53 protein-coding genes, 1 pseudogene and 1 riboswitch (1 of these 55 cut by a window edge) are annotated in these 54,664 nt (G+C 69.4%); of the genes and pseudogenes, 30 read left to right on the top strand and 24 right to left on the bottom strand.

The window, feature by feature from the left end; genetic code table 11:
- A partial coding sequence (locus RHOOR87_RS19300) for a transposase domain-containing protein (RefSeq protein WP_043795656.1) occupies nt 1-227 on the bottom strand: 227 nt, incomplete at its 3' end.
- A 202-nt stretch (nt 228-429) separates the two neighbouring features.
- Here RHOOR87_RS19300 and RHOOR87_RS0114580 point away from each other — a divergent pair.
- Entirely contained in the window at nt 430-1,515 is a 1,086-nt protein-coding gene (locus RHOOR87_RS0114580) for a hypothetical protein (RefSeq protein ID WP_027485409.1), read from the top strand.
- A gap of 70 nt (nt 1,516-1,585) precedes the next feature.
- Here the strand turns inward: RHOOR87_RS0114580 and phaZ are convergent, their stop codons facing one another.
- From phaZ to RHOOR87_RS0114595, 3 genes are all read right to left on the bottom strand, one after another.
- Nucleotides 1,586-2,839, bottom strand: a complete 1,254-nt coding sequence (gene phaZ / locus RHOOR87_RS0114585; RefSeq protein ID WP_015446921.1) for a polyhydroxyalkanoate depolymerase — start codon at nt 2,837-2,839, stop codon at nt 1,586-1,588.
- 89 nt (nt 2,840-2,928) lie between these two features.
- The gene (locus RHOOR87_RS0114590) at nt 2,929-3,696 is read right to left on the bottom strand and encodes a methyltransferase domain-containing protein (protein ID WP_007507256.1); all 768 of its coding nucleotides are present in this window, start codon (nt 3,694-3,696) and stop codon (nt 2,929-2,931) included.
- Nucleotides 3,697-3,737: 41 nt separating this feature from the next.
- Nucleotides 3,738-4,241 carry an RDD family protein gene (locus RHOOR87_RS0114595; protein WP_027485410.1) on the bottom strand — a complete coding sequence of 168 codons (504 nt, stop codon included), beginning with the start codon at nt 4,239-4,241 and terminating at the stop codon, nt 3,738-3,740.
- A gap of 51 nt (nt 4,242-4,292) precedes the next feature.
- On the opposite strand from RHOOR87_RS0114595, the gene xerD reads away from it, so the two are divergent.
- Nucleotides 4,293-5,210 (top strand): site-specific tyrosine recombinase XerD, encoded by a 918-nt coding sequence (gene xerD, locus RHOOR87_RS0114600; RefSeq protein WP_027485411.1) that lies wholly within the window; start codon nt 4,293-4,295, stop codon nt 5,208-5,210.
- Nucleotides 5,211-5,281: 71 nt separating this feature from the next.
- Here the strand turns inward: xerD and RHOOR87_RS0114605 are convergent, their stop codons facing one another.
- Nucleotides 5,282-5,956: a Fe2+-dependent dioxygenase gene (locus RHOOR87_RS0114605; RefSeq protein ID WP_007507250.1), complete on the bottom strand. Its 675-nt coding sequence runs from the start codon at nt 5,954-5,956 to the stop codon at nt 5,282-5,284.
- 223 nt (nt 5,957-6,179) lie between these two features.
- Between RHOOR87_RS0114605 and RHOOR87_RS0114610 the strand changes: the two genes are divergently transcribed.
- The 5 genes from RHOOR87_RS0114610 to RHOOR87_RS0114630 all read left to right on the top strand — a co-directional run bounded on the left by RHOOR87_RS0114610 (nt 6,180) and on the right by RHOOR87_RS0114630 (nt 13,646).
- On the top strand, nt 6,180-6,953 hold the full coding sequence (locus RHOOR87_RS0114610; RefSeq protein WP_027485412.1) for a DsbC family protein: 774 nt from the start codon (nt 6,180-6,182) through the stop codon (nt 6,951-6,953).
- A gap of 101 nt (nt 6,954-7,054) precedes the next feature.
- On the top strand, nt 7,055-10,918 hold the full coding sequence (gene purL / locus RHOOR87_RS0114615; protein WP_027485413.1) for a phosphoribosylformylglycinamidine synthase: 3,864 nt from the start codon (nt 7,055-7,057) through the stop codon (nt 10,916-10,918).
- Between the two features lie 29 nt (nt 10,919-10,947).
- Complete coding sequence (locus RHOOR87_RS0114620) at nt 10,948-11,694, top strand: hypothetical protein (RefSeq protein WP_027485414.1); 747 nt, start codon at nt 10,948-10,950, stop codon at nt 11,692-11,694.
- A gap of 82 nt (nt 11,695-11,776) precedes the next feature.
- The gene (locus RHOOR87_RS0114625; protein WP_027485415.1) at nt 11,777-12,661 is read left to right on the top strand and encodes a glycosyltransferase family 2 protein; all 885 of its coding nucleotides are present in this window, start codon (nt 11,777-11,779) and stop codon (nt 12,659-12,661) included.
- Between the two features lie 91 nt (nt 12,662-12,752).
- Nucleotides 12,753-13,646 carry a DMT family transporter gene (locus tag RHOOR87_RS0114630; protein ID WP_027485416.1) on the top strand — a complete coding sequence of 298 codons (894 nt, stop codon included), beginning with the start codon at nt 12,753-12,755 and terminating at the stop codon, nt 13,644-13,646.
- Here the strand turns inward: RHOOR87_RS0114630 and RHOOR87_RS0114635 are convergent.
- The gene (locus tag RHOOR87_RS0114635; protein ID WP_007507237.1) at nt 13,634-14,158 is read right to left on the bottom strand and encodes a DUF2127 domain-containing protein; all 525 of its coding nucleotides are present in this window, start codon (nt 14,156-14,158) and stop codon (nt 13,634-13,636) included. The two genes, RHOOR87_RS0114630 and RHOOR87_RS0114635, sit on opposite strands and share 13 nt — an antisense overlap.
- A 241-nt stretch (nt 14,159-14,399) precedes the next feature.
- On the opposite strand from RHOOR87_RS0114635, the gene RHOOR87_RS0114640 reads away from it, so the two are divergent.
- The gene (locus tag RHOOR87_RS0114640; protein WP_027485417.1) at nt 14,400-15,209 is read left to right on the top strand and encodes a class I SAM-dependent methyltransferase; all 810 of its coding nucleotides are present in this window, start codon (nt 14,400-14,402) and stop codon (nt 15,207-15,209) included.
- Between the two features lie 68 nt (nt 15,210-15,277).
- Here the strand turns inward: RHOOR87_RS0114640 and RHOOR87_RS0114645 are convergent, their stop codons facing one another.
- The 3 genes from RHOOR87_RS0114645 to RHOOR87_RS0114655 form a co-directional block, all read right to left on the bottom strand.
- The gene (locus tag RHOOR87_RS0114645; protein ID WP_027485418.1) at nt 15,278-15,472 is read right to left on the bottom strand and encodes a YbdD/YjiX family protein; all 195 of its coding nucleotides are present in this window, start codon (nt 15,470-15,472) and stop codon (nt 15,278-15,280) included.
- Nucleotides 15,473-15,482: 10 nt separating this feature from the next.
- Nucleotides 15,483-15,656 (bottom strand): hypothetical protein, encoded by a 174-nt coding sequence (locus tag RHOOR87_RS0114650; protein ID WP_015446929.1) that lies wholly within the window; start codon nt 15,654-15,656, stop codon nt 15,483-15,485.
- 98 nt (nt 15,657-15,754) lie between these two features.
- Nucleotides 15,755-15,940, bottom strand: a complete 186-nt coding sequence (locus RHOOR87_RS0114655) for a hypothetical protein (protein ID WP_027485419.1) — start codon at nt 15,938-15,940, stop codon at nt 15,755-15,757.
- A gap of 206 nt (nt 15,941-16,146) precedes the next feature.
- Here RHOOR87_RS0114655 and RHOOR87_RS0114660 point away from each other — a divergent pair, with 206 nt between their 5' ends.
- Nucleotides 16,147-17,013, top strand: a complete 867-nt coding sequence (locus tag RHOOR87_RS0114660; protein ID WP_007507230.1) for a nidogen-like domain-containing protein — start codon at nt 16,147-16,149, stop codon at nt 17,011-17,013.
- Between the two features lie 283 nt (nt 17,014-17,296).
- On the opposite strand, the gene RHOOR87_RS19955 is transcribed toward RHOOR87_RS0114660, so the two are convergent.
- Entirely contained in the window at nt 17,297-17,491 is a 195-nt protein-coding gene (locus RHOOR87_RS19955; RefSeq protein ID WP_081660258.1) for a YbdD/YjiX family protein, read from the bottom strand.
- Between the two features lie 10 nt (nt 17,492-17,501).
- On the bottom strand, nt 17,502-19,577 hold the full coding sequence (locus RHOOR87_RS0114665) for a carbon starvation CstA family protein (protein ID WP_007507226.1): 2,076 nt from the start codon (nt 19,575-19,577) through the stop codon (nt 17,502-17,504).
- 171 nt (nt 19,578-19,748) lie between these two features.
- On the opposite strand from RHOOR87_RS0114665, the gene RHOOR87_RS0114670 reads away from it, so the two are divergent.
- The 5 genes and pseudogenes from RHOOR87_RS0114670 to RHOOR87_RS0114690 all read left to right on the top strand — a co-directional run bounded on the left by RHOOR87_RS0114670 (nt 19,749) and on the right by RHOOR87_RS0114690 (nt 23,055).
- Nucleotides 19,749-20,546 (top strand): DUF4197 domain-containing protein, encoded by a 798-nt coding sequence (locus RHOOR87_RS0114670; RefSeq protein ID WP_015446932.1) that lies wholly within the window; start codon nt 19,749-19,751, stop codon nt 20,544-20,546.
- Nucleotides 20,547-20,682: 136 nt separating this feature from the next.
- Entirely contained in the window at nt 20,683-21,222 is a 540-nt protein-coding gene (def, locus tag RHOOR87_RS0114675) for a peptide deformylase (RefSeq protein WP_007507222.1), read from the top strand.
- Nucleotides 21,223-21,242: 20 nt separating this feature from the next.
- Nucleotides 21,243-21,491: pseudogene (locus RHOOR87_RS19305) on the top strand (DUF427 domain-containing protein).
- 75 nt (nt 21,492-21,566) lie between these two features.
- Nucleotides 21,567-22,760, top strand: a complete 1,194-nt coding sequence (locus RHOOR87_RS0114685) for an acyltransferase (protein ID WP_015446933.1) — start codon at nt 21,567-21,569, stop codon at nt 22,758-22,760.
- A 37-nt stretch (nt 22,761-22,797) separates the two neighbouring features.
- Nucleotides 22,798-23,055 (top strand): hypothetical protein, encoded by a 258-nt coding sequence (locus tag RHOOR87_RS0114690; protein ID WP_015446934.1) that lies wholly within the window; start codon nt 22,798-22,800, stop codon nt 23,053-23,055.
- A 24-nt stretch (nt 23,056-23,079) separates the two neighbouring features.
- Here the strand turns inward: RHOOR87_RS0114690 and pyrF are convergent, their stop codons facing one another.
- Nucleotides 23,080-23,898 carry an orotidine-5'-phosphate decarboxylase gene (pyrF, locus tag RHOOR87_RS0114695; RefSeq protein WP_015446935.1) on the bottom strand — a complete coding sequence of 273 codons (819 nt, stop codon included), beginning with the start codon at nt 23,896-23,898 and terminating at the stop codon, nt 23,080-23,082.
- Between the two features lie 103 nt (nt 23,899-24,001).
- Nucleotides 24,002-25,669 (bottom strand): energy-dependent translational throttle protein EttA, encoded by a 1,668-nt coding sequence (gene ettA / locus RHOOR87_RS0114700; RefSeq protein ID WP_027485420.1) that lies wholly within the window; start codon nt 25,667-25,669, stop codon nt 24,002-24,004.
- Between the two features lie 190 nt (nt 25,670-25,859).
- Between ettA and glyA the strand changes: the two genes are divergently transcribed.
- The 4 genes from glyA (at nt 25,860) to ribD (ending at nt 29,525) form a co-directional block, all read left to right on the top strand.
- Complete coding sequence (gene glyA, locus RHOOR87_RS0114705) at nt 25,860-27,113, top strand: serine hydroxymethyltransferase (protein ID WP_015446937.1); 1,254 nt, start codon at nt 25,860-25,862, stop codon at nt 27,111-27,113.
- Between the two features lie 9 nt (nt 27,114-27,122).
- A complete protein-coding gene (locus RHOOR87_RS0114710; RefSeq protein ID WP_007507205.1) occupies nt 27,123-27,821 on the top strand; it encodes a CTP synthase in 699 nt (232 codons plus the stop codon).
- Between the two features lie 2 nt (nt 27,822-27,823).
- Nucleotides 27,824-28,336, top strand: coding sequence for a transcriptional regulator NrdR (gene nrdR, locus RHOOR87_RS0114715; protein ID WP_007507202.1), 513 nt, complete (start codon nt 27,824-27,826; stop codon nt 28,334-28,336).
- Nucleotides 28,337-28,427: 91 nt separating this feature from the next.
- A complete protein-coding gene (ribD, locus tag RHOOR87_RS0114720) occupies nt 28,428-29,525 on the top strand; it encodes a bifunctional diaminohydroxyphosphoribosylaminopyrimidine deaminase/5-amino-6-(5-phosphoribosylamino)uracil reductase RibD (RefSeq protein ID WP_338053105.1) in 1,098 nt (365 codons plus the stop codon).
- 71 nt (nt 29,526-29,596) lie between these two features.
- Here ribD and RHOOR87_RS0114725 read toward each other — a convergent pair whose 3' ends face one another.
- The gene (locus tag RHOOR87_RS0114725; RefSeq protein WP_027485422.1) at nt 29,597-30,607 is read right to left on the bottom strand and encodes an NAD(P)-dependent alcohol dehydrogenase; all 1,011 of its coding nucleotides are present in this window, start codon (nt 30,605-30,607) and stop codon (nt 29,597-29,599) included.
- A 90-nt stretch (nt 30,608-30,697) separates the two neighbouring features.
- Here RHOOR87_RS0114725 and RHOOR87_RS0114730 point away from each other — a divergent pair, with 90 nt between their 5' ends.
- From RHOOR87_RS0114730 to RHOOR87_RS0114765, 8 genes are all read left to right on the top strand, one after another.
- Entirely contained in the window at nt 30,698-31,609 is a 912-nt protein-coding gene (locus RHOOR87_RS0114730) for a LysR family transcriptional regulator (RefSeq protein ID WP_007507196.1), read from the top strand.
- Between the two features lie 106 nt (nt 31,610-31,715).
- A riboswitch (FMN riboswitch) is annotated at nt 31,716-31,896 on the top strand.
- Between the two features lie 136 nt (nt 31,897-32,032).
- Nucleotides 32,033-32,674, top strand: coding sequence for a riboflavin synthase (locus tag RHOOR87_RS0114735; protein ID WP_027485423.1), 642 nt, complete (start codon nt 32,033-32,035; stop codon nt 32,672-32,674).
- A 144-nt stretch (nt 32,675-32,818) separates the two neighbouring features.
- On the top strand, nt 32,819-33,910 hold the full coding sequence (gene ribBA / locus RHOOR87_RS0114740; protein WP_027485424.1) for a bifunctional 3,4-dihydroxy-2-butanone-4-phosphate synthase/GTP cyclohydrolase II: 1,092 nt from the start codon (nt 32,819-32,821) through the stop codon (nt 33,908-33,910).
- Nucleotides 33,911-33,993: 83 nt separating this feature from the next.
- A complete protein-coding gene (gene ldcA, locus RHOOR87_RS0114745) occupies nt 33,994-34,938 on the top strand; it encodes a muramoyltetrapeptide carboxypeptidase (RefSeq protein ID WP_027485425.1) in 945 nt (314 codons plus the stop codon).
- A gap of 110 nt (nt 34,939-35,048) precedes the next feature.
- On the top strand, nt 35,049-35,510 hold the full coding sequence (ribE, locus tag RHOOR87_RS0114750) for a 6,7-dimethyl-8-ribityllumazine synthase (protein ID WP_007507187.1): 462 nt from the start codon (nt 35,049-35,051) through the stop codon (nt 35,508-35,510).
- Nucleotides 35,510-35,962, top strand: a complete 453-nt coding sequence (gene nusB / locus RHOOR87_RS0114755; RefSeq protein WP_007507185.1) for a transcription antitermination factor NusB — start codon at nt 35,510-35,512, stop codon at nt 35,960-35,962. The genes ribE and nusB overlap by 1 nt, the downstream gene beginning before the upstream one ends.
- Nucleotides 35,963-35,982: 20 nt before the next feature.
- Complete coding sequence (thiL, locus tag RHOOR87_RS0114760; protein ID WP_027485426.1) at nt 35,983-36,951, top strand: thiamine-phosphate kinase; 969 nt, start codon at nt 35,983-35,985, stop codon at nt 36,949-36,951.
- A complete protein-coding gene (locus RHOOR87_RS0114765) occupies nt 36,948-37,472 on the top strand; it encodes a phosphatidylglycerophosphatase A (RefSeq protein WP_027485427.1) in 525 nt (174 codons plus the stop codon). The genes thiL and RHOOR87_RS0114765 overlap by 4 nt, the downstream gene beginning before the upstream one ends.
- A gap of 41 nt (nt 37,473-37,513) precedes the next feature.
- Here the strand turns inward: RHOOR87_RS0114765 and RHOOR87_RS0114770 are convergent, their stop codons facing one another.
- Together RHOOR87_RS0114770 and RHOOR87_RS0114775 are read right to left on the bottom strand one after the other, a co-directional pair.
- Nucleotides 37,514-38,464 (bottom strand): NAD-dependent epimerase/dehydratase family protein, encoded by a 951-nt coding sequence (locus RHOOR87_RS0114770; RefSeq protein ID WP_027485428.1) that lies wholly within the window; start codon nt 38,462-38,464, stop codon nt 37,514-37,516.
- A gap of 138 nt (nt 38,465-38,602) precedes the next feature.
- Nucleotides 38,603-39,610 carry an NAD(P)-dependent alcohol dehydrogenase gene (locus RHOOR87_RS0114775; RefSeq protein WP_027485429.1) on the bottom strand — a complete coding sequence of 336 codons (1,008 nt, stop codon included), beginning with the start codon at nt 39,608-39,610 and terminating at the stop codon, nt 38,603-38,605.
- Between the two features lie 98 nt (nt 39,611-39,708).
- Between RHOOR87_RS0114775 and RHOOR87_RS0114780 the strand changes: the two genes are divergently transcribed.
- The 3 genes from RHOOR87_RS0114780 (at nt 39,709) to RHOOR87_RS0114790 (ending at nt 41,622) form a co-directional block, all read left to right on the top strand.
- Entirely contained in the window at nt 39,709-40,683 is a 975-nt protein-coding gene (locus tag RHOOR87_RS0114780; RefSeq protein WP_027485430.1) for an aldo/keto reductase, read from the top strand.
- A gap of 73 nt (nt 40,684-40,756) precedes the next feature.
- A complete protein-coding gene (locus tag RHOOR87_RS0114785; RefSeq protein WP_007507172.1) occupies nt 40,757-40,957 on the top strand; it encodes a hemin uptake protein HemP in 201 nt (66 codons plus the stop codon).
- A gap of 95 nt (nt 40,958-41,052) precedes the next feature.
- Nucleotides 41,053-41,622 (top strand): hypothetical protein, encoded by a 570-nt coding sequence (locus tag RHOOR87_RS0114790; RefSeq protein ID WP_027485431.1) that lies wholly within the window; start codon nt 41,053-41,055, stop codon nt 41,620-41,622.
- A gap of 28 nt (nt 41,623-41,650) precedes the next feature.
- On the opposite strand, the gene RHOOR87_RS0114795 is transcribed toward RHOOR87_RS0114790, so the two are convergent.
- From RHOOR87_RS0114795 to RHOOR87_RS0114810, 4 genes are read right to left on the bottom strand one after another with little or no spacing between them, the layout of a single operon-like run.
- A complete protein-coding gene (locus tag RHOOR87_RS0114795) occupies nt 41,651-43,750 on the bottom strand; it encodes an FAD-dependent oxidoreductase (protein WP_027485432.1) in 2,100 nt (699 codons plus the stop codon).
- Between the two features lie 4 nt (nt 43,751-43,754).
- Complete coding sequence (locus tag RHOOR87_RS0114800; protein WP_027485433.1) at nt 43,755-45,062, bottom strand: amino acid permease; 1,308 nt, start codon at nt 45,060-45,062, stop codon at nt 43,755-43,757.
- 19 nt (nt 45,063-45,081) lie between these two features.
- Nucleotides 45,082-46,380: an amidohydrolase family protein gene (locus RHOOR87_RS0114805; protein ID WP_027485434.1), complete on the bottom strand. Its 1,299-nt coding sequence runs from the start codon at nt 46,378-46,380 to the stop codon at nt 45,082-45,084.
- Complete coding sequence (locus RHOOR87_RS0114810) at nt 46,377-47,447, bottom strand: aromatic ring-hydroxylating dioxygenase subunit alpha (RefSeq protein ID WP_027485435.1); 1,071 nt, start codon at nt 47,445-47,447, stop codon at nt 46,377-46,379. The genes RHOOR87_RS0114805 and RHOOR87_RS0114810 overlap by 4 nt, the downstream gene beginning before the upstream one ends.
- A gap of 106 nt (nt 47,448-47,553) precedes the next feature.
- On the opposite strand from RHOOR87_RS0114810, the gene RHOOR87_RS0114815 reads away from it, so the two are divergent.
- On the top strand, nt 47,554-48,663 hold the full coding sequence (locus RHOOR87_RS0114815) for a P1 family peptidase (RefSeq protein WP_231381804.1): 1,110 nt from the start codon (nt 47,554-47,556) through the stop codon (nt 48,661-48,663).
- Between the two features lie 11 nt (nt 48,664-48,674).
- Here RHOOR87_RS0114815 and RHOOR87_RS0114820 read toward each other — a convergent pair whose 3' ends face one another.
- The 4 genes in view from RHOOR87_RS0114820 to RHOOR87_RS0114835 are tightly spaced (at most 5 nt apart) and all read right to left on the bottom strand, a layout consistent with a single transcriptional unit that may run on beyond the window.
- Entirely contained in the window at nt 48,675-50,711 is a 2,037-nt protein-coding gene (locus RHOOR87_RS0114820; protein WP_027485437.1) for a S9 family peptidase, read from the bottom strand.
- Nucleotides 50,708-53,251, bottom strand: a complete 2,544-nt coding sequence (locus tag RHOOR87_RS0114825; protein WP_027485438.1) for a CehA/McbA family metallohydrolase — start codon at nt 53,249-53,251, stop codon at nt 50,708-50,710. The genes RHOOR87_RS0114820 and RHOOR87_RS0114825 overlap by 4 nt, the downstream gene beginning before the upstream one ends.
- Before the next feature lie 4 nt (nt 53,252-53,255).
- Nucleotides 53,256-54,590: an acetyl ornithine aminotransferase family protein gene (locus tag RHOOR87_RS0114830; protein ID WP_027485439.1), complete on the bottom strand. Its 1,335-nt coding sequence runs from the start codon at nt 54,588-54,590 to the stop codon at nt 53,256-53,258.
- A 5-nt stretch (nt 54,591-54,595) separates the two neighbouring features.
- Nucleotides 54,596-54,664 carry the 3' end of a 3-oxoadipate--succinyl-CoA transferase subunit B gene (locus tag RHOOR87_RS0114835; protein ID WP_007507152.1) on the bottom strand. 726 nt of this gene lie beyond the right edge of the window, so only the last 69 of its 795 coding nucleotides appear in the window; the start codon falls outside the window, past its right edge — the gene reads right to left on this strand; it ends in the stop codon at nt 54,596-54,598.

Below are 54,664 nucleotides of genomic sequence, written 5' to 3' on the forward strand. Positions count from 1 at the left end.
GGTTCGTTGCGAAACAGCGCTAAGCCGATGACCAGCCAGATCAATCGCTCGGCCGGCAGACGTCGACGGCGCAGTGACGTCGTGCCAGTCGCTTGCAATGCTTGCTCGATCCAGGCGGCCGGAATGAGCTGGCTGAAACGATCAAACGCGGCGGGAGACAGATCGCCTACCGCATCAAAGTTGGCTTGCAGGGCTGAGATCAAAGCAAGAGGCTCATGGAAAACCATGAGCCTCTTGGGTCGTTCCGGCTTCGTCAATACCTTAACTGACTGGCATTACGCTGCGGCGGGGCTTTTCGTTGGCCGTCCGCATGCACCACAAGGCGCCGTCCCGTGCAAGCGCAATTTCCGGCCGTGCGTCCGGGTTTTACCGCAGCGGCTGACGTAGCATGCGGCACGACACACATCACCGGCATCGCATGCAGGGGGCATGATGATCGAGCTGGAAATCCAGGGCCTCGCGGCACGCCGCGAGGGCCTGCTGGTAGAGGTTGGCCGGCTGGTCCTGGCCGGCGGCTTCAGCCTGCAACGGCAACGCCTCGTGCAGGATCACCACGGCATCCTGCTGACCATGGTGGTGCAGGGGCCGTCGCGCAAGCAGCGGGCGCTCGAGGCAGCGCTGGACGCCTGCGAGCGCTTCATCAGCGTGAAGACGTTTCCCTTCGTCGAAGGCGAAACGCGGGCACATTTCGCGGCATCGCGCGAACCGATGGAACCGGCACGCACGGTTCCGCCCGTTGCCCGCCCCCCGGCGACGGCTCCCGCGTCGAAAGGCGCGCCGGTCGCCGCGCCTGCGGTGCCTGCTCCCGCGCCCGCACCGGCTCCCGCTCCCGCTGCCGCCATGGCCCATCGTGCCGGCATGGCGGGTATGGCCGCGGCGCCGGTCGCGATGACCGAGGCGGCCACCCGGCCGCAAACGAGGCCTGCACCGGCTCCGCCGCTCGTACCCGCACCGGCACCCACTCCGGCATCGATCGTGGCGGACGAGTCGGCGTTCGAGTTCATCCTGCCCATGTTGCCGACGTCGGTCCCGCCGCGCGTGGCCGCGACGCCCTTCGTCGAACTGGTGCCGCTGCCGGCGGACGAGGCGGCGGTCGCGCGGGCGCTGCATGAGCTGCCGTCGGAATATCCGCGGATCGTGCCGTGCTTGCTGGCTTTGGCGCAGGCGGTTGCCGACGGCGCGCGCGAATCCTCGCTCATGCTGGCGGGGCAGCGCACGGGCGCGTGGCTGTTCGAGCGCGAGTACGCGCTGGACGTCGGGCGGGACTTGCGCGCGGCCATCGAGCACATCGGCACCCCCGCGCTGCGTGCGCTGGTCGAGGTCGATCAGCAGGGCGACCAGTTGCACATCCACGCCAGCCCGCTATGCACGGAAGGCCACTCCGGCTGCGCCTTCTTCAGCGGCTTTCTGGAGGGGCTGCTCGGGCCGGCGATCGCGCCGGGCAGCTTGTCGATCTTCTCTGTCTGCTGCCGCAGCTATGGCGCGGACGAGTGCGTGCTGGCGATTTCGGATTGAAGGCTGCGCTGACCGACCGGGCGTGGGCGAGCCCCCGCGGGCGCAAAGCTTGCGGGCAACCTGCGGGCGCCTAGCTGGCGGCTTGGTCGAACTTGCGGATGAAGTCGCGTACCTGCGGGTAGACCGTTTCGCGCCAGCGGCGGCCGCTGAAGATGCCGTAGTGGCCGGCGCCTTCGATCACCTTGTGTGCGCGGCGTTTCGCGGGGATGTTGCTGCACAGGTCGTGCGCCGCTTCGGTCTGGCCGAGGCCGGAGATGTCGTCCAGTTCGCCCTCGATGGTGAGCAGGGCGCTGCGCGTGATCGCGGCGGGGTTCACCCGCTCGCCGGCCACGTCCCACAGGCCGCGCGGCAGCAGGAATTGCTGGAACACCTTGTCGATCGTGTCGAGGTAGAACTTGGCCGGCATGTCCAGCACGGCGTTGTACTCGTCGTAGAACTTGCGGTGCGATTCGGCGTCGTCGAGGTCGCCGCGCAACAGGTCCTGGTAGAAATCCCAGTGCGAATTGAGGTGGCGCCCCGGGTTCATCGCGATGAACCCGGCGTGCTGCAGGAAGCCCGGATAGACCTCGCGGCCGTGGCCGGGGTAATTCGGCGGCACGGTGTGGATCACGTTGCCCTTGAACCAGGACAGCGGCTGGTGGGTGGCCAGGTTGTTGACGCTGGTGGGGCTGCAGCGCGGGTCGATCGGGCCGCCCATCATGGTCATGCTGCGCGGGGTGGCTTCGCCGCGTGCGGCCATCAGCGACACCGCCGCCAGCACCGGCACGGTCGGCTGGCAGACCGAGATCACGTGCAGCGTGGACGCGCCGATGTGGCGGATGAACGCCTCGACATAGGCAATGTAGTCGTCCAGTCCGAACGTGCCGGCCGCGGCCGGCACCATGCGCGCGTCGACCCAGTCGGTGACGTAGACCTTGTGGTCGCGCAGCAGCGTGCGCACGGTGTCGCGCAGCAGCGTGGCGTGGTGGCCGGACAGCGGCGCCACGACCAGCACCACCGGATCGTTCTTCATCTTCTCGATGGTGGACGGGTCGTCGCTGAAGCGCTTGAAGCGCTTCAGCTGGCAGAACGGCATGTCCAGCGCGACCCGCTCGATCACCGCGATCTCGTGCTCGTGCGCGGTGGCGGTGTGGATGCCGAAAGCGGGCTTCTCGTAATCCTTGCCGAGGCGATGGACCAACTCGTAGCCGGCGGCCATCCGCTGCGCGCCGGGCATCTGTGCGAACGGGTTGCTGGTGTCGTTGAGCATGCGCGCGCCGGCTTGCGCGAAATGGCTCAGCGGGCCGAGGAACGCGCGTTGCCATTCGTGGATCTGATAGAGCATCGGAGGGGCGGCCGCGAGCGAAAGATGCCATCTTAACGCCGTTTGTCCCGCCCGTGTTGCAATGCCGCAGTCGCGGCTTGCCAGTCCGATCAGTGACTTGGCGCCGAAACCGGCTGGTAACGGCAGCGCAGCAGCAGTTCGTCGACCCCGGCGGTGTCGCCGAGTCGGGCGCGCCATTGCAGCGGCTTCTGGAAGCGCAGGCCAAGCGGCATGAACACCCGGTTGTACCACCACATCGCGCGCTCGCGCCGGTGGGTGAGATACCACTGGCCAAGGCTGAGCAGGCGCGGGGACGTCGGCTGCATGCCGTACACCGCACTGTGTTCGATGCTGAAGCCGTGCCGCGCAAGCAGCGCCACGATCCGCTGCGGTTCGTAGCGGCGGCAGTGGCCGACAAAGTCGTCGAACGCGGTCCAGGCCGCCGGGTGCAGCGGCACCGACAGCAGCACGCTGGCGCCCGGCGCGGCCACGCGGGCCAGTTCGGCCAGCGCGCCGTCGTCGTCGGCGACGTGTTCGAGGATGTCGAGCGCGCAGACCAGGTCGAAGCTGGCGTCGGCGCACGGCAGGGCGCCGATCATGCCGTGTACCGCGTTGGCACCGCTGGCCTGCAGGCGCCGCAGCGCGGCACGGCTGAGGTCGACGAAACAGGTACCGCGCAGCGGCAGCCGCGGGCGCAGGCCCGGCGCCACTTCCAGCCGGCGCGGCGCGGCGTCGGCCAGTTCGTGCAGCAGCGGCCAGGTGTTGAAGCGTTCCGGTGCGATCAGCTGCGCTCCGGCCCACAGCGATTCGTAGAAGCCGCGGTTGGCGCGGATCAGGTCGGCGTTGCTGCGGCTTTCGGCGGGACGCGGCACGGGCATCGGCGGATTGAATCGCGCAGGTGCTGAGCGAAGCGTGAAGCTCAGCCCAGCAGGCGGATCTCGGTGCCGGCGGCAATGTCGTGCAACGCGCGCCGGCGCGGGTCGAACGCGGCCACGGCGAACCAGCCGGCCCACACCAGCAGCCATGTCCACAGCGTCGCGCGCAGTCCGATCACCGGTTCGAGCAGCAGCAGGACCAGCGGCGCGGCCGCCACCAGCACGCGGATCAGCGCCTGCTGCAGCGTCGGCGTGCCGCCGTCCCCGCGGGTGAGCCGGATGCGCCACGGCCGCATGCCCAACGTCTGCCCGCCACGCCGCCACGAGCTGACGAAGTACGCCGCCACCACCGCGCCCTGCAGGGCCTGGTACCACACCGGCACCACCGCCGTCGCGCCGGTGCGGATCAGCTGGCCGCCGGTGGCCAGCTGGCACAGCAGGCCCACCACCATCACGATCGCCAGCACGATCAGCAGGTCGTAGACCAGCGCCAGCAGGCGGCGCCACAGCGGACAGGGAGTGTCGGTAGTGATGAGGTCAGGCGGCATCGTGGGTCGGTCGCTTGCGTAGAGCGCGCGCAATGGCCAGCATGCGGGCGCATGAAGAAGGAAGAGAGCCGCGCCAGTATCGCCGAAGCCGACCAGCGCAGCATCGCCGCGTTCGTGGAGCGGGTGTGGTCGGAGGACGGCCTGGCCGACCGCACGCTGGAGGCCTACCGGCGTGACCTGGCCGCACTGGCCGGCTGGCTCGCCGCACGCGGGCGCGACCTGCGCAGCGCGCGGCGCGAGGACATTTCCGCCTACCACGGCGCGCAGCCGGCAGCGGTGCGCTCGATCGCGCGGCGGCAGTCGGCATTCCGCCGCTACTACGCGTTCCTCGCCCGCAGCGAGCCGGGCTTCGCCGATCCCACCCTGTTGATCGAGCGTCCGAAGCTGCCGCGCAGCCTGCCCAAGGCACTGGCCGAACGCGAGATCGAGGGCCTGCTCGGCGCGCCCGACACCGGCACCACGCTGGGCCTGCGCGATCGCGCGATGCTGGAGCTGATGTACGCCTCCGGCCTGCGCGTGTCCGAGCTGGTGGAGCTGCCGCTGGCCGCGCTGAACCCGCGCCAGGGCGTGCTGCGGGTCACCGGCAAGGGCGGCAAGGACCGGCTGGTGCCGGTCGGCGAGGAAGCGCTGGCGCGCATCGGCACGTACCTGGCCGACGCGCGGCCGGCGCTGGCGAAAGGCCGCCAGCCGTCGGCGCTGTTCCTCAGCCAGCGCGGCGAAGGCATGACCCGGCAGATGTTCTGGACCCTGGTGAAGCGCTACGCGCTGAAGGTCGGCATCAACCCGAAACGCATCTCGCCGCACGTGCTGCGCCACTCCTTCGCCACCCACCTGCTGAACCACGGCGCCGACCTGCGCGCGCTGCAGATGCTGCTCGGCCACAGCTCGCTCAGCACCACCCAGATCTACACCCTGGTGGCGAAGGAAGGCCTGAAGCGGCTGCATGCGCAGCACCATCCGCGGGGGTGATGGAATTCAGCGAATCACGCCATGCCCCTTGATACTGATTGGGCCGGGGAGTGTGGCGGCGCATCAGCGTCTTACACCTCCGCCCACATCCGCAGCAGGTTCGCGTGCGACTTGCTGATGGCGTCGAAGGTGGCGCTTTTGCCTTCGCGCCCGAAGACCTGCCGCTTGGCGTTGTCCAGGTCCCACAGCAGTTCGCGCCTGGCGGCGTCGCGTACCTGGCTCTGCACCCAGATGATGGCGGCATGGCGCGTGCCCTGGGTGACCGGGGTGACGTGGTGCAGGGAGTTGGCCGGGTAGGCGATGGCGGAGCCGGCATCCAGCTTGAAGCCGTATTCCACGCCGTTGGTATCCACCACCAGGTCGCCGCCGGTGTAGCTCGTGGGGTCGGACAGGAAAACCGTGATCGCCACGTCGGTGCGCACCGCGCCGCCCAGGCCGCCCATCACCGGGGCATCGACGTGCCGGCCGTATTGCATGCCGACGTCGTAGCGGTTGAACAGGACCTGCGTCATCGCGGACGGCAGCATCGACGCCTGCAGCATGGCGTTGCGCAGGAAGGCACTGCGCACGATCTCCCGCAGCCGGGCCTGGCTTTCGGTGTCGATGTCGACCTGCAGGTTTTTCTTGACCTCGCGTGCCGACCAGCCGGCCGTACTGGCGCCGTCGACGAACGTGGCGCCCTGGAGTTCGCTGCGTATCGTGCCGAGCTCTTCGGCGGTCAGCACGTTGGGGGCGCAAATGATCACGAGGATTCTGCCGGGCGATTCAGGTTGTCGGGAAAGGCCGCGCGCGACCGCGCTGTTCTGCCGGTCCGTTTCGGGCAGCGGTGCTGCGGAAATCTAGCATCGACCCGGGGCGTCGGTCGCCGGTTTCTGCGGCATCGTGCACCGAATGGGGTTCAGCTGCCTGTGCGAGAATGCGCCTCTGCCGCCGGTGAACGCGCCGGCCACGGATCGAACGAGGTTGGTGATGTTGAAGAAACTGTTGCTGGCGCTGTGCATCGGCGGGCTTTCCCTGAGCGCGTGTGCCGCCGAAAACGATGCGGCGCCGGTCGCCGGCCCGGCGGTGACGCCGGCGGCGCAGCAGATGGTGCGGCAGGCGATCAAGAGCCTGGCGGCGAACGTCGAGGTCGACTCGATCGAGCCGGCGCCGATGCCGGGTTTCTACCAGGTGATCGCCGCCGGCCAGATGCTCTACGTCAGCACCGACGGCAAGTATGCGATGCACGGCGACGTGCTCGACCTGCAGAGCAAGCGCAACCTCGGCGACGACGCCTGGGCGCGCTTCCGCAAGGCCGAGCTGGCCAAGGTGCCGGCGTCCGAGCGCATCGTGTTCGCGCCGCCGAATCCGAAGTACACGATCAGCGTGTTCACCGACGTCAACTGCGGCTTCTGCCGCGCGCTGCACGAGCATGTGGCCGCGTTCAACAAGGAAGGCATCGCGGTGGAATACCTGGCGTGGCCGCGCGAAGGCGTGGTGACCACCGCCGGGCGGCCCACGCCGACCTACACCGAGATGGTCTCGGTGTGGTGCGCGAAAGACCGCAAGGCCGCCTTCACCGCCGCGAAGGAAGGCCGTGCGCCGGCGCCGGCGACCTGCACCAACCCGGTCAAGGACCAGTTCAACCTGGGCGTGAAGCTGGGCGTCAACGGCACCCCGTCGATCTACGGCCCGGACGGCCGCGTGCTGGGCGGCTATGTGACTCCGGAACAGCTGCTGCAGGCGCTGAAGCAGGGCGGCTGAGGCCGCCGTGCCCTGCCGCGCAAGGCCGGGGCAGCTGGCTTAATGCCGTATTGCAGCATGGGTTAGAATAGGCGTTTCCCTCGCATAGCGCCGTTCCCCGCATGATCGCACTCGACGGGCAGAGCGCCCTCTCGCCGTTCCGCCTCGAACGCCTCAATGCCCGCCTGGATGCCCTGCATCGCGGCGTGCGCGTGCAGGCGTCGTGGTTCGTCTATTTCGTCGACGCCGCCACGGCGCCGGAGGGCGAGTTGCGCCAGCGGCTGCTGGCCGTGCTGGAGGCGAAGGACGCGCGGCCCGAGCCCGCCACGCTGTGGGTGGTGCCGCGGCTGGGCACGATCTCGCCGTGGTCGAGCAAGGCCACCGACATCCTGCATGGCGCCGGTTTCGACGTGCGCCGCGTGGAACGCGGCCTGGCCTGGCAGGTGGCCGGGTTGCCGGCGGCGGAGGCGCCGGACCATGCGGCGATCATGGCGGTGCTGCATGACGCGATGACGCAGTCGGTGCTGCAGCGGATCGAGGACGCGCAAGGCTTGTTCCTTGGCGGCACGCCCGGCGACCTGGTGCACGTGGCGCTGGGCGCCGAGCCGCAGGCCGCGCTGGCCGCAGCGAACCGGCGGCTGGGCCTGGCGCTGGCCGACGACGAGATCGAGTACCTGGTCGAGCGTTACGCCGAACTCGGCCGCGATCCCACCGACGCCGAGCTGTTCATGTTCGCCCAGGCGAACTCCGAGCATTGCCGGCACAAGGTGTTCAACGCCAGTTGGACGGTCGACGGCACCGAGCAGGACAAGAGCCTGTTCGGCATGATCAAGCACACCCACCAGCGTTCGCCCGCGCATACGCTGTCCGCTTATTCGGACAACGCGGCGGTGATCGAGGGCAGCGCCGGCCGGCGCTTCTTCGCCGACCCGGCCGATGGCGTGTGGCGCGCCCACGAGGAGCGCATCGACTACGCGATCAAGGTGGAGACGCACAACCACCCCACCGCGATCGCGCCGTGGCCCGGTGCGGCCACCGGCGCCGGCGGCGAGATCCGCGACGAGGGCGCGACCGGCCGCGGCGGCAAGCCGAAGGCCGGGCTCACCGGTTTCTCGGTGTCCGACCTGCGCATCCCCGGCCTGCCGCGGCCGTGGGAAGTGGATCGCCCGCTGCCGCCGCGGATGGCCAGCGCGTTCGAGATCATGCGCGACGGCCCGCTCGGCGCCGCCGCGTTCAACAACGAATTCGGCCGTGCCTGCCTGGGCGGCTATTTCCGCAGCTACGAGCACGAGACCGCCGAACCTGGCCTGCGCCGCGGCTACGACAAGCCGATCATGCTGGCCGGCGGGCTGGCCAACCTGCGCCCCGGCCACGTGCTGAAGCACGCGGTGCAGCCGGGCCACAAGGTGATCGTGCTGGGTGGCCCGGCGATGCTGATCGGGCTGGGCGGCGGTGCGGCCTCGTCGGTGGCCGGCGGCGCGTCGAGCGCGGAGCTGGACTTCGCCTCGGTGCAGCGCGACAACGCCGAGATGGAGCGGCGCTGCCAGGAAGTGATCGACGCCTGCTGGGCGCGCGGCGAGCACAACCCGATCGTCAGCGTGCACGATGTCGGCGCCGGCGGCCTGTCCAACGCCATCCCCGAACTGCTCAACGACGCCGGCGTCGGCGGCGTGATCGACCTGTCGAAGATCCCTTGCGATGACCCGTCGCTGTCGCCGATGCAGGTGTGGAGCAACGAATCGCAGGAACGCTACGTGCTGGCGATTGGCCCGGAAAACCTGGCCGAGTTCGAGGCGATGTGCGTGCGCGAGCGCTGTCCGTATGCGGTAGTCGGCGACGCCACGGCCGAGCGCCAGCTGGTACTGACCGACCCGCGCCGCGGACTGACCGTGATCGACCTGCCGATGGACGTGCTGTTCGGCAAGCCGCCGCGGATGCACCGCGATGCCACGCGGCTCAAGCCGCGCGTCGACCTGGTGCCGGACCTCACCGGCATCGGCATGGACGAGGCGCTGCTGCGCGTGCTGCGGCTGCCCACCGTGGGCAGCAAGAGTTTCCTGATCACCATCGGCGACCGCACCGTCGGCGGCCTGAACGCGCGCGACCCGATGGTCGGCCCGTGGCAGGTGCCGGTGGCCGATTGCGCGGTGACCCTTGCCGATTTCGACGGTTATGCCGGCGAGGCGATGGCGATGGCCGAGCGCGCGCCGGTGGCGCTGCTCTCCAGCGCCGACGCGGCGCGACTGACGGTGGGCGAGGCGATCACCAACCTGGCCGCCGCACCGATCGCCAGTCTCGGCGAGATCCGCCTGTCGGCGAACTGGATGGCCGCGGTCAACCACCCGGGCGAGGACGCCGCGCTGTTCGATGCGGTCAAGGCGATCGGCATGGAATTGTGCCCGGAGTTGGCGATCTCGATCCCGGTCGGCAAGGACTCGCTGTCGATGCAGACGGTGTGGCAGGACGGCGGCACCGCGCAGCGCACGGTGTCGCCGGTGTCGCTGGTGGTCACCGGTTTCGCCCGGGTCACTGACGCGCGCCGCACGCTCACCCCGCAGCTCAGGCTCGATCGCGGCGCCACTGCGTTGTGGCTGATCGACCTGGGAGCAGGGCGCGACCGCCTCGGCGGCTCGGCGCTGACCCAGGTGTTCAACCGCGGCGGCGGCGTGCCGCCGAACCTGGACGACGCGAAACGGCTGAAGGCGCTGTTCGAACTGATCCAGGAGGCGAACGCGAGCGGCCTGCTGCTGGCCTACCACGACCGCTCCGACGGTGGCGTCATCACCACCTTGCTGGAGATGGCGTTCGCCGGCCACTGCGGCCTGGAGATCCATCTGGACGGCTGGGCCGAGGCCACCTTGCGCGCGCTGTTCAACGAGGAACTCGGCGCGGTGGTGCAGGTGGCCGAGGCGAACCGCGAGGCGTTCGAAGCGCTGCTGATCAGGCACGAGCTGGCCGGCATCAGCCACCGCATCGGCCGGCCGAAGGAGAAGCTGGGGATCAAGCTGTTCCTCGGCGGCGAGACCCTGTTCAAGTGGCACTGGAGCACGCTGTTCAAGGCGTGGAACGAGACCAGCCACGCGATGCAGCGCCTGCGCGACAACCCGCTCAGCGCCGACGCGGAGTCGCAGTGGCGGCTCGACGACGCCGATCCGGGCATCACGCCGAAGCTCAGCTTCGACCCGGTGCAGGACGTCGCCGCGCCGTTCATCGGCACGGGCCCGCGCCCGCGCGTCGCGATCCTGCGTGAGCAGGGCGTCAACGGCCAGGTCGAGATGGCGGCCGCGTTCAGCCGCGCCGGCTTCGAGGCGGTGGACGTGCACATGTCCGATCTGGCCAGCGGCCGCGTGAAGCTGGCCGATTTCCGCGGCTTCGCCGCCTGCGGCGGTTTCTCCTACGGCGACGTGCTCGGCGCCGGCCGCGGCTGGGCCACCTCGATCCTGTACAACGACTACCTGCGCGCCGAGTTCAGCGCGTTCTTCGCCGACCCGACGAAATTCGCGCTCGGCGTATGCAACGGCTGCCAGATGCTGGCGCAGCTGAAGGAGATCATCCCCGGCGCGCAGCACTGGCCGAAGTTCCTGCGCAACGCGTCCGAACAGTACGAGGCGCGCCTGGCGACGCTGGAGATCCTCGACACGCCGAGCCTGTTCTTCAAGGGCATGGCCGGCTCGCGGATCCCGGTGGCGGTGGCGCACGGCGAGGGCCGGGTCAGTTTCCCGCACGCGTGCAGCCCGTCGAAGTCGAATGGCGCGGTGCGCTTCGTCGACAACCGCGGCAAGCCGACCGAGAACTTCCCGCTCAACACCAACGGCTCGCCCGGCGGCCTGGCCGGCTTTGCCGCCGCCGACGGCCGCGTGACGATCATGATGCCGCACCCCGAGCGCGTGTTCCGCAGCGTGCAGCTGAGCTGGCATCCGGAACAGTGGGGCGAGGATTCACCGTGGCTGCGCATGTTCCGCAACGCCCGCGTGTGGTGCGGCTGAGCGCCCACCGCTGCGCGAGGCGCTGAGCGATGGCCCGGCGCCGCTGGCCGGCGTGGCGTGGCGTGCTGGCGCGTTCGGCCTGGCTGGCCCTGCTGGCGTTGCTGCCATGGTGGCTCGGCCTGCCGCTGCTGCTGGCGCTGACGGCCGTGGTGACCCTGCTGCAGCACCGGTTGGCCGACGAGCATATCGCGTTGATCCGGTGCGCCTTGCGCTGGGGCCTGCCCGGCGTGCTGTTCGCGCTGCAACGGGCGCTGGGCGGCGACGCGTTCGCCTGGGGCGCGGCCTTGCTGGGTGCGTTGGCCGGCTACACGCTGCTGGCCGGCCTGGACGCGTGGCTCGACCGCGGGCAGCGCCGCGCGCCGGCGGCGGCGCCTTCCGCCGAGTGGCCCGAACTGGCGATGGCGCCGATCGGCCCGGCGGCGGAGATCATCGAGCTGCAACCGCCGGCCTGGCAGGTCGCCGCGGATGGCCTGCTCGATCCGCTGGGCGGTCGCGTGGCTTACCGCGATGGCGGGTACCTGTTCGAGAGCGGCGGGTGCATCGACGGCGCCGGCGCGCCGGCGGCCTTCAGTCCCGGTGGCCGCTGGTTTGCCGCGCACCTGCGCAACGGCCGCGGAGTGCTGCTGTGGGATCGGCTGCGCGGGCGGCAGCACCGCCTGCGCGGCTGGCGCCTGGGTGGCTGGTATCGCGGGCAGCCGTGGCTGGTCCGCCGCGACGACGACATGCCGCTGGCGCTGTCGGCGGTGCTCGGCGACGACGATGTGGAGGAAGCGTGAAGCTGCGGGCCACGAATCCCGTGCGGCGCTGTCGCGGACGGTTCTCCCTTCGCGCGTCTCCGCGCATACTTGCCCCGTGAGCATGCCCGCTTCCCATCGATCACCGTTCGCGCTGGCGCTCAGCGTGATCGTGGTATCCGCCGACAGCGGCCCGAGCCTGCGCGAATGCGTGCGCAGCGTGCTGGCCAGCACGCTGCCGCTGGAGCTGATTCTGGTCGACAACGATTCGCACGACGGCGTGCCCGAGGCGATCGAGCGCGCGCATGCGCGCGACACCCGCTTCCAGGTGATCTACAACTACCGCAACCTGGGCTTCGGCCCGGCGGCGAACCTCGCCGCGAAACAGGCGCACGGCCAGGCGCTGCTGATCCTCAACCCCGACTGCCTGCTGCCGCAGGGCGACCTGCAGCGCTTGCTGGACCTGCTTTCCGGGCAGCCTAGGGCGGGCCTGATCGGCGCGGTGGTGTGCGATGCCGACGGCCGGCCCGATCCGGCGTCGTGGCGTCGCGATCCCCTGCTGCAGCGTGCGCTCAACAGCCTGTTCGGCCGTGCCGGCGAAAAGGTCAACATCGAGCGGGAGATTCCGGCCGAGGTGATCGAGGCCGAGGCGATATCGGGTGCGGTGATGCTGATGCCGCGCGCGATGTTCCAGCGCCTCGGCGGTTTCGACGAGGATTATTTCCTGCATTGCGAGGATCTGGACCTGTGCCGCCGCGTGCGCAATCTCGGCTACCAGGTGCTGCTGGCCGGCGATGTGCGCGTCCTGCATGGCAAGGGCAGCTCCAGCCGGCACCGGCCGGTGTTCGTCAGCCGCCACAAGCACCGCGGCATGTGGCGCTGGTTCCGCAAGCACGACCCGGCCGCAAGCAATCCGCTGACCGCCGGCGTGGTGTGGCTGGGCATCTGGGGGCATTTCTTGTTGCGGATCCCCGGCCAGTTGCTGCGGCGGAAAGCGGGGAGCGAGTGAAGGGAAGCAGGAAAATCGAGCAGGCAAAACCGCCTCGTAGCGTCGCAGCCTGCCTCTCGCTTCGCATTCCTCTCCGCCCACTTCCCGCCCCATGAACGCACGCACCACCTCCATCCTCGCCACCCTCGGCCTGCTGGCGATGACCGCGGTATGGGGCTCCACCTTCGTGCTGATCAAGGGCGTGGTGGGGCGCATGCCGGTGGCGGACTTCCTGGCCGTGCGCTTCGTGATCGCCGCGGCGGCGATGCTGGCGCTGTTCGCGCGACCGGTGTGGCGGCTTGGCCGGCGGCAAGTGCTGCACGGCCTGGTGCTGGGTGCGATCTACGGTATCGGCCAGTTGCTGCAGACCTGGGGGTTGTCGCTGATCGCGCCCAGCGTCAGCGGTTTCGCCACCGGCATGTACGTGGTGTTCACGCCGATCCTGGCGCTGCTGCTGCTCGGCCAGCGCATGGCCGGCATGGTGTGGCTGGCGGTGGGGCTGTCCACCGTCGGGTTGGCGCTGCTCTCGCTCAACGGCGTCTCGGTCGACCTCGGCGTGTGGCTCACGCTCGCCTCGGCCGCGCTGTACGCGCTGCACATCGTGTTGCTCGGGCAGTGGTCGCGGCAGGGCGAGGCGTTCGGCCTGTCGGCGGTGCAGATGGTGGCGATCGCCGCGGTCTGCCTGCTCGCCATCGTGCCGCACGCGCCGGTGCTGCCGCCGGACCGCAGCGCCTGGTTCGCGGTGCTGTACATGGCGCTGATTGCCGGCGCCGGCGCGATGCTGATGCAGACCTGGGCGCAGTCGCACCTGCCGGCCACCCGTGCGGCGATCGTGATGACCACCGAGCCGGTGTTCGCCGCCGCGTTCGCGGTACTGCTGGGCAGCGACGTGCTGAGCTGGCGCATGCTGCTCGGCGGCGGGCTGATCCTGGCGGCGATGTACCTGGTGGAATTGATGCCGCGGCGCGGCGCGCTACCCGCCGAGGCGGTGCATCACGAAGTGTGATGCCTCAGCGCCTGTCGCGTCGCCCGCGTTTGCAGCGCGACGCGCACCAGGTACACCACGATCGCCACGTTGCCGGCCAGCGCAACCAGCTTCAGCCAGCCGAAGTGGTGCAGCGTCTCGTACAGTTCCAGCGGGATCAGCGAGCCGGTGGCGATCACGGTGAACCACTCGGCCCAGTACTTGCCCAGCCACAGGCCGGTGCCCTCGATGCCGAACAGCACGGCGTAGCCCAACGCTACTATGCCGACCGCCACGAACCGGCTCGGCCCGAAATCCTGCAGCAGGCCGACCAGCTTCCAGCGCAGGCTGTTGCTGTCGGCCAGCGAGAGGTGTTCCAGCCAGTGCACCAGATGCTCGAAGTTCTGCTGGCGGTCGAGGTGGAATGCCGCCATCGCCACCAGCACCAGACAAACGGTCTTGACGATCTCGTAGACCGCGATGACGCGCAGGCCGGCATGCGGCGGGCCAGCCGTGATCGCCGCGGGAGCGTCGGTGGATTCGGGAATGGACATCGGGTGGCGGCCGAAGGAACAGCCCGTATTGTCGCCGATCCGGCACCGACTGGCCCGGGTGGAATGGCATGGCCGTGCAGCGTCCTGGCCTGCAGCCGGCGCGAACCCGCTTCTTCCACGCGCCATGCCGCCTCGAGCTGCCACACTAGAGGCCTCGGCTGGGCGTGCCGGATTCCCGAGGCAGGATCCGGTGGCGAGCCTGCCGCCCCACGTGACCACTTTCCTGTTTCGGAGACCCGCCATGTCCGATCGTGTCGAGCACTCCACCAGCGTCGCCGCGGCTTCGGGCGACGCCGAGCCGCATGGCCCGTCGACCGTCGGCCTGCGCGACGCGAAGCTCGGTGGCTGGTATCGCGAGGACAGCGGCGAGCTGTTCCGCGGCATGCCGATCGGTGGCGACGACGTGGTGGTGGACGTCGGCTGCGGCGCCGGCGTCAACAGCGTGTTCTGCGCGCGCCACGGCGCCCGCGTCTACGCCATCGACCGCGAGCCGCAGGTGATCCGCGAGGTGCGCGCGCGGCTGAGCGTCGAAGGCCGCGGCACGCACACGGCGCTGGTCAGCGACGCGAACCCCTTGCCGCTGGACGAGGGCATGGCTACGCGGGTGATCTGCACCGAGGTGTTGCAGCACGTCGATGATCCGCGCCAAATGCTGGCCGAGCTGGTGCGGGTCGGTGCGTCCGGCGCCCTCTACCTGCTCAGCGTGCCTGGCGCGCTGCAGGAAGGACTGCAGGAAAAGGTGCTGCCGCCGGCGTACCGCGAGCAACCCGGTGGCGCGCTGCGGGTGGTCGGTCGCGACGAGTTTGCGCAATGGGTCGGCGAGGCCGGCCTGGTGCTGGTGGAGCAGACCCAGCACGGCTTCTTCTGGTCGATCTGGTGGGCGTTGTTCTGGGGCTGCCAGGTGGAACTGTATGACCCCGCCCATCCGGTGCTCGATCACTGGACCGCCGCCTGGCAGGCGCTGCTGGACATGCCGCAGGGGCGCCGGCTCAAGCAGCAGTTGGACGAGTTCATGCCGATCAGTCAGATCATCGTGGCACGCAAGCCCTGAGCAGTGTTTGGGTGGAGTGTGGTCCCGCGCTCTCGCCACGGTCCTGAAGGACCGTGGCCTTCGGGCATTCAGCAGCAGCGCCCGCCGCCGCCCTTGTAGCGGGCTTCCTGCCGCTCGCGGAAGAACTCGCCGTAGCTGGGCACCTCGCGCGCCGGATGATGCTCGCGCAGGTGCTTCACGTAGACGTCGTAGTCGGGCACCCCGCAACACAGGCGGGCGGTTTGCGCCGCCCACTTGCGTACGGCCTGCAGGGTTGCGTTCATCGCGTCGTCCTCAGCCCGCCACGCTGCTCAGCGCCACGTACGGTTCTTCGTGCGCGGTGGGGTGGTTGGTCTGCCAGGCATTGATCAGCGCGCGCAGGCAGAACAGCACCATCGTCACGACCAGCAGCATGAACAGGCCGGTCATCACCATGTCCACGTAGTTGTTGGTGACGATCCGCTGCATCTCCGCCGCCGACTTGGCCGGCGCCAGCAGCTGGTCCGGCCGCAGAGCTTTGCCTATCCGTCGGTGAGCGTGCACACGATCAACCAGATCGCCGGGATTCACGACATCGGCATATAGCGCTCGCGTTCCGGTTTCACCACCACCACGGTGGCCAGCGTCTTGGTGACCTCGTTGCCGCTGTTGCTCTGCCACGCCCTTTTTTGACGCTCGGGCAGGGGTGGTGAGTTGCCGAGAGCAATGGCCGGACTGACTGGCACCAGCGATGTCTCGGAGTCGGGAACCATCGATCCTGGGGATTTTGCCGAAGGGTTGGCCGCGGCGCGGAGCACGGGGCAAGTTCACGGGAATCTAGTTTTAGCGCCGAAGAACTTTACACAATGGACGCGGTGCACGGGGCTCGTGAAAGCTAAAACTCAATGGAATTAATTTGTTATATCGATGGCATGGTTCTGGCTGGTGGATAGAGAAATCCACCAAGGAGAACGCCGACATGTTCACCAAGTTTCTTTCAAAAACCAGCTGGCTGATGCTGGCCACGATTGCCTATGCAATCGTTGTTGCGCCTGCCGCGAGGGCCGGTACCGTGGCGTCCGGGTTCAACGCAAACACGTTTCCCGCCAACGACGACGGTGCTTCGGGACTGGTCACCCTGCCGTTCACTGCCAACTACTTCGGCACCAACTACACGGGTCTGTACGTGAGTAACAACGGCTACATCACGTTCAACTTCCCCCAAGGCACCTTCACGCCCTCCGGGCTCGGCAGCGGTTATAGCGGCCAGCCGATCATTGCCCCGTTCTTCGCCGACGTCGACACGCGTGGTGCCGGCAGTGGTCTGACCAGCTGGGGCAACGGCACCTATGCCGGGCGTACCGCTTTTGGCGCCACTTGGCCGGGCGTCGGATATTACGGTGCGCACACGGACAAGCTGAACACGTTCCAGTTGATCATGGTCGATCGGTCCGATGTCGCCGCTGGAGACTTCGACTTCTACTTCAACTACGACCAGATCCAGTGGGAAACCGGAGACGCCAGTGGCGGCTCGAGCGGGCTTGGCGGTACCTCGGCGGCAGCGGGCTATAACGCTGGCCAGCCGGGCAATCCTGCGGGGACCTATGCCCAGCTCGCCGGTTCGCTCACCAACGGCGCCTTGCTCGACGGCGGGCCGGACTCGCTGGTCGCCGGTACCAACGACGGCGTGCCGGGACAGTTCCTGTTCCAGGTCCGAAATGGCACCATCACGCCACCCGTCACGTCGGTGCCAGAACCGTCCTCCCTGGCGATGTTGATGATGGGCCTGCTTGGTCTGCTCGGCTTGGAGTCCTTGCATCGTCGGCGCCACGAGTTCCGCGGCTGAGTTCCACATTGCTCTGATACCGGCGGTCGTGTCGACGTCAGCTCGTTTGACGTCGGCGCGGCCGTTGGTGCCTTCCAGTTTTTGCGGATCGGCCTTTCCGCCGGTAGCCGCTGACGGTTTTGAACGTTGCGTGCGTGGTCAGGACCAAACCTGTGCGCAGCTGAGGCTCGTCGGCTTCAAGCCAAGCCCGCAGCCAAGCGCTGACTCCATCGCGACCACCCTCAGGGCTGCTCCTCGTCGCGACGGTAGATCGACTCCCAACTAATCTGCAACACCGCAGCATTCAGCAACACCGCCCCCCACCCCCTTTGTAGCGGGCCTCCTGCCGTTCTCTAAAGAACGCCTCGTAGCTTGGCACCTTGCGCTCGGGATGATGTTCGCGCAGGTGCTGCACGTAGACGTCGTAGTCGGGCACGCCGCAGCACAGGCGGGCGGTTTGCACCGCCCACTTGCGTATGGAACGGAAGCTCGCATTCATCGCGTCGTCCTCAGCCGGCCACGCCGGCCAGCGCCACGTACGGTTCCTCGTGCGCGGTCGGGTGATTGGTCTGCCAGCCCCGGATCGCGGCGCGCAGGCAGAAGATCACCATGACCACGACCAGCGCCATGAACAGGCCGGTCATCACCATGTCCACGTAGTTGTTGGTGACGATCTGCTGCATCGCGGCCTGGGTCTTGGCCGGCGCCAGCAACTGGCCCTGCTGCATCGCGGCCGCGTACTTGTTGGCGGCGGCGGTGAAGCTGATCGGGCCGACCAGCTTCTCGTAGCCGGCGGTGAGCGTGCACACGATCAGCCACAGCGCGGGGATGCCCGGCACCCACACGTAGCGCTCGCGCTTGAGTTTCACCACCACCACGGTGGCCAGCATCAGCGCGATCGCGGCCAGCATCTGGTTGGCGATACCGAACAGCGGCCACAGGGTGTTGATGCCGCCCAGCGGGTCGACCGCGCCCTGGTACAGGAAGTAGCCCCACAGCGCCACGCAGACCGCGGTGGCCAGCAGGTTGCCGGTCCACGACTCGGTGGCCTGCAGCGGCTTGTACACCAGGCCAGCGATCTCCTGGATCATGAAGCGGCCCACGCGGGTGCCGGCGTCGACCGTAGTGAGGATGAACAGCGCTTCGAACAGGATCGCGTAGTGGTACCAGAACGCCATCATGCCGCCGCCGGGCAGGATGTTGTGCAGCAGTTGGGCCATGCCTACCGCCAGCGTCGGTGCGCCGCCGGCGCGGCCGAGGATGCTGCCCTCGCCGATGTCCTTCGCGGTCCGCAGCAGTTCGTCCGGGGTTACCACGAAGCCCCACTGGCTGATCGTGGTGGCGGCCTGCTCGACGGTGGTGCCGACGATCGCGCCCGGCGAATTCATCGCGAAGTAGACGCCCGGGTGCAGCGAGGCGGCGGCGACCAGCGCCATGATCGCCACGAACGCCTCCATCAGCATGCCGCCGTAGCCGACCATGCGCGCCTGGCCTTCGTTGGCGAGCAGCTTGGGCGTGGTGCCCGAGGCGATGATCGAATGCCAGCCGGAGACCGCGCCGCAGGCGATGGTGATGAACAGGAACGGGAACAGGTTGCCGGCGAACACCGGCCCGGTACCGTCGATGAACTTGGTCACCGCCGGCAATTGCAAGGTCGGCGCAGCCAGGAAGATCGCCAGCGCCAGCAGCGCGATGGTGCCGATCTTGAGGAAGGTGGAAAGGTAATCGCGCGGCGCCAGCAGCAGCCACACCGGCAGCACCGAGGCGCAGAAGCCGTAGGCGATCAGCAGCCAGGCCAGCGCCTTGGCGTCGAAGTCGAACAGCGGCGCCAGCGTGGCCGAGTCGGCCACGTACTTGCCGAACCAGATCGAGGCCAGCAGCAGCAGCAGGCCAATGATCGATACTTCGAGGATGCGGCCCGGGCGGAACCAGCGCATGTAGGCGCCCATCAGGAACGCGATCGGGATCGTGGCGGCCACGGTGAAGGTGCCCCACGGGCTGTGCGTGAGCGCCTTGACCACCACCAGCGCCAGCACCGCCAGCACGATCATCATCAACACCAGCACGCCGATCATCGCCACGATGCCGGGCAATGGCCCCAGTTCCTCGCGCAGCATGTGGCCGAGCGAACGGGCATCGCGGCGCAGCGACAGGCCGAGGATCATGAAATCCTGCACCGCGCCGGCGAACACCACGCCGAACAGGATCCACAGTGTGCCGGGCAGGTAGCCCATCTGCGCGGCCAGCACCGGGCCAACCAGCGGGCCGGCACCGGCGATCGCGGCGAAGTGGTGGCCGAACACCACCCACTTGTCGGTGGGCACGTAGTCGAGGCCATCGTTGCGCAGCACCGAGGGCGGCGCGCGGCTGGGGTCCAGCTGCAGCACCGAGTGTTCGACGAACTTGCCGTAGAAGCGGTAGCCGATCACGAAGATGGCGATCGACGCGGCGACCAGCCAGATCGCGTTGATCGGCTCGCCCCGGCGCAGGGCGACCACGCCCAGGCAGAACGCGCCGACGATGGCGATGGCGACCCACAGGATCTTGCTGGCCGGGCTGGGCTTGGGCATGACGGCGGCTTGCATGGGCGGCTCTCCTGGGCGATGCCGCAAGATTCGTCCCGTCGGCGGCGGCGGTCAATCCCAAAACCGGCCAACCGGTATTAGCCTTTGGTCGAATAACCAAGTCCGCTTCGTCACGCCGCGAAGAGGCGGCAGCGCTACACTGGCCGCCTTGCCGACCACAAGGAATTCGTCATGCGCATCGCGGTTCGCTACGGTTTGCTGAGCCTCGCCCTCACGGTCGCCGCGCTGCCGCTGACGGCCGCCGGCTCGGGCCAGTTCAAGGATCTGCTGAACAAGGTCAAACAGTCGACGCATGCGTCCAATTCGCAGCTCGGCAGCAATTTGCCGACCAGCGACATCGCCGCCGGACTCAAGGAGGCGCTGGCCAAGGGCACCACCAACGCGATCAACAGCCTCGGCCGCGACGGCGGCTTCTGGAACAACGCCAAGGTGCGCATTCCGCTGCCGGGCAAGCTCGAGCAGGCGGGCAAGCTGGCGCGCCAGCTGGGGCAGGGCGCCAAGGTCGACGCGTTCGAGCTGAGCATGAACCGGGCGGCGGAGAAGGCGGTGCCGCAGGTGGCCGAGATCTTCGGCGATGCGATCCGCAAGATGACCCTGGAAGACGCGCGCGGCATCCTCGCCGGCGGCGATCACGCGGCCACCGATTTCTTCCGCCGCGTGGCCGGCGATGCGCTGACCGCGCGCATCCATCCGATCGTGGCCAAGGCCACCGACAGCGTCGGCGTCACCCAGAAGTACAAGGCGTTCACCGCCGGCGGCATGGGCGGCGAACTGGGCAACGCGCTGGGCGCGCTCGGCGGCAAGTCGGGCAAATCGAACAAGGGCGGCAGTCCGCTGGACCTGGACGACTACGTGACGGCGAAGACCCTGGACGGCCTGTTCACCACCATCGGCGAGCAGGAGCAGTCGATCCGCCACAACCCGGGCGCCCGCACCACCGACCTGCTGAAGAAAGTGTTCGGCGGTTGAACCCGCTTGCGGGTTCAACCAATCCGCACGAGGCTTTGCCCGGCGCTTTGCCGTTGAGGCGCCGGGGAGCACCGCTTGCATTGGGACTGCATCGACCACAGTTCGACAGGCAACAGCGTTCCGCCACGAGGCCTGCATGATCCGTGAAATCCTGAAAATGGGTGATCCACGCCTGCTGCGCATCGCGCCGCTGGTGCCCGCGGCGATGCTGGGCAGCGCGGAACTCGATGCGCTGATCGCCGACATGTTCGAGACCATGCAGGCCGCCGATGGGGTCGGCCTGGCCGCACCGCAGATCGGTGTCGACCTGCAGCTGGTGATCTTCGGCTTCGAGCATTCCGAGCGCTATCCCGATGCGCCCGAGGTACCGCGCACGATCCTGCTCAACCCAGTGATCACGCCGCTCTCGCAGGACATGGAGGAAGGCTGGGAAGGCTGCCTGTCCGTGCCCGGCCTGCGCGGCGCGGTGAACCGCTACACGCTGATCCGCTACGAAGGCATCGACCCGCAGGGCGCACGCATCGATCGTCGTGCAGAAGGCTTCCACGCCCGTGTGGTGCAGCACGAGTGCGACCACCTGATCGGCCGGCTGTACCCGTCGCGCATCACCGACTTCAGCAAGTTCGGCTATACCGAGGTGCTGTTTCCGGGGCAAGAATTGGCAGACGATTGGTGAAGGCCATCTGGAACGATACCGTGCCCGCCGAAAGCGACGATACCGTTCTCGTCGAAGGCAACCACCATTTCCCGGCCGCATCGTTGCGGCGCGGGCACTTTCGCGAAAGCGAACATCACAGCGTGTGTCCGTGAAAGGGTGTGGCCAGCTACTACGACGTGATCGTCGGCGACGTGGTGAACGCACAGGCGGCCAGGTACTACCCGCAGCCCAGGCGCGCCGCCGCACGGATCGCCGGTCGCGTCGCCTTCTGGAAGGCGTCGATGTGATCGCCTGAGCCGGCCGTTGCTGGTGGCGCGGCGCTCGTCGATGATGCGACACATTGTTCCAGTGCGACCTCATCCATGCAGACCGTACCAGCCACTTCCGCGAACGCCGTGCCGGCGATAGGCACCCGCAATCCCGGCATCGATCTGTTGCGCGGCTTGGCGATCGTGCTGGTGGTGTTCAACCATCTCGGCCTGCGCATTCCGCTGAAAAAGACCGCATTGACCGACGTGCTGCCGGCGTGGCTGCTGAGCCGGCTGAACTACAACGGCTACGAGGCCGTGTTCGTGTTCTTCGTGATCTCGGGATTCCTGATCTCGGGCAACGCGCTGCGCCGCTGGGGGAGTCTGGAAAAGATCGACCTGCGCGCATTCTATGCGCGGCGTTTCGCCCGCATCGTGCCGTGCCTGCTGGCGCTGGTGGCGGTGCTGAGCGTGCTGCACCTGGCCGGCGTGCGCGATTACACGATCATCCACGCCAACCAGTCGCTGCCGCGTGCGATCTTCGCGGCGCTCGGTCTGCACCTGAACTGGTACGAGGGACAGACAGGCTACCTGCCGGGCAACTGGGACGTGCTGTGGTCGCTGTCGATCGAGGAAGTGTTCTACCTCGGCTTTCCGCTGGTGTGTCTGCTCACGCGGCGACGTAGGGTGCTGGTGCCGTGGCTGGCCCTGCTTGCGCTATCGATGCCGTGGACGCATGCCGCCTTGCGCGGCAACGAGATCTGGCAAGAGAAGGCCTATCTGCCCGGCATGTCGGCGATTGCGATCGGTGTGCTGGGTGCGCTGCTGGCCGATGCCTGGCGACCGCCACGGCGTACCGTCGTGATGCTGGGCTGGTTCGGCGCGACGGGGCTGGGTGCGGTGCTGCTGGACGGGGGCGCGCTGTGGCACTGGCTGCGCGACGGCTACATGCTGGTGCTCACATTGTCGTCGCTGTGCCTGGTGCTGTGCTGCCGCTGGCGCACCGACGGCGGCGCGGCACTGTCCTTGCCCGGTTTCGGTTGGCTGCGCAGTTGGGGCCGCCTGAGCTACGAGATCTACCTGACCCACATGTTCGCGGTGTTTGCGGTGGTGCGCGCGTACCGCGCCTGGGGCGGTGACCCGGCCCACGGCTGGTTGTGGTACCTGCCGGCACTGGGCTTGTGCTGGCTGCTGGGTGCGGTGGTGGAGCGTTGGCTGTCCACGCCGTGCGAGCGCTGGCTGCGGCGATGTCTGTGGAAACCGGCCGGCGCCGCACGGCCAACAACCGCTGAACTCCCTGTAGCGTAAGCTGCGTGAGGACGGATATCCGCCCGGGAGAAGTTCGGTGAAGAAAGAAGATGAAACGCACATGCAGATCGTCTCGGCGGACATCAGCTCGGAGGCGCTGACCGGCATGGTGATCTTCCGGCCGCATTGCATGTCCCGTGCGGGCCGCAAGGTGGATGAGGCCGGCAAGAGCGGCCACTGGTATGCCTTGCGCCCTGCCGAGGTGCGCAGCTTTGCGCGTGCGCTGCTGGATGCGGCCGATACGCTGGACCTGAAGACGAAGGCGCTGCAGGCGGCGAAGACGGCGACGGGTTGACCGTGGCGCCGGAGCGCGACGCGCTCAGGCCTGCCGGCAGCGATTGATGGTGTCGCGCAATTCGCTGGCAGCGGCGCGCGCGGCCGCGGCGAAACTCTCGCCGTGGCCGGCATAGAGGATCGCGCGCGACGAGCTGATCAGCAGGCCCGTGCCATCGGCATTGCGACCGTGGCGCAGCACCGCCTCTACGTCGCCGCCCTGGGCGCCGATGCCGGGCACCAGCAGCGGCATCTCGCCGACCACCGCGCGCACCTTGCCCAGTTCCTGCGGCCAGGTGGCGCCGGTGACCAGCGCGCAGTTGCCGTGGCCGTTCCACTCGCGTGCGACCGTCTCGGCCACGCGCAGGTACAGCGGCTGGCCGCCGCAATCCAGCGCCTGGAAATCCGCGCCGCCGGGATTGGAGGTGCGGCAGAGCAGGATCACGCCCTTGTCCGCGCGGTCGAGGAACGGCTGGATCGAGTCGCGTCCGAGGTACGGGTTCAGCGTCACCGCGTCGGCCTGGTAGCGCTCGAACGCCTCGCGGGCGTAGTGCTGCGCCGTGCTGCCGATGTCGCCGCGCTTGGCGTCGAGGATCACCGGCACGCCGGGATGTTCCGCGTGGATGTGCGCGATCAGCCGTTCCAGCGTGTCCTCGGCGCGCAGCGCGGCGAAGTGCGCGATCTGCGGCTTGAACGCGCAGACCAGGTCGGCGGTGGCGTCGACGATGGCGCGGCAGAAATCGAACACCGCGTCGGGCGCATCACGCAGCTGCGCGGGAAATTTCGCCGGTTCCGGATCGAGGCCGACGCAGACCAGCGAGTGGTTGCGGGTCCAGGCCTGCTGCAGGGATTGCATGAAGTGCATCGTGGTCCCCGATTGAGGAGTGAGCGAAGAGGAGTGAGAAAGGAGAGTGGGTGTGAGCTCGTGCTTTCTCTCACTCCTCACATCTCTTCACTCACTCCCGCCTTCAGGCCAGCTTCTTGTATTTCACCCGATGCGGTCGCGCCCCTTCCTCGCCGAGGCGGCGCTTCTTGTCGGCCTCGTACTCGTTGTAGTTGCCGGGGAAGAACTCCACGTGCGAGTCGCCCTCGAACGCGATGATGTGGGTGGCGATGCGGTCGAGGAACCAGCGGTCATGCGAGATCACGATCGCCGAGCCGGGGAATTCGAGCAGGGCGTCTTCCAGCGCGCGCAGGGTTTCCACGTCCAGGTCGTTGGACGGCTCGTCGAGCAGCAGCACGTTGCCGCCCTGCAGCAGGGTCTTGGCCATGTGCAGGCGGCCGCGCTCGCCGCCGGACAGGCTGCCGACGATCTTCTGCTGGTCGGTGCCCTTGAAGTTGAAGCGGCCGATGTAGGCGCGCGACTGGATCTCGAAGTTGCCGATGGTGAGGATGTCCGAACCGCCGGACACTTCCTGCCACACGTTGTTCTTCGGGTCGAGCGCGTCGCGCGACTGGTCGACATACGCCAGCTTGGTGGTGTGGCCGAGCTTCACCTCGCCGGAGTCCGGCGTTTCCTTGCCCATGATCATCTTCATCAGGGTGGATTTGCCGGCGCCGTTCGGACCGATCACGCCGATGATGGCGCCCGGCGGCACCTTGAACGACAGGTTCTCGATCAGCACGCGGTCGCCGAACGACTTGGTCACGTGCTTGAACTCGATCACTTCCTGGCCCAGCCGTTCGCCCGGCGGGATGAAGATCTCGTTGGTCTCGTTGCGGCGCTGGTAGTCGACCGAGTTCAGCTCCTCGAAGCGGGCCAGGCGGGCCTTGCCCTTGGACTGGCGGCCCTTGGCGGCCGAGCGTACCCACTCCAGCTCCTTCGCGATGGCCTTCTGGCGCGACTTCTCCTGGTTCGCTTCCTGCTTCAGGCGGGCGTCCTTCTGCTCCAGCCATTCGGTGTAGTTGCCCTTCCACGGAATGCCGCGGCCGCGGTCGAGTTCGAGGATCCACTCGGCGGCGTTGTCGAGGAAGTAGCGGTCATGGGTGACCGCCACCACGGTGCCGGGATAGTCGTGCAGGAATTTTTCCAGCCAGTCCACCGACTCGGCGTCCAGATGGTTGGTGGGCTCGTCCAGCAGCAGCATGTCCGGCTTGGACAGCAGCAGGCGGCACAGCGCCACGCGGCGCTTCTCGCCACCGGACAGCGGGCCGATCTTCGCGTCCCACGGCGGCAGACGCAGCGCGTCGGCGGCGACTTCCAGCTGACGCTCCAGCGCATGCGCGTCGTTCGCGGCGAGCAGGTTTTCCAGCTTCTCCTGCTCCTTGGCCAGTGCGTCGAAGTCGGCGCCTTCCTCGGCATAGGCGGCGTAGACCTCCTCCAGCCGCTTCTGCGCGTCGAGGATTTCGGCCACGCCTTCCTCGACCACTTCGCGCACGGTCTTTTCCGGATCCAGGTTAGGCTCCTGCGCCAGGTAGCCGATCTTGGTGCCCGGCTGCGCACGCGCCTCGCCCTGGAAGTCGGTGTCCACGCCGGCCATGATCTTCAGCACGGTGGACTTGCCCGCGCCGTTGACGCCGAGCAGGCCGATCTTGGCGCCGGGGAAGAAGCTGAGCGAGATGTCCTTGATGATCTGGCGCTTCGGCGGGACGATCTTGCTGACCCCGTTCATGGTGTAGATGTACTGCGAGCTCATGCAACCTCCGAAGGCGTGCGCCGCACCGCCTGCAGGGTCGGCACGGAAAGGGGAATTCGTCAAACCGCGCATTATAGCGGGTTGTGACATCGCGCCGATGCCACCGCCCGGATCCGCCCGGCGGTGGCCGCAAACGCCCGGCGGCGCTACACTTTCCGGCTAATCCCGCTTGCCAATTGCCGAGGCCAGAATGTTCCCCAAGGACTGCACGATTGCCGGTTACGACGACGAACTGGCCAAGGCCATCGCCGATGAAGGCCGGCGCCAGGAGGATCACGTCGAGCTGATCGCCTCGGAGAACTATGCCAGCCCGCGGGTGATGGAAGCGCAGGGCTCCAAGCTGACCAACAAGTACGCCGAGGGCTACCCGGGCAAGCGCTACTACGGCGGCTGCGAATACGTGGACGTCGCCGAGACGCTGGCGATCGAGCGGCTGAAGCAGCTGTTCGACTGCGACTACGCCAACGTGCAGCCGCACTCCGGCTCGCAGGCGAACCAGGCGGTGTATCTGGCGCTACTGCAGCCGGGTGACACCATCCTGGGCATGTCGCTCGCCCATGGCGGCCATCTCACCCACGGCGCCAAGGTCAACATCAGCGGCAAGCTGTTCAACGCGGTGCAGTACGGCGTCGACGGGAACGGCCTGATCGACTACGACGAAGTGCAACGCCTGGCCACCGAGCACCGGCCGAAGATGCTGGTCGGCGGCTTCAGCGCCTACTCGCAGGTGGTCGACTGGGCGCGCATGCGCCGGATCGCCGATTCGGTCGGCGCGCTGTTCTTCGTCGACATGGCCCACGTCGCCGGCCTGGTCGCCGCCGGCGTGTACCCCAGCCCGCTGCCGCACGCGCACGTGGTCACCTCGACCACCCACAAGACGCTGCGCGGCCCGCGCGGCGGCATCATCGTGGCGAAGGGGGCGGGCGAGGAGATCGAGAAGAAGCTGCAGTCGATCGTGTTCCCCGGTATCCAGGGTGGCCCGCTGATGCACGTGATCGCGGCCAAGGCGGTGGCGTTCAAGGAAGCGCTGGAGCCCGCGTTCACCACCTACCAGACCCAGGTGGTGAAGAACGCCAAGGCGATGGCGAAGACCTTCATCGCGCGCGGCTACAAGATCGTCTCCGGCGGCACCGAGAACCACCTGATGCTGGTCGACCTGATCGGCCGCGAGGTCACCGGCAAGGCCGCCGAGGAAGCGCTGGGCAAGGCGCACATCACGGTCAACAAGAACGCCGTGCCGAACGACCCGCGCAAGCCGTTCGTCACCTCCGGCCTGCGCGTCGGCACCCCGGCCGTCACCACCCGCGGCTACCGGGAAGCGGACGTGACCGAACTGGCGAACTGGATCTGCGACGTGCTGGACGCGCCAGCCGACGAGGCGGTGATCGCCCGCGTGCGCGGGAACGTCACGGCGCAGTGCCAGAAGTTCCCGGTCTACGGCTGAGCCACCGGCATGCACGCCCTGCAGGTCGGGCTGATCGGCGATCACAACGATGAGGTGGTCGCCCATCGTGCCATTCCCGTGGCGTTGGACATGGCGGCCGCTGCCTGCGGCGTGACGGTCGAGCCGATCTGGATACCGACCGACCAGGTCGGCGACGGCGCCGCGCTGGCGGAGTTCGACGGACTCTGGTGCGTTCCGGCCAGTCCGTATCGCAGTGCAGAAGGCGCGCTCGCCGCGATCCGCGTGGCGCGCGAGCGGCACGTCCCGTTCCTGGGCACCTGCGGCGGCTTCCAGCATGCCGTGATCGAATATGCGCGCAACGTGCTTGGCTGGGCCGACGCCGAGCATGCCGAGACGGCACCGCAAGCCCGCCGCCAGGTGATCGTGCCGCTGCCGTGCACGCTGGTCGAGGTGACCGATGCCGTACGTCTGGTCGAGGGCTCCCGGCTGGCGCTGGCCTATGGTGCGAAGGCGATCGCCGAGGGCTATCACTGCAGCTACGGCTTGAGTCCCGATTTCCGGGAGGCGCTTGCGGATGGTCCGCTGCGAATCTGTGCCGTGGACGCCGCCGGCGAGGTTCGCGGCATCGAACTGGAGGACCACCCGTTTTTTGTCGCCACCCTGTTCCAGCATGAGCGGGGCGCCCTGCAGGGACGGGTGCCGCCGGCGGTGCGTGCTTTCGTGCAGGTGATGGCCGACACTTACTGACCATGCATTGCCCCTTCTGCCAGCACGAAGACACCCGCGTGATCGACTCGCGGCTGACCGAGGACGGCAGCAGCGTGCGTCGTCGGCGCGAGTGCGAGCAGTGCGGCGAGCGCTTCAACACGTTCGAGACGGCCGAGCTGAAACTGCCGGCGATCGTGAAGAGCGGCGAGCGGCGCGAGATGTTCGACGAGCGCAAGCTCAGGGTGAGTTTCGAGCGCGCACTGCAGAAGCGCCCGGTGGCCAGCGATGCGGTAGACGCCGCGGTGCGCGCCATCGTCAACGACCTGCGCCGCAGCAGCGAGCGCGAGGTGCCGTCGCGCCAGGTCGGCGAGCTGGTGATGCGCGAGCTGAAGAAGCTCGACCAGGTCGCCTACGTGCGCTTCGCCTCGGTCTACCGCAAGTTCGAGGACGTGCACGCCTTCCGCGAGGAGATCGAGAAGCTGGAGCGCGACCTGCCGGGGCTGGCCGACCTGCAGTTGCCCCTGCTCGGCGGCGGCAAGCGGGCAGGCAAATGACGATGGCAGGAGCGCACTCCGTGCGCGATGCTTTCCGTCGCGTGACGAAGAGCCTCACGCACGGGGTGCGCTCCTGCCAAGGCACGGCGGCGTGACCGCCACTTTCTCGGCGACCGATCATCTCCACATGGCGCATGCCTTGCGCCTCGCCGAGCGCGGCCTGTACACCACCCAGCCGAACCCGCGCGTGGGCTGCGTGATCGCGCATGGCGACGCGGTGGTCGGCACCGGCTTTCATCGGCGCGCCGGCGAGCCGCACGCGGAAGTGTTCGCGCTGCGCGAGGCGGGCGAACGGGCGCGCGGCGCCACCGCCTACGTGACGCTGGAGCCGTGCGCGCACCACGGGCGCACGCCGCCGTGCGCCGACGCGCTGATCGCCGCCGGCGTCGGGCGGGTGGTCGTCGCGGCGGAGGACACGTTCCCGCAAGTCGACGGCCGCGGCATCGGCAAGCTGCGCGATGCCGGCATCACGGTCGCATCGGGCCTGATGCGCGAAGCGGCGCGCGCGCTGAACGTCGGTTTCTTCAGCCGGATCGAGCGCGGGCGCCCGTTCGTGCGGCTGAAGCTGGCGATGAGCCTGGACGGCCGCACCGCGCTGGCCAGCGGCGAATCGAAGTGGATCACCGGCGAAGCCGCGCGCGCCGACGTGCAACGCTGGCGTGCGCGTTCAAGTGCCGTCCTCACCGGCAGCGGCACCGTACTGGCCGACAACCCGCACCTCACCGTGCGGTTGCCCGACGGCGAAGAGTTCGCGCCGCCGCTGCGGGTGGTCTTCGACCGCCAGTTGCGCACGCCGGCCGGCAGCCGCGTGCTGGACGGTTCGGCGCCGACGTTGCTGCTGCATGGCGCGGCGGCGACCTGCAGCGACGACCGCTTCGAGCGGGTCGAGCGGGTGGCGCTGCCCACGCCGGGCGATGCGCTCGACCTGCGCACCGTGCTGGCCCTGCTGGGCGGGCGCGGCTGCAACGAGGTTCACGTGGAGGCCGGCCCGACCCTGGGTGGCGCCCTGTTCGCCGCCGGCCTGGTCGACGAACTGCTGCTCTACGTGGCTCCGCTGCTGCTGGGTGATCGAGCGCGGGCACTGCTGCAGCTGCCGCCGCTGGCCGACATGGCTGCGCGCTGGCGCTTGCAGGTGATCGACCAGCGCATGCTGGGCGCGGATATCCGCCTGCGATTGCGCCCGGGCTGATCCGCCGCATCGCTGCCATGCGGGCGCACGCGGCGGCGCAAGCCGCCGGGCAATCGCGCGTGGACGAATGCTCAGCGCGTGAAGTCGATCGCAAGCTTGCCGAAGTGGCGGCCGGCGCCGAGCTGCTCGAAGGCCTCGCGCAGCTGGCCGAAGCCGTAGACGTGGTCGATCACCGGCTCCAGCCCGCCAGCCTCGATGGCGGCCACCATCCGCTCGTGGGCTTCCAGCGATGCCACCGACAGGCCCTGCAGGCGCACGCGCTTGAGCACCATTGGGGTCAGCGGCAGCGTCGCCTCGTTGCCGCCGAGCCAGCCGAGCACGGCGACGACGCCGTGCATGCGCACGGCCTGCAGCGATTGCGCCAGCGTGGCCGCGCCGATCGTCTCGACGACCAGGTCGACTCCCGCGCCGCCGCTCGCCTCGCGTACCAGCGCACCCCACTGCGGGTGCTTCGCGTAGTTGATGCCGACGTTCGCGCCCAGCGCCGTAGCGCGTTCGAGCTTGTCGTCGCTGGACGACAGCACGATCGCCTGTGCGCCCCGCAACCGCGCGAACTGCAGCGCGAACAGCGACACGCCGCCGGTGCCCAGCAGCAGCACGGTCTGCCCACTGGTCACGCGGGCCATCTCCAGCGCCTGCCAGGCGGTGAGCGCGGCGATCGGCAGCGTGGCCGCCTGCACGGCAGAGAACCGGGCAGGCGCACGTGCCAGCGAGTACTCGTCGAAGCAGGCCAGCTCGCGCATCACCCCGGGCTCGGGCCCGCCGATCTCGGCGCCTTCCCATTCCGGCCGCATGGCGCCGGCGATCCAGCGCGACTTGTAGAACGTGGTGACGCGGTCACCGGGCTTGAAGCGGGTCACCGCCTCGCCCACTTCCTGCACCGTGCCGGCACCGTCGGACACCGGCACGATCGGCAGCCGCACGCCACGATAGAGCTGACCGTCGACCAGCATGCGGTCGCGGAAGTTCAGCGAGGCCGCTTCCATGCGCACCAACACCTCCTTCGGGCCGGGGCGCGGGGCGGGCAGGTCGGTCGATTCGAGATGGTCCAGGCCGAAGGCGGAAAGCTGGATGGCGCGCATGGGGGCGACTCCGTGGTGGGAAGGTGGGCATGGTCCCGCCGTCGCCGTTCGGTGATAATCCACACAAATGGATAATCTTCTGTTCGCTGAATGAATCAATCATTCGACCTCACGCCCGCCCGTCTGCGCGAACTGCGCGCGTTTGCGGCGGCCGCGCGACGGCTCAACTTCTCGCGCGCGGCGCTGGAGGTGGGCTGCACGCCGTCGGTACTGAGCCGGCGCATCGCGACACTGGAGGAGGCGGTCGGTGCGCGGCTGTTTTTGCGCACCACCCGGCGCATGGCGCTGACCGCGCGCGGCGAGCAGTTGCTGACGCAATGGCAGCGCATGGAAACGGTGATGGCCGAGTTGGCCGCCGACCTGCGCCCGCCCGATGGCGAACTGGGCGGCCGCCTCTGCGTGCACCTGCCGGCCAGCTTCGGTCGCTATCGCATGGCCCCGCTGCTGGCCGCTTTCATGCGCGAACACCCCGGCGTGCGCATCGACGCGGTATACGACGATACCTACGTCGACATGGTGTCCGGCAGGGTGGATCTGGCCGTGCGGCTGGGGCACCTGGCCGATGTGCAACTGGTGGCGCGCCGGGCCGGCACGATGCGCCTGTATCCCTGCGCCTCGCCCGGTTACCTGGCCTCGGCGCCGCCGCTGCGCGACCCGGCCGACCTCAAGGCGCACCGCTGCATCACCTTCACCGGTTACCGCCGCGGCACGCTGTGGTCGTTCAGCCGGCAGCGCCAGCGGCGCGCGGTACGCATCGAGCCGGTGCTGAGCTGCAACGATGCGCAGGCGATCCGCGACGCGATACTGGCCGGCGTGGGCATCGGCCTGCAGGGTAACTACATGGCCGACGCGCTGGTTGCCGAAGGCCGCATGGTCGAGCTGCTGCCGCGATGGCAGCTGCCGGCGTTCCCGGTGCACCTGCTGTGGCTGCCCGGGGCGGACCGCACGCCGGCGCTGCGGGCCCTGATCGACCACCTGGCCACGGCGCTGACGGTGCAGTGAGGGTGTGGCCGCGATCGTGCACGGGGCGGAACGCTGTTTCCCGTCCTGCCGCCGGCTCCGGCCGGTGATGGTGCTAGACTTCCGGCGCCGGTCAGCCGGCATGACACGACGTCTTCAGGGCGGGGCGAAATTCCCCACCGGCGGTAGGCCCCGGTTTTCACGGTTTGGGGCGAGCCCGCGAGCGCTTCCGGCCACGCCGGAAGGTCAGCAGATCCGGTCGAATGCCGGAGCCGACGGTTGGCAGCGGGTGACCGCTTCCTCACAGTCCGGATAAAGCGAAGACGGTTCGGCGCACGGCCTCGCGGCCCGGCGCCGGGCCTCATGCCTTGAGGCGTTTTTCGCAGCTGCGCCACGCGGGAAACGACGCATGGAATCCATCGCCTTTTTTGCACGGCCCACCGCCTTCCGATCGGAGGTGCGCTGATGTTCACCGGCATCGTCCAGTCCGTGGGCCGCGTCGCGCGGCTCGAACCGCGTGGCGGCGACGTGCGCCTGCACGTCGATACCGCCGACCTCGATCTCGCCGACGTGCAGCCGGGCGACTCGATCGCCGTGTCCGGCGTGTGCCTTACCGCGATCACGCTGGAACCGCGCGGTTTCAGTGCCGACGTTTCCAACGAGACGCTGTCGCTGACCTCGCTGGGCCAGCTCAAGCCGGGCGACCCGGTGAACCTGGAGAAAGCGCTGCGCCTGGCCGACCGGCTCGGCGGGCACCTGGTTTCCGGCCACGTCGACGGCCTCGGCAAGGTGGTGTCGATCGCGCCGGACGGACGCTCGCAGCGCTGGACGTTCGAGGTGCCGGCGGCGATCTCGCGCTACATCGTGGCGAAAGGCTCGGTCTGCATCGACGGCACCAGCCTCACCGTCAACGAGGTCGCCGGGCATCGCTTCGGCGTCAACCTGATCCCGCACACGGTCGAGCACACCGCGTTCCACGCGCGCCGCGTCGGCGACGCGGTGAACATCGAGGTGGATGTGGTGGCCCGCTACATCGAGCGGCTGCTGTCGTGGGGTGAGCCGCCGCGTATCGACGAGGCGTTCCTCAAGCAGCATGGCTTTGCCTGACAGCAAGCCCATCTCCCGCCGGGAGAGGGCTGGGGTGAGGGTCCGCGCGAAGCCACGATACCTCGCTCCGCCCGTACCCTCATCCGCCCCTTCGGGGCACCTTCTCCCAAGGGGGAGAAGGGAACCACCACACGGATACACGCCATGCCATTCAACACCATTCCCGAGATCCTCGACGACATCCGCGCCGGCCGCATGGTCGTCATCCTCGACGACGAGGACCGCGAGAACGAAGGCGACCTGATCATGGCCGCGCAGATGGTGCGGCCGGAGGACGTCAACTTCATGGTGCGCGAGGCGCGCGGCCTGCTGTGCCTCACGCTCACCGAGCAGCGCACGCGCCAGCTCGGCCTGCGCCCGATGGTCAGCGACAACACCTCGGCCTACCACACCAACTTCACCGTCTCGATCGAGGCGGCCGAGGGCGTGACCACCGGCATCTCGGCGCATGACCGCGCGCGCACCATCCAGGTCGCGGTGAAATCGGACGCCAAGCCGCAGGACCTGTCGCAGCCGGGCCACATCTTCCCGCTCACCGCCCAGCCGGGCGGCGTGCTGACCCGCGCCGGGCACACCGAGGCCGGTTGCGACCTGGCCGCGCTGGCCGGGCTGGAACCGTCGGCGGTGCTGATCGAGATCCTGCACGAGGACGGCTCGATGGCGCGCCGGCCGGAGCTGGAGATCTTCGCGCGCAAGCACGGCCTGAAGATCGGCTCCATCGCCGAGCTGATCCGCTACCGCCTGGAAACCGAGAAGACCGTGCAACGCGTGCACGAGGAAGACGTGGATACCGAGTTCGGCCCGTTCCGGCTGGTGGCGTACCGCGACGCGATCCGCCGCGGCCTGCACTACGCGCTGGTGCGCGGCAAGGTCAACGACGGCGCGCCGGCGCTCATCCGCGTGCACGTGCGCAACACCTTGTCCGACGTGCTGCACCTGAAGCGCGACGATCTCGGCCTCACCGTGACCGCGGCACTGCGCCGGATCGCCGACGAGGATCGCGGCGTGCTGCTGGTGCTGTCCGGCGAGGACACCCCCGAGGCGCTGCTAGCCCGGCTCAACCGCCAGCCGGGCAAACTGGCGCCGGAGGAGGCGCAGCAGCAGGAGTGGCGCCAGCTTGGTCTCGGCGCGCAGATCCTGGCCGACCTCGGCGTGCACCGCCTGCGCGTGCTCGGCACCCCGCGCAAGATGGTTGGCCTGGGCGGCTTCGGGCTGGAAGTGGTGGAGTACGTTTGATTCGCCACTCCCGCGCCACCGCGGCGCCATGCGGTGGTGGCTTCATCGCCGCATAATCGGTCTTCATGCCACCGACCCCGCCCATGCCCGACACCCGTATCCGCCTGATCGCCCCCTCCGGCTATCCGCACGATCGCGCCGCGATGGCGCGCGGCGTGGCGCGGCTGCGCGAGGCCGGTTGCGTGTTGAGCGGGCTGGAGGTGCTCGATCGCAGCGAGCAGCGCTACGCCGGCAGCGACGCCGAGCGCGCCGCCGACCTCAATGCGCTGGCCACGGCGGACGCCTTGCCGGACATCGCGTTGGCGATCCGCGGCGGCTACGGCGCCACCCGCCTGCTGGCGCAGCTGCACTATGGCGCCCTGCGCGAACGGCTGAGCGGTAGCCATACCCTGCTGGTCGGCCACAGCGACTTCACGGCGCTGCAGCTGGCGCTGCATGCGCAGAGCGGCCTGTGCACGTTCAGCGGCCCGATGCTGGGCGCCGACTTCGGCGCCGAAACGCTCAGCGAGTTCACCTGGCGGCAGTTCTGGGACACCGCGCGCTCCCCCTCGGCGCAGGTCGAGTGGGCCACCGTGCCCGACGCCGAGCTCGACGTCGCGGGGCCGCTGTGGGGCGGCAACCTGGCGGTGCTGTGCAGCCTGCTCGGCACGCCGTATTTCCCCGGCAGCGACGGGCGCGGGATCGACGGCGGCATCCTGTACGTCGAGGACGTCGGCGAGCCGCCGTTCCGGATCGAGCGGATGCTGTACCAGCTGCACCTGTCCGGCGTGCTGGGGCGCCAACGTGCGCTGCTGCTGGGCCACTTCAGCCAGTGCCGGCCCAGCGCCTACGACAACGGCTACGAGCTGGCCGACAGCTTCGCGCAGATCCGCCGGGCCAGCGGCGTGCCGGTGCTCGGCGGCCTGCCGATCGGCCACGAGCCGGACAAGTGCACCCTGCCGTTCGGCGCGCCGGCGCGGCTGCAGGTCGCCGGAGGCAACGCGCAACTGTCTTTCAGTGGCTATCCGCATTTGACGCCCGGCGGCTGAGCGCTGATCCTCCCCCGCGAGCAGGAGAGGGCGTCCGTCAGGCAGGATCTCCGCCAAACCCGTAAAATGCTTGTTCTGCATGGGCCGCGCGCCCACCCAAGGAAACCGCAATGAAGACCATCGAAGGCGACTTCGCCACTCCGAAAGGCCGCTTCGCCATCGTCGCCGGCCGTTTCAACGGCTTCGTCGTGGAACCGCTGGTGGCTGGCGCGCGCGACGCGCTGCTGCGCCACGGCGTGAAGGACGACGCGATCGAGCTGGTGCGCGTGCCGGGTGCATGGGAGATCGCGCTGGCCGCGCACAAGCTGGCCGGTTCCGGCAAGTACGTGGCGGTGATCGCGCTGGGCGCGGTGATCCGCGGCGCCACCCCGCACTTCGATTTCGTCGCCGGCGAATGCGCCAAGGGCCTGGCCAAGGCCGCGCTGGATGCCGGCGTGCCGGTGGCGTTCGGCGTGCTGACCACCGACAGCATCGAGCAGGCGATCGAGCGCGCCGGCACCAAGGCCGGCAACAAGGGCGCCGACGCCGCCATGGCCGCACTGGAAATGGTCAACCTGTACGGGAAGCTGTGATGCAGCACGCCCCGCAAGGCATCGACCTGGCCGCGCGCTCGCGCGCCCGCCGCCGCGCGCTGCAGGCGCTGTATGCGTGGCAGCTCAGCGGCAGCCACATGAACGCGGTGATCGAGCAGTTCCGCCACGAGCAGGACATGGAAGTGGCCGACCTGGACTACTTCGAGGACCTGCTGCACGGCGTGGAGAAGAACCTCGATGTGCTGGACGGGGCGCTGCGTCCGCACCTCGACCGCGAGGTGGCGCAGGTCGACCCGATCGAACGTGCCGCGCTGCGGCTGGCCGCGTACGAGCTGAAGTTCCGCCCCGACGTGCCGTACCGCGTGGTGATCAACGAGGCGATCGAGGTCACCAAGCGCTTCGGTGCCGACCACGGCCACAGCTACGTCAACGGCGTGCTGGACAAGCTGGCCGGCGACTTGCGCGCGGTCGAGAAGCAGCACGGCCGCTGAGCAGCGGACCGCTTCCGTCCATGGAATTCCGCCTGATCGAGCGCATCCGCGAACTTACCGCGCAGGCGCGCGAGGACGTGTGCCTGGGCATCGGCGACGACGCCGCGGTGCTGGCGCCGCCGCCGGGGAAAGAACTTGTGGTGGCGATCGACACCCTGGTCGAGGGCGTGCATTTCCCGCCCGGCACCGCGCCGGCCGACATCGGCTGGAAGGCGCTGGCGGTGAACCTGTCCGACCTCGCCGCGATGGGTGCCAGCCCGGCCTGGGCGCTGCTGGCGCTGACCTTGCCAAATGCGGACGCAGCCTTCGTCGAGGGTTTTGCCGAAGGTTTCGTCAAGTTGGCGCAGCCGCAGCGACTGGCCCTGGTCGGTGGCGACACCACCCGCGGGCCGTTGACGATCAGCGTGGCCGTGCACGGCTTCGTGCCGCCGGGCCAGGCGCTCACCCGCGCCGGCGCGCGGGCCGGCGACGCGGTGCTGGTCACCGGTACGCTGGGCGACGCTGCCGCCGGCCTGCATGCCTTGCAGCATCCGCCGCGCGACGACGACGGCCGCGCCGGATTGCGCGGCTTCCTGATCGAGCGGCTGAACCGGCCGACGCCGCGGCTCGCCACCGGCACCGCGCTGCGCGGGCAGGCCACGGCCTGCATCGACGTCTCCGACGGCCTGCTCGCCGACCTCGGCCATATCTGCACGTCCAGCGGCGTCGGTGCGGAGATCGAGGCGGCCTGGCTGCCGCGCTCGTCGGCGCTGCTGGAGCTGCACGACGACAGCACCGCGCTGCACTTCGCGCTGAGCGGCGGCGACGACTACGAATTGTGCTTCACCGTGCCGGCCGCTCGCGTGGCCGAGCTGCAGGCCGGCCTGGCCCGGCTCGGCTGTGGCGCGACGAAGATCGGCCGCATCGTGGAAGGCGAAGGCGTACGCGTGCGTGCCGCCGATGGCTTGTGGCTGGCGGTGGATCGACCGGGCTGGGAGCATTTCGCGTGAGCGCGAAGAAGAGCTTGAGCGGAGAACAGCGGCGCGCGCTGCTGGCCACGCCGGCCGGCTGGCTGGCCTGCGGCTTCGGTTCGGGCCTGGCGCCGGTGGCGCAGGGCACGTTCGGTTCGCTGGCCGCGCTGCTGCCGTGGCTGCTGCTGCGTCGGCTGCCGCTGCCGTTCTACCTGCTGGCGATCGTGGCCGGCTTCGCGATCGGCGTGTGGGCGTGCAACGTGGCCAGCCACGCACTCGGCGTGGCCGACCACCGCAGCCTGGTGTGGGACGAATTCATCGGGCAGTGGATCGCGCTGCTGCCGTTGCTGGTTCCCGCGCTGCTACCGCCCAGCGGATTCGCGTGGTGGATGGTGCCGACCGGCTTCGTGCTGTTCCGCCTGTTCGACGTGTGGAAGCCGTGGCCGATCCGCTGGCTGGACCGGCGCGTGAAGGGCGGCATGGGCGTGATGATCGACGATGTGGTCGCCGGCGCGTTCGCCGCGATTGTGCTGGCGCTGGGGCTGTACCTGCAGCGCTGACGGTCGTGTCAGTGCCCGGGGTGGGGCGGCTTGGCTGCGGCTCAGTCCAGGCAACCCAACCCGCGCAGTGTCGCCTCGACCGCCTGGTCCAGATCCGTATGGGGTTCCGCTCCGAGCAGCGCCACCAGCTTGCGGTTGTCCAGTTGCAGCGGCAGTTGCCACAGATAACGCATCTCGCGCAGCTCGCGGAACAGTGCGACGAACGGTGCGGCCAGCGTGACCAGCCACCACGGGAAAGCCCGCAGCGGCAGCTCCGGCTGGCCGGTGGCACGCCGGATCGCGTCGGCCATGGCGTTGCCGTCGACCCAGTGGCCGCCGAAATGGAAGCACTCGAACGCGGCCAGTTCGTTCTCCCGTTCCAGCAGGCGCGCCACGGTCTCGCCGACATCGGGCAGGTAGGCCCAGGCATGGCGCAGCTCGTGTTCGCCTGGGTAATTCACCGCACGCACCGGCCGTCCCGGTTTCACCATCGCCGCGAACCAGTTGCTGCTGGCACGGGGGCCGAAGAAATCGCCGCAGCGCAGGATCAGCGTGCGCACACCCTCGGCTGCCGCCTGTTGCAGGCGGCGTTCCATGGCCACCCGGATCGCGCCCTTGCGGGTCAGCGGTCGCTGCGGCGAATCCTCGTGCAGCAGCGGCAGTGCGTCCGGTCCGTAGTTGTAGACGTTGCCGGGCAGCACGATGCGCGCGCCGGTGGCGCGCGCGGCAGCGAGGGTGTACTCGAGCATCGGCAGGGACAACTTGTGCCAGTTGCGGTAGCCCGGCGGATTGACCGCGTGGACGATCGCCTCGACGCCATGCGCCGCCTGCGCCACGTCGGCAGCGTGCATGGCGTCGCCGGCGTGCCATGCGATCTGCGCCGGCAGCCCCGGCCGGGAAGCGTCCCGGATCAGGGCGCGCACCTGCCAGCCGCGGCGTAGCAGCGCCGCCGCGATCTCGCCGCCGGCACCGCCAGTGGCGCCCAGTACCAGGGCCTTGCGTGCCGTGTTCATCGCGTGCTCCTTGAAAGTGACCCGGCATGAGTGCCCCGGGCACGAAGGATAATCCGCGATGGTTGCGCTTTCCCTGCAGGAGCGCGTGGCCGTCGGCGAGCGGCGGGCGCCGTTCGCCGCAGGAAGGGGTTCGACCGGCTACGCCTGCAGCACGATGCGGTAGCGCGCCTTGCCGTCGGCGAGGTGCTGCAGCGCCTCGTTGACCTTGGCCAGCGGGAACATCTCCACCTGCGGGCGGATGTCATGGCGGGCGGCGAAGTCCAGCATGCGGGCGATGTCGACCGGCGAGCCGGTGGGCGAGCCGGAGACTTCGCGCTGCTTGCCGATCAGGCTGAACGCCGGCACCGGGATCGGTTCCAGCACCGCGCCGACCACGTGCATGCGGCCCTTCGGCGCGAGCGTGCCGAGCAACGCGTTCCAGTCCATCGCCACGTTGACGGTGACCAGCAGCAGGTCGAGCGAGCCGGCGATCGCCTTGATCGCGGCGCTGTCGCGGCTGGCGACCACGTGATGGGCGCCGAAGCTGCGCGCCTCGTCGGCCTTGGCCGCGGTGGAGGTGAACGCGGTGACCTCGCAGCCCCAGGCCGCGGCGAACTTCACCGCCATGTGGCCGAGCCCGCCGATGCCGACCACGCCGACCCGCGCGGTGGGCTTGATGTCGTGGGCGAGGAACGGCTTCAGCACGGTGATGCCGCCGCACAGCAGCGGGCCGGCGCTGGCCAGGTCGATGCCCTCGGGCAGCGGAATCGTCCACGCCCAGTGCGCGCGCAGCTTGTCGGCGAAGCCGCCGTGGTGGCCGCCGATGGTCGCCACCGATTGCGCGCACAGGTTGTGGTCGCCGGACAGGCACGGGCGGCAGTGCATGCAGCTCTCCGCGGTCCAGCCGATGCCGACGCGCTGGCCGAGCGTCAGCCCCTTCGCCTGCGCGCCCAGCGCGACGACCCGGCCGACCACTTCGTGCCCGGGGATGAACGGGTAGCGCGAGCCGCCCCATTCATTGCCGATCATCGACAGGTCGGAATGGCAGATGCCGCAGTAGTCGACCGCCACCTCGACTTCCTCGGCGCCCAGTTCGCCCACGTCGAACGTGGTCAGCTTCAGCGGTTGACCGGCCGCGCTGGCGGCCCAGCCCGTGATCGAGGACATGGCGAACTCCTGTAGTGGGGGAAAACCCAAGACTACGCCGTTGTGCCGCACGCGTGGATTGGCCATGCTGGCGGTCTTTCCCGTCAAGGAGCAGCCCCATGCTTTACCGTCGCCTCGGCACCTCCGGCCTGCAACTTTCCGCGTTGTCGTTCGGCGCCTGGGTCACCTTCGGCCGGCAGGTGGGGCGTGGCGAGGCGCGCGAGCTGCTGGCGCTGGCGCACGACCGCGGGGTGAACTACTTCGACAACGCCGAGACCTACAACAACGGCGTGGCCGAGCAGCTGATGGGCGACGTGCTGGCCGACCTGCGCTTCCCGCGCGACAGCTACTGCGTCTCCAGCAAGGTGTTCTTCGGCGCGGTCGACCGGCCGCTGCCGACCCAGCGCGGACTGTCGCGCAAGCACGTGATGGAAGCCTGCCACCAGGCGCTGCAGCGCCTGCGCGTGGACTACCTGGACCTGTACTTCTGCCATCGCCCCGATCCGGACACGCCGATCGCCGAGACCGTGGCGGCGATGGACACGCTGGTGCGCCAGGGCAAGGTGCTGTACTGGGGCACCAGCGAATGGCCGGCCGAGGCGATCCACGAGGCGCACCGCGTCGCCCGCGAGAATCATCTGTATGCGCCGGTGATGGAGCAGCCGCAGTACAACCTGCTGCACCGCGAGCGGGTGGAAGTGGAGTACGCGCCGCTGTACGAGGCCTATGGCATGGGCACCACGATCTGGTCGCCGCTGGCCTCGGGCCTGCTCAGCGGCAAGTACAACGACGGCGTGCCGGCCGATTCGCGCCTGGCCCAGCCCGGTTACGAGTGGCTGCGCGAGAGCGTGCTGGGCCATGGCGACGAACGCCTCGGCAAGGTGCGCGCGCTGCAGCCGATCGCCACCGAGCTGGGTACCAGCCTGGCGCAGCTGGCGATCGCCTGGTGCCTGCTCAACCCGCACGTCTCCACCGTGATGCTCGGCGCCAGCAAGCGCGAGCAGCTGGCGCAGAACCTCGATGCGTTGGCACTGCTGCCGCGGCTGGACGCGGCGGTGGCGCAGCGCATTCGGCAGGTCGTCGAGGCGGGCTGAGGGAGCAGGGTGGTTGACAGTCAAATGAGAATCATTATCATCGAAGACGTCGCCGCTTTCCCTGGATCTCCCGATGCCTGTCCTGTCCCTGCGCCAACCGCTGTCGTCCCGTTCACTCCCGCGGCCGGCCTTGCCACCGCCGATGCCGGCCCCGGCCCGGTATGTCTCCAGTCATGCGCTGCTGGCCGGTGAGCGCGAGCTGGTGATCCGGCACCAAGGCAGCGAGTACCACCTGCGCCTCACCCGCAACGACAAACTGATCCTGACCAAGTAGCGGGGGCGGTCGGTTTCCCTGGCGCGCGGGCGGGAGTCCGCGCGTTTTCCTCGGGCCCCGTGCTTCTCGCCGGTGCGTGTTGCTGGAGGCGTGCGATGTTCATTCCCTGGTCGCGACAACGGCAGGCCCGATGCCTGCAGGCTTCCGATACGGGCGCCTGCCGGCGCTGGCTGCGAACGGCGCCGGCGCCGCTGCTGGCGGCACTGCCGGCGCTCGACCGCGTGCTGTACATGCCGCTGGCGGCGTGCGGGCCGGAGCTGTCGGCCTTGCCGGGCGGGCTGCTGGTGGAAACGCCGGCGCTGGCCCTGCTGCTGCGCGTGCGCTGGCTGATGGCGGTCAGCGTGATCGCGGTGGACGGGCCGCGCGAATGGGTCGACGGCCTGGATCGAACCGGCCGCCCCTGCGTGCGCCTGCATCTGCTGCCGGACACCGACTACCTGGGCTGGGATCGGCTGCTGGCCAGCGGCGAGCCGGCGCCGGCGATGCCGGATACGCCGCACTTGCCGGCACTCGACGCCTGCCCGCTGCGCTTCCGCCGGCGCCGGCTGGCCGGCCTCGACGTGCTCCGTGGCGAAGCGGCCGGCGCGCTGTCGCCGCTGGGGCGGCAACTGGCCGGGCAGATCGCCCACGCGCACACCGGCCAGCGCGAACGGCAGTTCCGCTAGCCGCGGCCGGCGCCGCGCGTGGCGGTGCTCACCGAGCCTGCTGCACCGGTGTCTCGCGCAGCAGGTCGTCGGCGTCGGCGGTGTGGAAGTGCCGCTTGAACGCGACCTCGCCGACGGCCGGTTCCTCCAGCTCGCGCGCGTAGCGGTGGCCGGCGTAGACCGCGTGCGCGATCAAGCCCGGCGCTTCGGCGTCGCCGATGCAGCGCACGCTGCGGATGCCGGCATCCGTCCACTCGGCCTCGCGGCGGCAAAGGTCCTGGTACAGCGCATCGTCAGGCAGGCGCGCGGTGACGGTGAGCACGGCGTCGCAGGTCAGTTCCCGCTGGCGGTGGGTCCAGACGTCCTCGACGGCAAGCGTGGTGCCGGCATAGCCGACGATGTCGTGCGAGACCAGCGCCTCGATGCCGAGTGCGGCCATCCGCTTGCGCATATGCCGGTAGTCCAGCGTGTTCAGCGTCCACGGCGCGAGGCTGTCCTCGGGCGTCAGGTGGATCACTTCGCCGCCGCGCTGGCGCAGCAGCTCGGCCGCCACGCTGGCGTGGTAGTAGCCGTCGTCGTCGAACACCACCACCTTGCCTTCCGACAGGCGGCCGTCCATCAGGTCGTCCACGGTGAACACCCGCGGGTTGCCGGCGAAGCCGTCGATGGTGCTGCCGTGGCTGCGGCCGCCGCCGTCGCGGCGCCAGTGGCAGCCGGTGGCCAGCACCACGTGTTCGGCGCCGAAGTCCAGCACGTCCTGTGCGCCGAGCGGCGAATCGAGATAGACGGCCACGTTCGCCAGCTTGCGGATCTGGCCCACGCGCCAGTCGCGCACGCGCGCCCACTCGGCCAGCCCCGGCAGGCGCGATTCACGGGTCACGCGGCCGCCGAGCTCCTTGCGTGCCTCGGCCAGACTTACCTCGTAACCGCGCTGGCCCAGCGCGCGCGCGGCTTCCAGCCCGGCCGGGCCGGCGCCCACCACCAGCACGCGCGCGGCGCTGCGTTTCGGCGCGATGCGCTCCGGGTGCCAGCCCTTGCGCCATTCCTCGCCCATGGTCGGGTTCTGCGTGCAGCGGATCGGCGAGATGGTCATGTCGCCGGAGACGCAGACGTTGCAGCCGATGCATTCGCGGATGTCGTCGCTGCGGCCTTGCTCGATCTTCTGCGGCAGGAACGGGTCGGCGATCGACGGGCGCGCGCAGCCGATCAGGTCCAGCACGCCGCGCTTCAACTGCGCCACCATGGTGTCGGGCGAGGTGAAGCGGCCCACGCCGACCACCGGCTTGCTGGTGGCTTGCTTGACGAAGGCGATGAACGGCTCCTGCGCGCCTTCGCCGGCGAAGCGCGAGGGTACCGAGTCGTTGTACCAGGCGGCGAGGTTCACGTCCCACAAGTCGGGCAGCTCGGCCAGCATGCCGACGATGTCCTTCGCCTCGGCCAGCTCCACGCCGCCGGGCCCCAGCCCCTCCTCGACCGCGAAGCGCAGCGCCACCGCGCAGGTGTCGCCGACCGCCTCCTTCGTGTCCTGCAGCACCTCGCGCAGCAGGCGCACGCGGTTCTCCAGCGAGCCGCCGTATTCGTCGCCGCGCTGGTTGCGCCGGCGCTGCAGGAAATGCATCGCCAGCGACAGGTCGTGCGCCGCGTAGACGTAGATGATGTCCATCCCCGCGCGCTTGCCACGGATCGCCGCCTCACGATGCCAGCGCCGGTATTCGCGGATGTCGTGCTTCGTCATCGCCCGCGCCTGGTGCGGGTAGCCGTACTTGGTCGGCTGGTGCGAGGGCGCGATCAGCACCTCGCGCGAATACAGGTTCGACGCGGTCGGGCCGTTGTGCGACAGCTCCAGCGCGGCCAGCGCGCCGTACGCGTGCACCTTGTCGCACATCAGCGCCAGCGCGGGAATGTCGCGGTCGTCCCACAGCCGCGCCTCGACGTAGGGGGTGAGGTCGCCGCTGGGATGGATCTCGCATTCCTCGGTGGAGACCACCGCCCAGCCGCCCGCGGCCTTCATCTCGCGCATCGCCGCATGCGCCAGCGGCATCGCGTGGCCCATGCCGTTGCAGTGCGGCACCTGGAAGAAGCGGTTCTTCGCGGTGACCGGGCCGATCTTCACCGGTTCGAACAGGATGTCGTGGCGCGGATCTCTCATCGGCTCAGGCCTTGGCGGGTTGGGCGGCCTTGCGGCGACGCAGGCGCATGAACGCGTACAGCGGCAGGCCCGCGGCGATCAGGCCCAGGCCGAGCACCAGCGGTTCGTGGCCGATGCCGACGAAGGCGAACACCACGTACAGCGCACCGATGATCGCGACCGGCAGCACGGCGTGCCGCGCGGCACCGCGTCGCCACAGCACCGCCAGCGCGAGGGCGCAGCACAGGTACAGCGGCAGGTTCGCCGCGGTCACCACCCGGGTGATGAAGGTGAAGGCCGACACCAGCGACTTGCTGTAGCTCATCCAGACCATCACCGAGGCGAGCGCGCCGGTGACGATCAGCGCCACCGCCGGCGCGTCGCGGCGATTGGTGCGCGCAAACGGTGCCGGCAGCACGCCGTTGACGGCCATCGTGCGGGTCAGCTCGCCCACCAGCAAGGTCCAGCCGTTGAGTGCGCCGAGCCCGCTGACCACCACGAACAGCGCCAGCCAGCGCCCGGAGCCGGCACTGCCGAAGCGCTCCATCAGCAGCGAGAACGGCGCGCTCGCATTGGCCAGTTCCTGCTGCTGGATCAGCAGCAGGGGCACGGTGGAAACGATGATGTAGATGATCGCGGTCAGCACCGTGCCGGTCATCGTCGCGCGTGGAATCGTGCGCCCCGGGTTTTCCACCCGCGCCGCCGGCACACTGGCCGATTCGATGCCGAGCATTGCGAACAGCGCGATCGTCGATGCCGCCATCACGTCGTGCAGGGTGACCGGCGTGGCCGGCGGATGCGCGACATAGCTGGCCGGGGAAGTGAGCAGCACCCAGCCGCCGAGCAGCGCGATAGCGAGCATCGGCAGCAGCTTCAGCGCGGTGGTGACGATCTGCACGCCGCCGCCGGTGCGCACGCCGAACAGGTTGATGATCACCAGCGACCACAGCAGGCCCAGCGCGAACAGCGCCGGCTGGATCACGTTCAGGGCCGGGAACACGACCGTGATGTAGCCGACCACGCCGGTCGCCAGTGCGGCATTGGTGAGCCACAGCGACACCCAGTACGCCCACAGCGCCATGTACGCCGGCAGCTCGCCGAGGGTGCTGCGGATATAGCCGTACGGGCCTTCGGCGTTCGGCAACGCGTGCGCGAGATGCGAGAACACGCGGGCCAGGGTCAGGCAGCCGAGCAGGGTGATCGTCCAGCCGATCAGCGCGTTGAACCCATACGGCGCGAGCGACGCGGGCAGCAGGAAAATGCCGATGCCGATGACGTTGCCCACGACCAGCGCGGTGCAGGTCCAGAAGCCGATCTTCTTGCTGTCGTTCATGTCCGCACCCGGTGGGGTTCTAGTCGAGGGAAACCGGCTGGCCGGCCTTGATCACGCCGCGCACCTGGCGCAGGCATTCGATGTCGTGCAGCGGATCGCAAGCCAGCGCGACCAGGTCGGCGGCCTTGCCTGGCGCGATCGAGCCGAGCTCGCGTTCCTTGCCGAGCAGGCGCGCGGCGTCGATGGTGGCCGAACGGATCGCCTGCAGCGGAGTCATGCCGTAGCGCACCATGTAGGCGAACTGGCGCGCATCGTCGCCGTACGGGTAGACGCCGGCATCGGTGCCGAACGCCAGGCGCACGCCGGCCTTGACCGCCTTGCGGAAGCCCTCGCGCTGCGCCTCGGTGGTCTCGATGTTCTTGCGCAGGATTTCCGCCGACCAGCCCGCCGCGCGCCCGACGCTGTCGATGTAGTCGCCGTCGTAGATGTCCATCACCAGCCAGGTGCCATGCTGCTTCGCCAGCGCGATGCCTTCGTCGTCGATCAGCGAGGCGTGCTCGACCGAGCGCACGCCGGCGCGTATCGCGCGCTTGATGCCTTCGGCGCCGTGAGCGTGCGCGGCGACGAAGGCGCCGCGCTTCGCGGCTTCCGCCACCGCGGCGTGGATCTCGGCTTCGCTGTATTCGGATTGCCCGGGTTCGGTGCCGGCGGTCAGCACGGCGCCGGTGGCGATGACCTTGATCAGGTCGGCGCCGCCATCGAGCACGATGTCGACATGCCGGCGCACGTCGTCCACGCCCCTGGAGACGCCGCGGCGGAATACGTCCGGCACCACGGTGCCCGGCGGTAGGCCGGTGATCTCGCCGCCGCCACCGGGCACGGTGATGTAGGCGCCGGCGACGAACATGCGCGGTCCGGGCACGTAGCCGGCGTTGATCGCGTCGCGCAGGGCGACGTCGGCGAAGCCGCGGTAGGCGCCCACGTCGCGCACGGTGGTGAAACCGGCGCGCACGGTGTCGCGTGCGTTCTTCGCGCCGATGAAGGCGTCGCGTGCGGGGTTGCTCTTCAGCGGCGCGCCGGGGTCGGCCATCTGGCCTTCGTCGGCGAGATGGGTATGCATGTCCATCAGGCCCGGCACCACGGTCCAGGCCGACCAGTCGAGCACGTGCGTGCCCGCGGCGGCAGGCGTCCACGGCGCGACCGCGACGACGCGGCCGTGCTCGATGGTCACCGCCTGGTCGGCGAGCAGGCGGCCGCTGTCGACGTCGAGCAGGTGGCCGGCGCGCACCACGGTGCGCTGCGTATCCTGGGCGTGGGCGAACGGCGCGGTGGCCAGCGCCGCGAGCGCGAAGCACAGGCCGTACAGCTTCGTGCTCATGCGGATTCCCCGGTGTCATGGGCATAGGCGGCGCGCAGCAGGTTCTGGAAATGCCAGACGCCGCCTTCGCGCTTCGGGCATAGCCGCCCGGCGCTGTAGAAACCGGACGCCAGGCCCTTCTGCACCGCTTCGCAGATCGTGATGTCCTCGGCCTGCACCTCGTCGCTGAACGACTGGTCGGCGGCGATGCGCGCCTGCGCCTGCTCGTCCTGCGCGTAGTAGTAGTCGAACTCCACCCGGCAGCGGCCCGGCCCGAGCGGCAGGATGCGGTTGGTCTGCATGCGGCCGGGCATGATGTTGAGCATCACGTTGGGATAGATGAAGTAGTAGAACGCCTGGCCGTCGCCGTAGATGTCGCCGCTGTTGCGCAGCGGCGAGGACTGCAGCGAATGCCATGCGAACAGCTCGGTGTCGTAGGCGCGGTAGTCGAGCACGCGGGACAGGCCCGGGTGCACGTGCGGCAGGTGGTAACCCTCGAGGAAGTTGTCGATGTACACCTTCCAGTTGCACTCGAGCTCGTAGCTGTCGCGGCGCAGGTAGCGCATCGCGGCCAGGTCGATCGGCGCGATGCGTTCGGCGATGCCGGCGTAGACCTCGTCGAACGCCGGCACGTCGTCGCTTAGCGCAACGAACACCAGGCCCTGCCATTCGTGCACGCGCAGCGGCGGCAGGCGGATGTCCTCGACCTTGAAGTCGCAGGCGTCCTGCATCTCCGGCGCGCTGCGCAGCTGGCCGGCGAGGGTGTAGGTCCAGCCGTGGTATTTGCAGTGCAGTGCCTTGGCGCCCTTGCCGTTGCACAACGCCAGCGGCCCGGCGCGGTGGCGGCAGACATTCGGGAACGCGCGCAGCACGCCGTCCTGGCCGCGCACCAGCAGCACCGGCACGCCGGCGATCTGTTCGACCGCGTGGTCGCCCGGTTCGGCCAGCAAACCCTGGTGCGCCACCAGCTGCCAGCTGCGTGCGAACACCGCACGCTGCTCCATCGCCAGCATCGCATCGCCGAAATAGTAGCGGGGGGAAAGGGCACGCGCGCGGTCGAGATCGTCGGGCAGGGTGTCAGTTTGCATGGTGGGCTCCACTCTCGGGATAGACTGGTGCGACGAACGGCCATCCATCGGAGTCTGCATGCCCCGCTTCCGTCTCGCACTGGCATTGTGTGTCCTGTGCGGCGTCGTGTCTGCAGCCGAACCGCGAGCGCGCGATCTTGGCGTGCCGTTCGACGGAACGCCGGGGCCGTTGAACGCGATCACCGACGTCGCCGGGGTCGCGGTCGGCCAGGTCACCCTGATCGAGGATCTCGCCAACGGCCACAAGGTGCGCACCGGCGTCACCGCGATCCTGCCGCGCGGGCACGCCAGCTACGAGCTGCCGGCGTTCGGCGCGTGGTTCGCGCTCAACGGCAACGGCGAGATGACCGGCACCGCGTGGCTGGAGGAATCCGGCCAGCTGGAAGGCCCGGTGATGCTGACCAACACTCACAGCGTCGGCGTGGTGCGCGATGCGGTGATCGCCGAGCGGGTGCGCGCGGGCGGCGCCGACGCGTCGGGCTACTGGTGGTCGCTGCCGGTGGTGGCCGAAACCTGGGACGGCGAGCTCAACGACATCAACGGCTTCCACGTGCATCCCGAGGATGCCGCGCGGGCGCTGCACGAGGCGAAAGGCGGGCCGGTCGCCGAGGGCAACGTCGGCGGCGGCACCGGCATGATCTGCCACGAGTTCAAGTGCGGCATTGGCACCGCCTCGCGGCGCGTGCGCGTCGGCGCGCGCGACTACACGATCGGCGTGCTGGTGCAGGCCAACTACGGCCTGCGCGACAGCCTGCGCATTGCCGGCGTACCGGTGGGCCAGTACCTGCGCGACGACCGCATCTACAGCGCGCCGAATCCCGCCGCGGGCGACACCGGCTCGATCATCATCGTGGTCGCCACCGACGCGCCGCTGCTGCCGCAGCAGCTGAAGCGCATCGCCAAGCGCGCCGGCATGGGCCTGGCGCGGATGGGCAGTTATGCCGGCAACGGCTCCGGCGACATCTTCGTGGCGTTCTCCACCGCCAACGCCGACGCGCTGCGCGACCAGCCGCTGCAACAGGCCAGCTTCATCGGCAACGACCATCTCGACGGCCTGTTCGAGGCGACCGCGCAGGCGGCCGAGGAAGCGATCGTCAACGCGATGGTCGCTGCGCGCGACATGCAGGGCGACGGTGGGCACTACGCCAGGGCGATCCCGCATGCGGCGCTGGTCAAGCTGCTCAAGCGCTTCAACCGCTACCGTCCGCCGCACTGACGCCGTGCGGTTCACGGGCCGCTGCCAGCAGGCTTCAGGAAACGGTCGTACCAGGCCAGGTTGCGCTGCATGCGGTCGCGCAGGTAGCTCGGCACGCTGATCTCGTGGTGCTGGCCAGGGTAGACCACCAGCTGCGTCGGCACGCTGCGCGAACGCAGCGCCTGGTACATCTGCTCGGCGCCGATGCACGGCACGTTGAAGTCGATCTGGCCGCACTGGAACAGGGTCGGGGTGGTGATCTTGTCCGCGTGCAGGAACGGGTAGCTGGCGCGGTCGTACGCGGCGCGGTTGGCCCAGGGCGTGCCCAGTTCCAGCTCGTACTCGCGGGTGTACTCGTCGTCGCCGTACATGCCGTAGGTGTTGCCGGTGCCGGCGCCGCTGATCGCCGCCTTGAAGCGCGTGGTGCGGGCGATCACCTGGTCGGTGAGGATGGCGCCGTAGCTCCAGCCGCCGATGCCCAGGCGATCCGGGTCGGCGATCCCGAGCTGCACCGCGTGGTCCACGCCGGCGAGCAGGTCCTGCGTGTCCTTGTTGCCCCAGTCGGCGTAGATGGCGCGTGCGAAGTCGAAGCCGCGGCCGGAGCTGCCGCGCGGGTTCACCGCCAGCACGGCGAAGCCGTTCGCCGCATAGACCTGCCAGTCCTCCATGAACTCATGGCTGAACTGGTACACCGGGCCGCCGTGCACGCGCAGGATGGTGGGGTAGCGCCGGCCCTGCACGTAGCCGATCGGCTTCACCAGCAGGGCGTCGAGTTTGGTGCCGTCGGCGCTGGTGAAGTGCAGGGTCTCGGTGCTTGCCAGCTGCTTGCCGGCCAGCCATTCGTTGTGGTCGGCCAGCGGGCGCAGGTGGTCGCCGTCGAGCGCGGCGAGGTTGTACGGATGCAGGTCGTCGCCGCCGAGCACGGCGATGCGGCCGTTGCGCGACACCGACAGATCGACATCGAAACGATCGCCGTGAGTCAGCTCGGTCACCTTGCCGCTGGCCACGTCGATGCGCGCCAGGTGGGTGATCTCGGCCTGCTCGATCAGCGCGTAGACGCTGCGCCCGTCCGGCGACCAGTGCGGATGGGTGAAGCAGCGGTCGATCGGCGCGGGGATCATCGTCTTGCCGCTGGCCACGTCGATCACCGCCAGCTGCCAGGGCGCGTAGTAGATCCACTTGTCCTCGCCGCTTTGCAGGTAGGCGATGCGCTTGCCGTCCGGCGACCAGGCCGGGCGCGAGGCCCAGTACGGATCGAGGTCGGAGCCGGGGAAGGTGGTGAGCTGGCGCTCTTGCGCACCGGCGCGGGCGTCGATGACGTAGATGTCGAAGTTGAGGGTGCGGTCCGGGTCGGCGCCGCGCCGGGTGACGTAGGCGATCTGCCGGCTGTCCGGCGACCATACGGGCAATTGCTCGTCGTGCATGCCGGGGGTGAGCTCGGCGGCGGCGCCGCTGGCAAGGTCGACCAGGTACAGGTGCTTGTGGCGCGCGCCCAGCCAGCCTGAGTCGTCGTCCTTGAACTGGAAGCGGCCGGTGACGATCGGCGGCGGGTTCTTCGGCTTCGGCGCGCCGGCGGGGCGCTCGGGATCGAAGGCGATCACCGCTAGCTGCTTGCCGTCCGGCGACAGCGCGAACTCTTCCACGTCGGCGGGAAGATGCGTCACCTGCCGCGCTTCGCCGCCGTCGGCGGGCATCGTCCACACCTGCGTGCCGGTGTCGTCGTCGTCCTTGCCGTCAGCGGGCTTGCGGTCGGACAGGAAGGCGATGAAGCGGCCGTCGCCGGACCACTGCGCCTGCGATTCGTCGGCGTCGGGCGTGTGGGTGAGCTGGGTGCGCGCGCGGCCGTCGAAGCCCACCCGCCACAGGTCCGACTGCGGCTGGTCGCGTTCGGCATTCGTGGTGGCGACGGTGTAGACCAGCCAGTGGCCGTCGGGCGACAGCGCCGGGTCGGCGAGCACGGCGAGGCGATTGAGGTCGGCCGGGGTGAACGGGGTCCTGTCCGCGGCGAAGGTGGCCAGCGGCAACAGCGCCAGCGCGAGCAGGGCCAGCTGCTGCAGGCGGCGGATCATCGGCCGGCCTCCGCCGTCGTCGTCGCCGACTTGCCGGCGGCCAGGGCGCGATAGGCTTCGCGGGCCTTGCCCAGGTAGTCCAGCGTCATGCGCTTCTCCGCCGCGGTGTTGTAGTCGTCGCGCGCGGCGGCGGCCTCGATGGTGCGGTCCATCCACCTGGCGAACCACGCGGCATCGTCGCGCGCGCTGGCCGCGAGCACGTGGTCGCCCAGCCACACCGGGTTGGTGGTGGCATAGGGGTAGAGGTCGAGCACTTGCGGGTCGGCACCGTCGTTCCACGCGCGCAGCAGCACCCAGCCGCCATCGAGGTCGAGATCGCCCTCGGCGTCGAGATGGCGGCGGTCACCGGTGAGCGTGAAGGTCTTCACCACCTGGCCGTTGTGCACCAGTTCCAGGTGATCCACGGCCACCGGTGAGCGCAGCGCCACGCGGTAGTGGTGGCGTCCCGGGACGAGCTGCGTGCCCGGCCGGGCGCCGTCGAGCAGGAAGCCGAGCAGCGGGCCGTTGCTGGCGAAGCCGTGGCCGGCCTTCAGCGCGTCGAGCGCGCTGACTGCGTCGCGCTTGCCGCCGGTGTCGAGGAACACGCGGTTCATGCCGACCGGGCCGCGCAGCGAGGCGTAGTTGGCCATCGCGTCGGTGCCCGCGCCGGTGGGCAGGCGGAAGCCGAGGTTGAGCAGGCGGTACCACACGGTGGCGGTGGCCTTGTGGTCGGAGAAGCCGATCACCTCGATGTAGTCGACCTTGCCTTCAATGACGTCGGCGGGCAGCTCGTTGCTGAGCACCGGGTCGTGCGCCGGGTCGGGCAGCACGTCGAACGGATGCACGTAGCCGATCAGGGCGCCCTGCGCGTGGGCGAGGTCGGCCACGGCGGCGTTGGTCGGCCACGGGCTGGCCATCGCGGTGTGGCGGTAGGCCGAGTAGCCCTGGGTGATGTAGTGGTCGTCGAGGTGCAGCAGACCGAGGTGGCCCCAGAAACTGGTGTGGTACTCCTGCCCGTGCAGCACCAGGGTCTGCGCGGTGCTGGCCGGGTCGGCGTCGGTGCGGAAGCTGGCGATGTCGGGCATGCGCTCCTCCTTGTTCACCACCAGGTCCCAGGCGATGTCGAGATCCTCGGCGCGCGCCTGCAGCGCGAGGTGCGCGGGCGTGTTGCGGTAGTGGCCGCCGTAGTTCATGTGGATGTGCAGATCAGCGCTGACGAAGTGGCCGTAGGCGGCCGGCAGGGCGTCCGGCACCAGCGTGGCGGTGAGCTGCGTGGCGTGGCCGTTCGACAGGTCCACCGTGCGGCGCCACGGTGCGTAGGCGAAGCCATGCTGCACCCAGATCGCGGCCTGGCCGGCCGGCAGGTCCAGCGCGCACGGCGGCGCGCAGTGGAAGTAGTGCGTCTCGCTGCGCTGCAGGGCGCGGTCGAAGCCGTCGTCGGCCGAGACCCAGGCGTGCGGCGGCGCATAGGCGCGGCCATCGCTGGCCACGATCGCCACCCGCGCCGGCGTGCGCTGGCCGTGCTCGTCGACGATGTCGAGGGTGAGTTTCGCCTGCGGCGACCGGTAGTGGCGTTGCGTCGCCACGACATCCTGGCTGGCGCCGCCCAGCGTCTCGATCACGCGCAGCGCGGTGTCGCCATCGCGGTTGTCGATGACGGCAATGCGCGAGCCGTCCGGCGACCAGCGCGCGTTGCGGCGGTCGAACGCGCCGAAGCTCAGCGGCAGCGGCGCGGCGCCGTCGGCGGTGGTCAGCCACAGCTGCTGGTGCTGGCGGCCGTGGTAGCTGGCGTAGAGCAGGCGCTTGCCGTCAGGTGCCAGTTCGGGCCGCGCGCTCCAGCTGGTTTCTTCGCTCAGCACGCGGCGACGCTGCGCGGGGTGGTCGACATCCACGGCGAAGATGTCGCCGGTGCCCCAGCCGATCTCCGGGTTGCTGACGTAGTAGAGCGTCTTGCCGTCGGGCGACCAGGACGGATTGATGGCGTGGTCGAAGGCCGAGTAGTAGTAGCGGTCCAGCGTGCTCTTGCGCTCGCCCAGCAGCAGGTGCGGGTGATGCAGGCCGGCGGCGTCGATATCCGCGAGGAACAGGTTGAAGTGGCCGGTGCCCTCAGTCGATACCCAGGCGAGGTGCTTGCCGTCGGGCGACAGCCGCGGCTCCACGTTCACCGCGCCCTGGTCGGTGAGCCGCTGCTCGCGGCCGCTGGCCAGATCCAGCCGCCACAGCTCCAGCGCGTTGCCGTCGTAGCGGGTGAATACCACGCTGCGCCCGTCGTGCGACGCATCGGGCTGGTAGTCGTAGGCGGCCTTGGGATGAGTCAGCTCGGTGGCGCTGGGGTCGCCGATGCGCTGGCGCCAGAGCGAGCCGCCCATGCTGTAGATGAGCGTGTCGCCGTCGGGCAGGAAGCTGGCCGACGACGGCCCGCTGGTGAGCTGCGGCAGGTACAGCTCGCGCCAGTAGTAGCTGTGCGGCAGGTCGACCTGCTTGAGCACGGGCTCGCGCGCGGCCTGCGCCGCGCCCGCGAGGAGGAACAGGGCGAGCAGGGCGGTCAGGCGGCGCGACATGGCGTCAGCTCCCCGTCAGTGCTTGATCGAGGCTGCTACGCAGCAGCGCGATGGCCTCGTCCACTTCGGCAATGGTCACGCTCAGCGGCGGCATGAAGCGCACCGTGCTGGTGCCGCAGGAGAGCAGCAGCAGGCCGTTGTGGAAGGCCCGGTGGACCACCGCCTCGCACAGCGCCGTGGCCGGCGTCTTCTTGCCGTCGCTTTCGACCAGCTCCATGCCGATCCACAGGCCCTTGCCGCGCACCTCGCCGATGCAGGGATAGTCGCGCTGCAGTTCGCGCAGGCGCGCCATGAAGTGCGCGCCGACGCTCGCGGCGTTGTCCATCAGGCCGCCGCGTACCAGGTCGAGCGTGGCATTGGCGGCGGCGCAGGTGATCGGGTTGCCGCCGTAGGTGTTGCCGTGCGCGCCGCGTTTCCACTGCGCCATGATGGATTTCTTCGCGATCACCGCGCCGATCGGCAGGCCCGAGCCCAGCCCCTTGGCCGAGGTGAGGATGTCCGGCGCCACGCCCCAGTGCTCGCAGGCGAACATCCTGCCGGTGCGGCCGATGCCCGACTGCACCTCGTCGAAGATCAGCAGGATGCCGTGCTCGTCGCACAGCGCGCGCAGGCCGGCGAGGAAGGCGTCCGGCGGGGTGAGGTAACCGCCTTCGCCCTGCATCGGCTCGATCAGGATCGCCGCCACTTCGCTCGGCGGCACGTTGCGCTGGAACAGCATGCGGATGTAGTCGAGCACCGCCGCGCCCTGGTCGTCGCCGGCAAACAGCGGACGGTACGGATTCGGATAGGGCACGTGGGTGACGCCGGCCAGCGTGGGCGAGAAGCCCTTCTGCTGGGTGTACTTGCTGGAGGTGAACGACAGCGAGCCGAAGGTGCGGCCATGGAAGCCGCCGAGGAAGCCGATGAAGCGCGGCCGTCCGGTGACGTAGCGCGCCAGCTTCAACGCGCCCTCCACCGCCTCGGTGCCGGACTGGCAGATGAAGCTCATCGCCGGCTCGCCCAGCGGTGCAACGGCGGCCAGCCGCTCGCCCAGCCCGACCATCTCCTCGTGCCAGTAGTCGCTGGAGATGTGCAGGAATTTCGCGGCGGCGTCCTGCACCGCCTTCACCACCTGCGGATGCGCGTGGCCGGTGGCGCACACCGCGATGCCGGCCATGAAGTCGAGGAAGCGGTTGCCGTCCACGTCCCACACTTCGGTGCCGCGGCCGTGCGACATCACGAACGGGTAGTCGCGCGGGTACGAGGGCGAGATCACCTCGGCATCGCGGGCGATCATCGCCTGCGCCTTCGGGCCGGGCAGGGCGGTCTTGATGTGGTTCGGGTTCGGCGTGGCGTTCATCGGGATCATCCGTTCTGAAGGGGGATGCGCACGGGGCGCGCATGCGCCTCGCGCGTGCGGGCATGCAGCGCGCG

Source organism: Rhodanobacter sp. OR87 (genome assembly GCF_000473345.1).
In the GTDB taxonomy this organism is placed as follows: Bacteria; Pseudomonadota; Gammaproteobacteria; order Xanthomonadales; family Rhodanobacteraceae; genus Rhodanobacter; species Rhodanobacter denitrificans.

Excerpts from the sequence above, each read along its gene's own strand:
- RHOOR87_RS0114625 (WP_027485415.1), top strand. The coding sequence starts at position 11,777 with ATGCCCGCTTCCCATCGATCACCGTTCGCGCTGGCGCTCAGCGTGATC.
- glyA (WP_015446937.1), top strand. The coding sequence starts at position 25,860 with ATGTTCCCCAAGGACTGCACGATTGCCGGTTACGACGACGAACTGGCC.
- RHOOR87_RS0114640 (WP_027485417.1), top strand. The coding sequence starts at position 14,400 with ATGTCCGATCGTGTCGAGCACTCCACCAGCGTCGCCGCGGCTTCGGGC.
- RHOOR87_RS0114590 (WP_007507256.1), bottom strand. The coding sequence starts at position 3,696 with ATGCCCGTGCCGCGTCCCGCCGAAAGCCGCAGCAACGCCGACCTGATC.
- RHOOR87_RS0114790 (WP_027485431.1), top strand. The coding sequence starts at position 41,053 with ATGTTCATTCCCTGGTCGCGACAACGGCAGGCCCGATGCCTGCAGGCT.
- ettA (WP_027485420.1), bottom strand. The coding sequence starts at position 25,669 with ATGAGCTCGCAGTACATCTACACCATGAACGGGGTCAGCAAGATCGTC.
- RHOOR87_RS0114805 (WP_027485434.1), bottom strand. The coding sequence starts at position 46,380 with ATGAGCACGAAGCTGTACGGCCTGTGCTTCGCGCTCGCGGCGCTGGCC.
- RHOOR87_RS0114630 (WP_027485416.1), top strand. The coding sequence starts at position 12,753 with ATGAACGCACGCACCACCTCCATCCTCGCCACCCTCGGCCTGCTGGCG.
- RHOOR87_RS0114650 (WP_015446929.1), bottom strand. The coding sequence starts at position 15,656 with ATGCAGCGGATCGTCACCAACAACTACGTGGACATGGTGATGACCGGC.
- RHOOR87_RS0114825 (WP_027485438.1), bottom strand. The coding sequence starts at position 53,251 with ATGTCGCGCCGCCTGACCGCCCTGCTCGCCCTGTTCCTCCTCGCGGGC.
- RHOOR87_RS0114730 (WP_007507196.1), top strand. The coding sequence starts at position 30,698 with ATGAATCAATCATTCGACCTCACGCCCGCCCGTCTGCGCGAACTGCGC.
- RHOOR87_RS0114775 (WP_027485429.1), bottom strand. The coding sequence starts at position 39,610 with ATGTCCTCGATCACGGGCTGGGCCGCCAGCGCGGCCGGTCAACCGCTG.
- pyrF (WP_015446935.1), bottom strand. The coding sequence starts at position 23,898 with ATGCACTTCATGCAATCCCTGCAGCAGGCCTGGACCCGCAACCACTCG.
- RHOOR87_RS0114670 (WP_015446932.1), top strand. The coding sequence starts at position 19,749 with ATGCGCATCGCGGTTCGCTACGGTTTGCTGAGCCTCGCCCTCACGGTC.
- purL (WP_027485413.1), top strand. The coding sequence starts at position 7,055 with ATGATCGCACTCGACGGGCAGAGCGCCCTCTCGCCGTTCCGCCTCGAA.
- nusB (WP_007507185.1), top strand. The coding sequence starts at position 35,510 with ATGCAGCACGCCCCGCAAGGCATCGACCTGGCCGCGCGCTCGCGCGCC.
- RHOOR87_RS0114770 (WP_027485428.1), bottom strand. The coding sequence starts at position 38,464 with ATGAACACGGCACGCAAGGCCCTGGTACTGGGCGCCACTGGCGGTGCC.
- RHOOR87_RS0114610 (WP_027485412.1), top strand. The coding sequence starts at position 6,180 with ATGTTGAAGAAACTGTTGCTGGCGCTGTGCATCGGCGGGCTTTCCCTG.
- xerD (WP_027485411.1), top strand. The coding sequence starts at position 4,293 with ATGAAGAAGGAAGAGAGCCGCGCCAGTATCGCCGAAGCCGACCAGCGC.
- thiL (WP_027485426.1), top strand. The coding sequence starts at position 35,983 with ATGGAATTCCGCCTGATCGAGCGCATCCGCGAACTTACCGCGCAGGCG.
- RHOOR87_RS19955 (WP_081660258.1), bottom strand. The coding sequence starts at position 17,491 with ATGAATGCGAGCTTCCGTTCCATACGCAAGTGGGCGGTGCAAACCGCC.
- phaZ (WP_015446921.1), bottom strand. The coding sequence starts at position 2,839 with ATGCTCTATCAGATCCACGAATGGCAACGCGCGTTCCTCGGCCCGCTG.
- RHOOR87_RS0114820 (WP_027485437.1), bottom strand. The coding sequence starts at position 50,711 with ATGATCCGCCGCCTGCAGCAGCTGGCCCTGCTCGCGCTGGCGCTGTTG.
- RHOOR87_RS0114635 (WP_007507237.1), bottom strand. The coding sequence starts at position 14,158 with ATGTCCATTCCCGAATCCACCGACGCTCCCGCGGCGATCACGGCTGGC.
- RHOOR87_RS0114580 (WP_027485409.1), top strand. The coding sequence starts at position 430 with ATGATGATCGAGCTGGAAATCCAGGGCCTCGCGGCACGCCGCGAGGGC.
- RHOOR87_RS0114830 (WP_027485439.1), bottom strand. The coding sequence starts at position 54,590 with ATGAACGCCACGCCGAACCCGAACCACATCAAGACCGCCCTGCCCGGC.
- RHOOR87_RS0114595 (WP_027485410.1), bottom strand. The coding sequence starts at position 4,241 with ATGCCGCCTGACCTCATCACTACCGACACTCCCTGTCCGCTGTGGCGC.
- ribBA (WP_027485424.1), top strand. The coding sequence starts at position 32,819 with ATGCCATTCAACACCATTCCCGAGATCCTCGACGACATCCGCGCCGGC.
- ldcA (WP_027485425.1), top strand. The coding sequence starts at position 33,994 with ATGCCCGACACCCGTATCCGCCTGATCGCCCCCTCCGGCTATCCGCAC.
- RHOOR87_RS0114620 (WP_027485414.1), top strand. The coding sequence starts at position 10,948 with ATGGCCCGGCGCCGCTGGCCGGCGTGGCGTGGCGTGCTGGCGCGTTCG.
- RHOOR87_RS0114785 (WP_007507172.1), top strand. The coding sequence starts at position 40,757 with ATGCCTGTCCTGTCCCTGCGCCAACCGCTGTCGTCCCGTTCACTCCCG.
- RHOOR87_RS0114665 (WP_007507226.1), bottom strand. The coding sequence starts at position 19,577 with ATGCAAGCCGCCGTCATGCCCAAGCCCAGCCCGGCCAGCAAGATCCTG.
- RHOOR87_RS0114710 (WP_007507205.1), top strand. The coding sequence starts at position 27,123 with ATGCACGCCCTGCAGGTCGGGCTGATCGGCGATCACAACGATGAGGTG.
- RHOOR87_RS0114660 (WP_007507230.1), top strand. The coding sequence starts at position 16,147 with ATGTTCACCAAGTTTCTTTCAAAAACCAGCTGGCTGATGCTGGCCACG.
- def (WP_007507222.1), top strand. The coding sequence starts at position 20,683 with ATGATCCGTGAAATCCTGAAAATGGGTGATCCACGCCTGCTGCGCATC.
- RHOOR87_RS0114685 (WP_015446933.1), top strand. The coding sequence starts at position 21,567 with ATGCAGACCGTACCAGCCACTTCCGCGAACGCCGTGCCGGCGATAGGC.
- ribE (WP_007507187.1), top strand. The coding sequence starts at position 35,049 with ATGAAGACCATCGAAGGCGACTTCGCCACTCCGAAAGGCCGCTTCGCC.
- RHOOR87_RS0114780 (WP_027485430.1), top strand. The coding sequence starts at position 39,709 with ATGCTTTACCGTCGCCTCGGCACCTCCGGCCTGCAACTTTCCGCGTTG.
- nrdR (WP_007507202.1), top strand. The coding sequence starts at position 27,824 with ATGCATTGCCCCTTCTGCCAGCACGAAGACACCCGCGTGATCGACTCG.
- RHOOR87_RS0114810 (WP_027485435.1), bottom strand. The coding sequence starts at position 47,447 with ATGCAAACTGACACCCTGCCCGACGATCTCGACCGCGCGCGTGCCCTT.
- RHOOR87_RS0114795 (WP_027485432.1), bottom strand. The coding sequence starts at position 43,750 with ATGAGAGATCCGCGCCACGACATCCTGTTCGAACCGGTGAAGATCGGC.
- RHOOR87_RS0114800 (WP_027485433.1), bottom strand. The coding sequence starts at position 45,062 with ATGAACGACAGCAAGAAGATCGGCTTCTGGACCTGCACCGCGCTGGTC.
- RHOOR87_RS0114655 (WP_027485419.1), bottom strand. The coding sequence starts at position 15,940 with ATGGTTCCCGACTCCGAGACATCGCTGGTGCCAGTCAGTCCGGCCATT.
- RHOOR87_RS0114645 (WP_027485418.1), bottom strand. The coding sequence starts at position 15,472 with ATGAACGCAACCCTGCAGGCCGTACGCAAGTGGGCGGCGCAAACCGCC.
- RHOOR87_RS0114725 (WP_027485422.1), bottom strand. The coding sequence starts at position 30,607 with ATGCGCGCCATCCAGCTTTCCGCCTTCGGCCTGGACCATCTCGAATCG.
- RHOOR87_RS0114735 (WP_027485423.1), top strand. The coding sequence starts at position 32,033 with ATGTTCACCGGCATCGTCCAGTCCGTGGGCCGCGTCGCGCGGCTCGAA.